At 38.4% G+C, this 57,671-nt stretch carries 59 protein-coding genes and 1 other RNA gene (1 of these 60 running past the window's edge); 32 read left to right on the forward strand and 28 right to left on the reverse strand.

All coding sequences use genetic code 11. From position 1 onward, the window contains the following. A partial coding sequence (locus tag LY11_RS12500) for a hypothetical protein (protein ID WP_211321539.1) occupies positions 1–294 on the reverse strand: 294 nt, incomplete at its 3' end. Positions 295–425: 131 nt separating this feature from the next. On the opposite strand from LY11_RS12500, the gene LY11_RS27080 reads away from it, so the two are divergent. Next, positions 426–698, forward strand: a complete 273-nt coding sequence (locus tag LY11_RS27080) for an AraC family ligand binding domain-containing protein (protein ID WP_262510924.1) — start codon at positions 426–428, stop codon at positions 696–698. An 11-nt stretch (positions 699–709) separates the two neighbouring features. Here LY11_RS27080 and LY11_RS12510 read toward each other — a convergent pair whose 3' ends face one another. Together LY11_RS12510 and LY11_RS12515 are read right to left on the reverse strand one after the other, a co-directional pair. After that, positions 710–991: a hypothetical protein gene (locus LY11_RS12510; protein ID WP_111634012.1), complete on the reverse strand. Its 282-nt coding sequence runs from the start codon at positions 989–991 to the stop codon at positions 710–712. Between the two features lie 123 nt (positions 992–1,114). After that, positions 1,115–1,510 (reverse strand): hypothetical protein, encoded by a 396-nt coding sequence (locus tag LY11_RS12515; RefSeq protein ID WP_111634013.1) that lies wholly within the window; start codon positions 1,508–1,510, stop codon positions 1,115–1,117. A gap of 246 nt (positions 1,511–1,756) precedes the next feature. On the opposite strand from LY11_RS12515, the gene LY11_RS12520 reads away from it, so the two are divergent. From LY11_RS12520 to LY11_RS12530, 3 genes are all read left to right on the forward strand, one after another. Then, on the forward strand, positions 1,757–5,002 hold the full coding sequence (locus LY11_RS12520; RefSeq protein WP_111634014.1) for a SusC/RagA family TonB-linked outer membrane protein: 3,246 nt from the start codon (positions 1,757–1,759) through the stop codon (positions 5,000–5,002). Positions 5,003–5,009: 7 nt separating this feature from the next. Further along, a complete protein-coding gene (locus LY11_RS12525; RefSeq protein WP_111634126.1) occupies positions 5,010–6,467 on the forward strand; it encodes a SusD/RagB family nutrient-binding outer membrane lipoprotein in 1,458 nt (485 codons plus the stop codon). Between the two features lie 285 nt (positions 6,468–6,752). After that, entirely contained in the window at positions 6,753–7,676 is a 924-nt protein-coding gene (locus LY11_RS12530) for a hypothetical protein (RefSeq protein WP_111634015.1), read from the forward strand. A gap of 3 nt (positions 7,677–7,679) precedes the next feature. On the opposite strand, the gene LY11_RS12535 is transcribed toward LY11_RS12530, so the two are convergent. From LY11_RS12535 to LY11_RS12555, 5 genes are all read right to left on the reverse strand, one after another. Further along, positions 7,680–9,026, reverse strand: a complete 1,347-nt coding sequence (locus LY11_RS12535; protein ID WP_111634016.1) for a hypothetical protein — start codon at positions 9,024–9,026, stop codon at positions 7,680–7,682. Between the two features lie 20 nt (positions 9,027–9,046). Continuing rightward, on the reverse strand, positions 9,047–9,712 hold the full coding sequence (locus tag LY11_RS12540) for an SMI1/KNR4 family protein (protein ID WP_111634017.1): 666 nt from the start codon (positions 9,710–9,712) through the stop codon (positions 9,047–9,049). A gap of 41 nt (positions 9,713–9,753) precedes the next feature. Then, complete coding sequence (locus LY11_RS12545; protein WP_111634018.1) at positions 9,754–10,410, reverse strand: CatA-like O-acetyltransferase; 657 nt, start codon at positions 10,408–10,410, stop codon at positions 9,754–9,756. A gap of 16 nt (positions 10,411–10,426) precedes the next feature. After that, positions 10,427–11,290, reverse strand: coding sequence for a WGR domain-containing protein (locus tag LY11_RS12550; protein ID WP_111634019.1), 864 nt, complete (start codon positions 11,288–11,290; stop codon positions 10,427–10,429). Positions 11,291–11,409: 119 nt separating this feature from the next. Next, the gene (locus LY11_RS12555; RefSeq protein WP_211321540.1) at positions 11,410–11,811 is read right to left on the reverse strand and encodes a DUF7832 domain-containing protein; all 402 of its coding nucleotides are present in this window, start codon (positions 11,809–11,811) and stop codon (positions 11,410–11,412) included. 178 nt (positions 11,812–11,989) lie between these two features. Between LY11_RS12555 and LY11_RS12560 the strand changes: the two genes are divergently transcribed. Together LY11_RS12560 and LY11_RS12565 are read left to right on the forward strand one after the other, a co-directional pair. Continuing rightward, positions 11,990–12,814 carry a hypothetical protein gene (locus LY11_RS12560; RefSeq protein WP_146610841.1) on the forward strand — a complete coding sequence of 275 codons (825 nt, stop codon included), beginning with the start codon at positions 11,990–11,992 and terminating at the stop codon, positions 12,812–12,814. Positions 12,815–12,823: 9 nt separating this feature from the next. Beyond that, positions 12,824–13,681, forward strand: a complete 858-nt coding sequence (locus tag LY11_RS12565; protein ID WP_111634021.1) for a hypothetical protein — start codon at positions 12,824–12,826, stop codon at positions 13,679–13,681. 44 nt (positions 13,682–13,725) lie between these two features. On the opposite strand, the gene LY11_RS12570 is transcribed toward LY11_RS12565, so the two are convergent. Further along, positions 13,726–14,106, reverse strand: coding sequence for a hypothetical protein (locus LY11_RS12570; RefSeq protein WP_146610842.1), 381 nt, complete (start codon positions 14,104–14,106; stop codon positions 13,726–13,728). Between the two features lie 458 nt (positions 14,107–14,564). Here LY11_RS12570 and LY11_RS12575 point away from each other — a divergent pair, with 458 nt between their 5' ends. Then, positions 14,565–14,798: a hypothetical protein gene (locus tag LY11_RS12575; protein WP_111634023.1), complete on the forward strand. Its 234-nt coding sequence runs from the start codon at positions 14,565–14,567 to the stop codon at positions 14,796–14,798. A gap of 60 nt (positions 14,799–14,858) precedes the next feature. Further along, positions 14,859–15,356, forward strand: a complete 498-nt coding sequence (locus LY11_RS12580; RefSeq protein ID WP_111634024.1) for a D-glycero-alpha-D-manno-heptose-1,7-bisphosphate 7-phosphatase — start codon at positions 14,859–14,861, stop codon at positions 15,354–15,356. 82 nt (positions 15,357–15,438) lie between these two features. Here LY11_RS12580 and fsa read toward each other — a convergent pair whose 3' ends face one another. Both fsa and ffs read right to left on the reverse strand, forming a co-directional pair. Beyond that, a complete protein-coding gene (gene fsa / locus LY11_RS12585; RefSeq protein ID WP_111634025.1) occupies positions 15,439–16,104 on the reverse strand; it encodes a fructose-6-phosphate aldolase in 666 nt (221 codons plus the stop codon). Between the two features lie 103 nt (positions 16,105–16,207). Beyond that, positions 16,208–16,307: signal recognition particle sRNA small type (gene ffs / locus LY11_RS12590), an RNA gene on the reverse strand. Between the two features lie 438 nt (positions 16,308–16,745). Here ffs and gltB point away from each other — a divergent pair. From gltB to LY11_RS12610, 4 genes are all read left to right on the forward strand, one after another. Next, positions 16,746–21,257, forward strand: coding sequence for a glutamate synthase large subunit (gltB, locus tag LY11_RS12595; protein ID WP_111634026.1), 4,512 nt, complete (start codon positions 16,746–16,748; stop codon positions 21,255–21,257). A 2-nt stretch (positions 21,258–21,259) separates the two neighbouring features. Next, the gene (locus LY11_RS12600) at positions 21,260–22,726 is read left to right on the forward strand and encodes a glutamate synthase subunit beta (protein WP_111634027.1); all 1,467 of its coding nucleotides are present in this window, start codon (positions 21,260–21,262) and stop codon (positions 22,724–22,726) included. Between the two features lie 188 nt (positions 22,727–22,914). Then, the gene (locus LY11_RS12605; RefSeq protein ID WP_111634028.1) at positions 22,915–23,439 is read left to right on the forward strand and encodes a hypothetical protein; all 525 of its coding nucleotides are present in this window, start codon (positions 22,915–22,917) and stop codon (positions 23,437–23,439) included. A 1-nt stretch (position 23,440) separates the two neighbouring features. After that, a complete protein-coding gene (locus LY11_RS12610) occupies positions 23,441–23,956 on the forward strand; it encodes a hypothetical protein (protein ID WP_146610843.1) in 516 nt (171 codons plus the stop codon). Positions 23,957–24,008: 52 nt separating this feature from the next. Here the strand turns inward: LY11_RS12610 and LY11_RS12615 are convergent, their stop codons facing one another. Both LY11_RS12615 and LY11_RS12620 read right to left on the reverse strand, forming a co-directional pair. Beyond that, positions 24,009–24,539, reverse strand: a complete 531-nt coding sequence (locus LY11_RS12615) for an RNA methyltransferase (RefSeq protein WP_111634030.1) — start codon at positions 24,537–24,539, stop codon at positions 24,009–24,011. Between the two features lie 15 nt (positions 24,540–24,554). Further along, positions 24,555–25,706, reverse strand: a complete 1,152-nt coding sequence (locus LY11_RS12620; RefSeq protein ID WP_111634031.1) for a galactokinase — start codon at positions 25,704–25,706, stop codon at positions 24,555–24,557. Between the two features lie 145 nt (positions 25,707–25,851). Between LY11_RS12620 and LY11_RS12625 the strand changes: the two genes are divergently transcribed. The 7 genes from LY11_RS12625 to LY11_RS12655 all read left to right on the forward strand — a co-directional run bounded on the left by LY11_RS12625 (position 25,852) and on the right by LY11_RS12655 (position 31,910). After that, on the forward strand, positions 25,852–26,874 hold the full coding sequence (locus tag LY11_RS12625) for an aldose epimerase family protein (RefSeq protein WP_111634032.1): 1,023 nt from the start codon (positions 25,852–25,854) through the stop codon (positions 26,872–26,874). A gap of 13 nt (positions 26,875–26,887) precedes the next feature. Beyond that, complete coding sequence (locus LY11_RS12630) at positions 26,888–27,457, forward strand: NADPH-dependent FMN reductase (RefSeq protein ID WP_111634127.1); 570 nt, start codon at positions 26,888–26,890, stop codon at positions 27,455–27,457. A 27-nt stretch (positions 27,458–27,484) separates the two neighbouring features. Further along, positions 27,485–28,141 (forward strand): DsbA family oxidoreductase, encoded by a 657-nt coding sequence (locus LY11_RS12635; RefSeq protein WP_111634033.1) that lies wholly within the window; start codon positions 27,485–27,487, stop codon positions 28,139–28,141. Between the two features lie 3 nt (positions 28,142–28,144). Then, positions 28,145–28,771, forward strand: coding sequence for a phosphatase PAP2 family protein (locus LY11_RS27240; RefSeq protein WP_111634034.1), 627 nt, complete (start codon positions 28,145–28,147; stop codon positions 28,769–28,771). A gap of 154 nt (positions 28,772–28,925) precedes the next feature. After that, positions 28,926–30,794 carry a TonB-dependent receptor plug domain-containing protein gene (locus LY11_RS12645; RefSeq protein ID WP_111634035.1) on the forward strand — a complete coding sequence of 623 codons (1,869 nt, stop codon included), beginning with the start codon at positions 28,926–28,928 and terminating at the stop codon, positions 30,792–30,794. Positions 30,795–30,879: 85 nt separating this feature from the next. Next, positions 30,880–31,596 (forward strand): pirin family protein, encoded by a 717-nt coding sequence (locus LY11_RS12650; protein ID WP_111634036.1) that lies wholly within the window; start codon positions 30,880–30,882, stop codon positions 31,594–31,596. 2 nt (positions 31,597–31,598) lie between these two features. Beyond that, on the forward strand, positions 31,599–31,910 hold the full coding sequence (locus LY11_RS12655; RefSeq protein WP_111634037.1) for a hypothetical protein: 312 nt from the start codon (positions 31,599–31,601) through the stop codon (positions 31,908–31,910). 71 nt (positions 31,911–31,981) lie between these two features. Here LY11_RS12655 and LY11_RS12660 read toward each other — a convergent pair whose 3' ends face one another. Further along, complete coding sequence (locus LY11_RS12660) at positions 31,982–32,416, reverse strand: YtxH domain-containing protein (protein WP_111634038.1); 435 nt, start codon at positions 32,414–32,416, stop codon at positions 31,982–31,984. 221 nt (positions 32,417–32,637) lie between these two features. Beyond that, positions 32,638–33,090, reverse strand: a complete 453-nt coding sequence (locus tag LY11_RS12665) for a DoxX family protein (RefSeq protein ID WP_245952734.1) — start codon at positions 33,088–33,090, stop codon at positions 32,638–32,640. A gap of 147 nt (positions 33,091–33,237) precedes the next feature. On the opposite strand from LY11_RS12665, the gene LY11_RS12670 reads away from it, so the two are divergent. The 5 genes from LY11_RS12670 (at position 33,238) to LY11_RS12690 (ending at position 40,368) form a co-directional block, all read left to right on the forward strand. After that, positions 33,238–33,585 carry a hypothetical protein gene (locus LY11_RS12670; RefSeq protein ID WP_111634039.1) on the forward strand — a complete coding sequence of 116 codons (348 nt, stop codon included), beginning with the start codon at positions 33,238–33,240 and terminating at the stop codon, positions 33,583–33,585. Between the two features lie 52 nt (positions 33,586–33,637). Beyond that, positions 33,638–36,262 carry an MGH1-like glycoside hydrolase domain-containing protein gene (locus LY11_RS12675; RefSeq protein ID WP_111634040.1) on the forward strand — a complete coding sequence of 875 codons (2,625 nt, stop codon included), beginning with the start codon at positions 33,638–33,640 and terminating at the stop codon, positions 36,260–36,262. 34 nt (positions 36,263–36,296) lie between these two features. Further along, positions 36,297–37,373: a glutamate 5-kinase gene (gene proB / locus LY11_RS12680; protein ID WP_111634041.1), complete on the forward strand. Its 1,077-nt coding sequence runs from the start codon at positions 36,297–36,299 to the stop codon at positions 37,371–37,373. Between the two features lie 47 nt (positions 37,374–37,420). Further along, entirely contained in the window at positions 37,421–38,665 is a 1,245-nt protein-coding gene (locus LY11_RS12685; RefSeq protein WP_111634042.1) for a glutamate-5-semialdehyde dehydrogenase, read from the forward strand. A gap of 197 nt (positions 38,666–38,862) precedes the next feature. Beyond that, positions 38,863–40,368 (forward strand): malate:quinone oxidoreductase, encoded by a 1,506-nt coding sequence (locus LY11_RS12690; protein ID WP_111634043.1) that lies wholly within the window; start codon positions 38,863–38,865, stop codon positions 40,366–40,368. A 27-nt stretch (positions 40,369–40,395) separates the two neighbouring features. Here the strand turns inward: LY11_RS12690 and LY11_RS12695 are convergent, their stop codons facing one another. Then, entirely contained in the window at positions 40,396–41,271 is an 876-nt protein-coding gene (locus LY11_RS12695; protein WP_111634044.1) for a lysophospholipid acyltransferase family protein, read from the reverse strand. A 151-nt stretch (positions 41,272–41,422) separates the two neighbouring features. Next, complete coding sequence (locus tag LY11_RS12700; RefSeq protein WP_111634045.1) at positions 41,423–41,884, reverse strand: Lrp/AsnC family transcriptional regulator; 462 nt, start codon at positions 41,882–41,884, stop codon at positions 41,423–41,425. 222 nt (positions 41,885–42,106) lie between these two features. Between LY11_RS12700 and LY11_RS12705 the strand changes: the two genes are divergently transcribed. Beyond that, positions 42,107–42,973, forward strand: a complete 867-nt coding sequence (locus LY11_RS12705; RefSeq protein WP_111634046.1) for a sigma-70 family RNA polymerase sigma factor — start codon at positions 42,107–42,109, stop codon at positions 42,971–42,973. Between the two features lie 18 nt (positions 42,974–42,991). Beyond that, on the forward strand, positions 42,992–43,384 hold the full coding sequence (locus LY11_RS12710; protein WP_111634047.1) for a hypothetical protein: 393 nt from the start codon (positions 42,992–42,994) through the stop codon (positions 43,382–43,384). A gap of 145 nt (positions 43,385–43,529) precedes the next feature. Here the strand turns inward: LY11_RS12710 and LY11_RS12715 are convergent, their stop codons facing one another. Further along, entirely contained in the window at positions 43,530–43,850 is a 321-nt protein-coding gene (locus LY11_RS12715; protein ID WP_146610844.1) for a hypothetical protein, read from the reverse strand. Positions 43,851–43,937: 87 nt separating this feature from the next. Between LY11_RS12715 and LY11_RS12720 the strand changes: the two genes are divergently transcribed. Next, complete coding sequence (locus LY11_RS12720; RefSeq protein ID WP_245952736.1) at positions 43,938–44,792, forward strand: mechanosensitive ion channel family protein; 855 nt, start codon at positions 43,938–43,940, stop codon at positions 44,790–44,792. A gap of 10 nt (positions 44,793–44,802) precedes the next feature. On the opposite strand, the gene LY11_RS12725 is transcribed toward LY11_RS12720, so the two are convergent. The 5 genes from LY11_RS12725 to ribD all read right to left on the reverse strand — a co-directional run bounded on the left by LY11_RS12725 (position 44,803) and on the right by ribD (position 49,536). Further along, positions 44,803–46,032, reverse strand: a complete 1,230-nt coding sequence (locus tag LY11_RS12725) for a multidrug effflux MFS transporter (RefSeq protein WP_111634049.1) — start codon at positions 46,030–46,032, stop codon at positions 44,803–44,805. A 74-nt stretch (positions 46,033–46,106) separates the two neighbouring features. Next, entirely contained in the window at positions 46,107–46,982 is an 876-nt protein-coding gene (locus LY11_RS12730) for a nucleoside phosphorylase (protein ID WP_111634050.1), read from the reverse strand. Positions 46,983–47,016: 34 nt separating this feature from the next. After that, positions 47,017–47,631, reverse strand: a complete 615-nt coding sequence (locus LY11_RS12735; protein WP_111634051.1) for an IMPACT family protein — start codon at positions 47,629–47,631, stop codon at positions 47,017–47,019. Continuing rightward, the gene (locus LY11_RS12740) at positions 47,621–48,484 is read right to left on the reverse strand and encodes a DMT family transporter (protein ID WP_111634052.1); all 864 of its coding nucleotides are present in this window, start codon (positions 48,482–48,484) and stop codon (positions 47,621–47,623) included. Before LY11_RS12740 ends, LY11_RS12735 begins: the two co-directional genes overlap by 11 nt. Then, complete coding sequence (ribD, locus tag LY11_RS12745) at positions 48,481–49,536, reverse strand: bifunctional diaminohydroxyphosphoribosylaminopyrimidine deaminase/5-amino-6-(5-phosphoribosylamino)uracil reductase RibD (RefSeq protein WP_111634053.1); 1,056 nt, start codon at positions 49,534–49,536, stop codon at positions 48,481–48,483. Before ribD ends, LY11_RS12740 begins: the two co-directional genes overlap by 4 nt. A gap of 83 nt (positions 49,537–49,619) precedes the next feature. Between ribD and prmC the strand changes: the two genes are divergently transcribed. After that, complete coding sequence (prmC, locus tag LY11_RS12750) at positions 49,620–50,462, forward strand: peptide chain release factor N(5)-glutamine methyltransferase (RefSeq protein ID WP_111634054.1); 843 nt, start codon at positions 49,620–49,622, stop codon at positions 50,460–50,462. A 1-nt stretch (position 50,463) separates the two neighbouring features. On the opposite strand, the gene xerD is transcribed toward prmC, so the two are convergent. After that, positions 50,464–51,363 carry a site-specific tyrosine recombinase XerD gene (gene xerD / locus LY11_RS12755; RefSeq protein WP_111634055.1) on the reverse strand — a complete coding sequence of 300 codons (900 nt, stop codon included), beginning with the start codon at positions 51,361–51,363 and terminating at the stop codon, positions 50,464–50,466. A gap of 42 nt (positions 51,364–51,405) precedes the next feature. Between xerD and aroQ the strand changes: the two genes are divergently transcribed. Then, positions 51,406–51,825 (forward strand): type II 3-dehydroquinate dehydratase, encoded by a 420-nt coding sequence (gene aroQ / locus LY11_RS12760; protein WP_111634130.1) that lies wholly within the window; start codon positions 51,406–51,408, stop codon positions 51,823–51,825. Here the strand turns inward: aroQ and LY11_RS12765 are convergent. After that, a complete protein-coding gene (locus LY11_RS12765) occupies positions 51,800–52,825 on the reverse strand; it encodes a glycosyltransferase family 2 protein (RefSeq protein ID WP_111634056.1) in 1,026 nt (341 codons plus the stop codon). The genes aroQ and LY11_RS12765 overlap by 26 nt on opposite strands. A gap of 106 nt (positions 52,826–52,931) precedes the next feature. Here LY11_RS12765 and LY11_RS12770 point away from each other — a divergent pair, with 106 nt between their 5' ends. The 3 genes from LY11_RS12770 to mgtE are packed head-to-tail and all read left to right on the forward strand — an operon-like array spanning position 52,932 to position 56,066. After that, a complete protein-coding gene (locus LY11_RS12770; RefSeq protein WP_111634057.1) occupies positions 52,932–53,543 on the forward strand; it encodes a WbqC family protein in 612 nt (203 codons plus the stop codon). A 3-nt stretch (positions 53,544–53,546) separates the two neighbouring features. Next, complete coding sequence (gene corA / locus LY11_RS12775) at positions 53,547–54,671, forward strand: magnesium/cobalt transporter CorA (protein WP_111634058.1); 1,125 nt, start codon at positions 53,547–53,549, stop codon at positions 54,669–54,671. Between the two features lie 45 nt (positions 54,672–54,716). After that, positions 54,717–56,066, forward strand: coding sequence for a magnesium transporter (gene mgtE, locus LY11_RS12780; RefSeq protein ID WP_111634059.1), 1,350 nt, complete (start codon positions 54,717–54,719; stop codon positions 56,064–56,066). Positions 56,067–56,084: 18 nt separating this feature from the next. Here the strand turns inward: mgtE and LY11_RS12785 are convergent, their stop codons facing one another. The 3 genes from LY11_RS12785 to LY11_RS12795 form a co-directional block, all read right to left on the reverse strand. Then, positions 56,085–57,098, reverse strand: a complete 1,014-nt coding sequence (locus LY11_RS12785; protein ID WP_111634060.1) for a hypothetical protein — start codon at positions 57,096–57,098, stop codon at positions 56,085–56,087. A gap of 15 nt (positions 57,099–57,113) precedes the next feature. Then, positions 57,114–57,536, reverse strand: a complete 423-nt coding sequence (locus tag LY11_RS12790) for a hypothetical protein (protein WP_111634061.1) — start codon at positions 57,534–57,536, stop codon at positions 57,114–57,116. A 73-nt stretch (positions 57,537–57,609) separates the two neighbouring features. Further along, a protein-coding gene (locus LY11_RS12795) for an organic hydroperoxide resistance protein (RefSeq protein ID WP_111634062.1) crosses the window boundary here: on the reverse strand, positions 57,610–57,671 show its 3' end. It continues 349 nt past the right edge of the window; the window shows 62 of its 411 coding nt (coding positions 350–411); its start codon lies beyond the right edge, outside the window — the gene reads right to left on this strand; it ends in the stop codon at positions 57,610–57,612.

Raw genomic sequence — 57,671 nt, forward strand, 5'->3', positions numbered from 1 at the left:
GTTGAGTCCATAGATAAGCACATTCGCTTTATCCAAGGATTTCTCTAATTGCCTGATTCTAGCCTGAAGAGCTTTGGAATCTTTAACTTTGGGATCCATAGGTAATAAAGATACAGCTCCTTTTTCTAATTTTTTCTTATAAATACTTACCCAATTGGTGAGCATATGGACACTGGGTAAATGGTGCATTTTTGCAACAGCTTTGGCAGGTAGATTCTGATAAACTACCATAATAACTAGCTTTTCTCTAAAGGTTTTGGAGTAAGTTTTTGGCTCCGTTTCTAGTGCTTTCATTTGAGTCAATTAACTCAAAACTGTAAACCTATATCCGTATAAGACCTCTTAATGATACTTATCCAAATCAGGAACATCCATCAAGTCATTATTTAACCTGGAACAGAGGAAGAATTTTAAACGATTATTATATCATCTTCATTTCAAAAGGAAAAGGGGTTTATGGTTCTGCATTGACGGAACCTTTTGAAGTGGCAGCTGGAACCTGTTTCTTTCTGCATCCGGGAGTTTTGCACCGTTATAAACCAGATCCGAATATCGGATGGGAAGAATACTGGGTAGGGTTTAATGGTTTTTATGTTCAGCAACTTATGGCTAATGGATTTTTCGACAGCCGTGATCCATTTGTAGCTCTGGGAAGTTACCTATGGGATATTCATCATTCCGGAAAGCTTTTAAAGTGATAACAGGGCAATCACCTAATCAATACCATCTTAACCTGCGCCTGGGCAGGGCGAAAGATCTGCTGAGGACCACGGATATTAAATATCAATAAATTGCCGTTAAGAACCAGCTTTTCAATTACACATCCCTTAGAATAACCAATAATGATAGAAAGTTTTTTATCGGGTACAGTGATTGTAATTATTTTAGCGGCAGGATCATGTTTAATGCCTTCAGTTTTTATTGTGGAAGAGAAACTTTCGTTTGAAATAAGGAACAGCAGTATAACGGATAATAATAAGCTTAGGATCATGTGGGAAAGTTGAAATATTATTGATTTATAAAGTCAAAAATATTGCAAATATGCACCAATGTGTTAGACCAACTTCGTGTTTTTTTTGTACTTTTTGATATATAACGGTTAAAAAGAATTTCATTAGTCTTCGAAATATGTACTTGTTATATTAAAATGATAACGTGCTTGCAGTACTTTAAATCTCTCAACTTGTTCTGTCGTGAGCGAAGATAAGTTATCCTCCAGGGTATTCATTTTTTCATCTAGTTTTTGATTGAGTTTAATGATCGAAGCAATTTCTTTATTTTCTACCATCCCACTATCTGGAGGATTATCTACTTTATTGCCTATTTTTTCCAACTCATCTTTATAAATGCTGATGAGCCTATCACATTCATTTATTGCTTTATCAGCATTTCTGTTAGTAATGAATTCATTTGCATCTAACTTTTGACGGGATACATTCAATGAATTTGAGTAACAGCCAATAAGGATCAGCGCAAATAACCCGACCATTAGCAATTTGGTTTTAATCATATATAATCATTTGTAATACAAACTTAGAACTGACACCGGCTAAGGGAAGATCGGATAAGACTTTAGTATATCCGAATAAGACCAGATGTAGGATTTGAGCAATTAAATCCTATTGAGGCAACACATGGTCCGATCAGACTATTCACGAATTAATAATAGCACGAATTTCACCATTCTAGACAACAAGTGGATTTAGAGCCCGGTAATGTTTACTGCTGGTGATGATCTGCGACTAAAAACTAAGTTATGAATAAAAAAAAACTACTCATTTTCTTTGTCTTTCTGCTGTTTGCCATACAGGTAAATGCGCAGGACAGGACAGTTACCGGAATGGTAACGTCTAAGGCAGACGGACTCCCATTACCCGGGGTCACAATTCGGGTTAAAGGTGAAAAACAAGGAGCAATGACTTCTGCAAATGGAAAGTTCTCTATTTCTGTTCCTAAAACTGCTACGACACTTGATATTACCTATATCGGGTATCTGATGCAAACTATTAACATACCCGCATCTGGTATCGTTAATGCTGCTTTAGTTGAAGATTCACAGCAGTTAGAACAAGTGGTTGTTACTGCGATGGGTATTTCGCGGAAAAAGAATGAGCTGCCTTTTGCTGCTCAGGAAGTGAAAGCCGAGGACATTACCAGAACAAGAGATAATAACCTGGTTAATTCTTTAGGTGGTAAGGTTGCTGGTTTGGACATCAAACGAAGCAATGCGATTGGTGGATCTACCAATGTGGTTATTCGTGGTGCAAAATCAATCTCTGGTAATAACCAGGCACTATTTGTGATTGATGGGGTTCCGGTTAGTAATGCTACAGCGAATACTACGAATCAAGCAAGTGGTCGCGCTGGTTATGATTATGGTAATGCGGCGGCAGATATTAACCCTGATGATGTGGCTTCAATGACCGTACTGAAAGGCGCTGCTGCAACAGCCTTATATGGTTCAAGGGCAGCCAATGGGGTAATCATGATTACGACAAAAAAAGGAAGTAAAAATTCGACCAACATCACTGTAAATAGTGGGGTGACTTTTGGTCAGATCGACAAATCGACGTTTGCTAAGTATCAGAATGAGTATGGACAAGGCGGAGCATCTCCGGTGGAGGATGGAGAAGGAAATGTTGTTCCAATACCTGGCTTTTGGTACAGAGATGTTTTTGGTAGCGGAAAAGTGATGACTCCTCAGTTTACTGCAGATGCATCTTACGGCCCAAGATTTGATCCTAGCTTAATGATCTATCAATGGTCTTCATTAGATCCGTTTTCTCCAAATTATGGAAAAGCTACACCATGGCAAGCTGCTGCAAATGGTCCTGAAACTTTTTATGAAACTGCTGTTACGTCTAATCAAAGTATTAGTATTGATGGTGGTAGCGAGAAAGGTACTTTTAAAATTGGGTATACACGCAATGATGAAAAAGGGGTTTTACCGAATAGTAAGATTACTAAAAACTTGTTCAATTTTGGTTCAACTTATAACATTGCTAAAAACTTGACAGTAAATGCTTCTGCGAATTATTCAAAGATTGATGGTTTAGGACGTTATGGTACTGGCTATGATGGCTTGAATCCAAATCAAAGTTTCCGTCAATGGTGGAATGTTGGTGCTGATTTGAAAGAGCTGAAAGATGCTTATGACAGAAATCAAAAAAACATCAGCTGGAATTGGGGAGATGAGACGGGAACAAGTCCTATTTATGTTGACAATCCTTATTTTAGCCGATATCAGAACTATTCTACAGACACAAGAGATCACTTTTTTGGTAATGCTGGCCTGAATTATAAGGTTAATGACTGGCTGGACATTATAGGCCGGGTATCTTATGACGGAACTTCTGATATTCAGGAGGAACGTATTGCCATTGGAAGTACTAATGTTTCATCTTATTCCCGTATTAATGGAACTTTTGCTGAAACCAATTTCGACCTTTTACTGAACTTTAACAGGAAAATATCTGAAGATATTTCTTTCAAAGGATTATTGGGTGCCAATTTACGCCGTAGCAAATTAACGAATATCAATGCCAGAACCAACGGCGGCTTGGTTGTGGCGAACTTGTATGCGCTATCAAATTCTATAAACCCAATTATTGCGCCAATTGAACGTTATGAGACAAGGGCAGTAGATGGTTTATTTGCAAGCACAACTTTCGGTTATAAGGATCTGTTATTTTTAGATGCAACAATTAGAAGAGATCAGTCAACAACGCTGCCTACAGACAGGAATTCGTTCTGGTATCCATCTGTGGCAGGAAGTTTTGCCTTTTCAAATTTGTTAAAAGAAGAAAAATGGCTGTCTTATGGTAAAGTACGGCTAAACTATGCAGAGGTTGGGAGTGATGCACCTCCGTTAAGTGTTTATGATACTTATACTAAACCTACACCAATTGGTTCTATACCGCAGTTCACTTTACCTAATATCAAAAACAATTCAGAGCTTAAACCTGAGCGTACTAAGAGTATGGAAGCTGGTTTGGAGACAGCATTTTTAAATAGCCGTTTAGGCTTTGATCTAACTGTATATAAGACAAATACGATAGATCAGATTACTCCAATACCAGTTACATCAGCTACCGGCTATACCCAACTTTATGTTAATGCTGGTACAGTTGAAAACAAAGGGGTAGAGGTTTCTGCTTTCTTTATTCCAGTAAAAACACGGGATTTCTCCTGGACACTGAATTTAAACTGGTCACTTAACCGAAGCAAAGTAACGGCTTTATATAACGACGTGACTAATATTCAGCTTCATACTTTACCATTACAGGGAGCAGTTTCTTACAATGCTGCTTTGGGTCAGCCCTATGGTGTGATCCGTGGAACTGATTATGTATATAAAGATGGTAAGCCTGTTGTCAACGAGAATGGATATTATGCTGCCACTGAAAGTTCTGCAGAGATTATTGGTAATCCTAATGCAGACTGGATGGGCGGTATTGGAAACACATTCAAGTACAAAAAACTTTCTTTGAATTTCCTGATAGACATTCGCAAGGGTGGTGATTTATGGTCTTTAGATCAATGGTATGGACAAGGCTCTGGTTTGTACAAAAACACTGCGGGTCTTAATGATTTGGGCAACCCGGTAAGGAATAGTTTGGCTAATGGGGGCGGAATTATTTTACCTGGAGTATTAGCTGATGGAACACCGAATAACAAGCGTATTGATGTTTCTAATCAGGGTAATGCTGCTTATGGTTATAGTAATAATCCTCCTCGTGCTTCGACTATTTATGATGCTGGTTATGTTAAACTTAGAGAATTAGCATTGACTTATTCTTTACCTGAGAAGTGGATAAAAGGATTACGCGGTTTTAAAGGAATTGATGTTTCCTTGATTGGTCGTAATCTTTGGATCATTCATAAAAATGTGCCCGACGCAGATCCTGAAGATGGTTTAGGCTCTGGGAATGTACAGGGTTATCAAAGTGGTGCTTACCCGGCTGTAAGAACGGTAGGTTTCAATGTTAGATTTAAATTATAAGCGGATTATGAAAAGAATATATATCATTTTAGTTGCAGCGGCATTCTTTAGCTCCTGTGCTAAGAATAAGAGTGATTACAATATAGATCAGAAGAATGCAACGGACGTTCCTGCGCCAACATTATTTACAGCAGCAGAGAAGAATATAGCTGACATTTTAACTACCCCAAGTGTAAATAGCAACGTGTTTCGTTTTTATGTTCAGTATTGGACAGCTACGGATTATCTGGATGAGCCAAGATATAATCTAACAGCCAGGTCAATACCACAAAGTTTCTGGGTAACAATGTACAGGGATGTAATCGCTAATTTAAGAGAATCTAAACGCCTTATTGCTGCTGACAAGTTAATTGATGCTGATGTGGCTGTTAATCAAACAGCACAGGCAGAAATACTGGAAATAATGGCCTGGTCTTCTTTGGTAAATACTTTTGGAAATGTGCCTTACACGGAGGCTATGGATATTGGTAATGTTCAGCCTAAGTATGATGACGCAGCAACGGTTTATGCCGATTTACTGGTACGTTTAGATGAGGCACTGGGCAAATTGAAAGTCTCGGCAGCTGGTTACGGTAATGCAGATTTAATGTATAATGGAGATGCGGCGAAGTGGGTTAAGTTTGGCAATTCTTTAAAGCTAAGATTAGGTTTGATTTTAGCGGATAAAGATCCTGCGAAAGCAAAAACTGCAATAGAATTGGCGGCTGCAAATGTATTATCCAGCGCTGCTGATAATGCAAGGTTCCCTTATGTAGGTTCCCCACCAAATAATAATCCAATTGCAACGGCGGCTAATCCTGCTTTAACGAGCAGAAAGGATTATGTGGGAACGCAGTCTTTTATCAATAAATTGAATGCTTTGGAAGATCCGCGGCGTGCTGGATTTTTCACGAATAAAGACGGTCAGTATATTGGTGGGTATTATGGATTTTTCAATTCTTATTCGAATTATTCAACGATGTCTGCAAGGGTATCGGCTCTTAATTTTGAAGCGTTATTAATGGACTATCCTGAAACTGAGTTTGCTTTGGCAGAAGCTGGTGCAAGAGGTTTTGCTGTTCCGGGAACTCCTCAGGAACATTATAACAAAGCTGTAACGGCTTCGATTGAGTATTGGGGTGGAACTGCTGCAGAAGCGGCTACTTATCTTGCCCGTCCTGATGTTGCTTATAGTACGGCTTCGGCTGATTTTAAGGAAACGATTGGTACTCAAAAATGGATTGCTTTATATAACAGGGGGTATGAGAGCTGGACGGAGTGGAGAAGACTTGATTTCCCTAAGCTTGATCCGCCAAGTTCGGCAAATGCTCCTGAAGGGCAATCTGCGCCTTCGGGTTTAACTATTCCTGTACGCTTAATTTATCCTATTAATGAGCAAACTTTAAACGGGGCAAACAGAGCGGCAGCAGCGGCGGCTATCGGCGGCGACCTTGCGGTTACTAAATTGTTCTGGGATGTAAAGTAACTGGATAGTTTATCAATGAAAAAGCCCTCAGTCTAAAATTTGACTGGGGGCTTTTTTACGGTTTTGCGAAGTAGTCATTTCCTATAAAAAAACGGTTTTCATATTTTGACTTTATTTAGTGTAATAATTGGTATTGATCACGATAACTGAGTTTCAGTTTATGAGCCCGCAAAGGTATTGGCATCAGAAATCAAAAAGTAACCAGTAAGGATTAATGTGGAACCGGAAAAGACCAATTAACAAACACAATTTCAGACAACGCTCTTTTTTTATAAATTCGCCGATATGTATATTCCAAAATCTGGACTAAAGATTCTGTTAGTTATCACTATATTATTTATTTCTTCTTTTACCAGTGCACAGGATATAGCGAAAGAGGCCATGTATTTGTCTTTTGATAATGCTTTTAAAGATATAACTGGTATTTCATCGTCTTTGCCGATCAGGTTATTTAAGATGAAAGGTGTAAAGAGGGTAATATTAAAGGGTACTGAGCATGTACCTGATGTACGTTCCGTTGTTATAGAGTTTAACGATAAAGGGCAATGGATAAATATGAAAACGAATACGGTTGACGGTTCGCAAGTCTCTATTACAGCTTCTTACAAGGATGATAAACCATTTCAAATTATAATTAGCAATAGAATAAGTGCCGATGATTTTATATATGGGTTTGAGTATTCGGGCGATCTGGTCAAGATAAAAACACTTAAAGGAAGATGGGTAAGGGATTTGGAGTACCAGCTGGTGGGTAAACAATTTTTAAATACGAAGCTTTATAGTGATACGGGTAAAATTGATGGCTCTGCTTCGCCCCGGAAAGCTGCTTTAATAATGAGTTATAATGTATTCAGGGAAGATAAAAGGGCTATTTTAAAGGAAATCAATATCAATAAGGAGAAGTATTTTTCACCAAATGTAATCACCTATAGCAATACAGACTGGAGTTTACCATTTAATATCGAAAATAAATACGTTATCGTAGATGACCAGATTGCTGGAACTGATCAGTACTATTATGAAAATCCAGAAAAACTGGTCATCGAAAAAACGGAACTGGATGAAACTACACGTTTTGTATATGGGATTAAAGACGGGTTACCAGTTAGCCTTAGTTTGAGCAAACAGCCAAATGAAAAATGGATTAAGGGAGCACCTGAATCAAATGTTAAAGTCAACAATTTTAGCTATGAATATTTTGAGCAGTAAAATTTAGGAAAGCCGGTCAATTTTCTTTTGGAATTTAGTTGTGTAATTATTCCAGGCAGATTTGTGTTCTTCGTTGTCATATAGTTTTTTGGCATAATAATATACTTCTTCGCGGAAATGAAAGCCCCAGATTTGTTCTATGAATTCAATGCCTGAGTCCAATGCTTTTAAAAGCACAGTAATTTTAGAAACTTTTGCTGTTTCACAATATTTATCTAACCATAATCCACGCCCCAGTTTCACGTAGTCTATTAACAATTCTTCTGTGATGAAGAGTTCAGGTACATTATCCATTTCTGACTCATTATAATGTATGATCTCTTTGATTAATGATTTATCCAGATAGTCAGGTGGGATAGAAGATATGTTTGTTTGATGTCTGGCGGCTTTGTAACAAAGCTCTTTAGTAATCAGATGTGCTGGAATATATTGAAGATTTGTACCTTTCTTTTGTATTTCCTGTTCGCAAATATTTTGGGTTAAGAAGGTTTCAGGAAAATAGGAGAAGCAAAAGGCCCCGTATTTTTCGCCTGTTTTTTTAAAGAAATGTTCGGTTTTAATGGCTTCAGGAATACGTTTTAAGTTGCCCCAGTATTTAACCGCTTTTTGTAACCAGTAAGCTTCATCCTTATTTTGTAATTGGCCTGACTTGGAAAACACGTATTCGCCATCATTCAGATCGAATATCAAGTCTTCAAATGTAGGCGTAGGATTGTCTAAGAGCTTCGCTAGTTTGGGAGCACATAACCAGTCTTCACCGGTTTCTTCATCTTCATAACAGGCATTTTCTAATGGATATTCACCGGTTTTATCATTATAATAGAATAAATCGGCTTTATAATTATTCAGATGGGTATAGTGATCGTTGATAATCAGTACAGGAGAAGTAACAGTTGCATCACATTTGAAATATCCGTGGTTGTAATGACTGATAAAGACTTCTTCGGTAGCTATATTTCCTTTGATATACATCGTAGATCCGCCGGCGACAAAACTTTGACAGGTAACCTGACCGGATACATATAAAAATGCCCCATAGTCGCCTTCTTCATTAAGGATAGATCCTTTTACCGATAGGTTTCCAAAAATGAGTATTCCTTCTACAAGTTCATCAGATTTTTGAACTTGTAAACCAGGAAATTGTTTGACCCAGTTTTTATCATTGCTTCTCCAGCCCAGGTCAATATCCAGTCTTAAATGTTCGGGAAAATCAACATCGCCATTACTGACAATAAAAATAGCTTCCTCGTCAAATTCTTCTCCTTGATGAGGGAAAATTGCTTCCCAGGATTTAGCGAAGTGATCAACGGCCAGAAGTTCTTTGAATGTTGTAAAAGAGAAATTATTCATTTTCGAAAAACACTTATAATTTATATTGTCGATTCTTTAATTGTATTGTCCAGCCATAGTTCATACCAGTCCAAGAAGGAGATCTTTTCTGGATTTTCAAGTTCTACAGAGGGATAAATGCCGCCATCATTGACACGATCATCTGTCCACATCTTACCTTTTTCTTCGCCATTAATAACCAGGCTAATCGTAATTCCGCATCCGTAATCTGAAATATTTAATCTGCCATAATCATTTTGCGGCAGATCAATCAGTGCTGATTTTTCTGCCAGCAGTTGTTCTTCTAATTCTTCATTTCCATTTTCATAAGCCTGGTCTATCTTTTCAACAATCGCAGCAAGGGCCTCTTCAACGTTCCAGCTTTCGGTATAGGGAAATGGCTTTGAAAGCTCAAAATAACTATGCTGAGCTTTGTCTGAATTATCAAAATACATAATCCTGCTGTCTGCTAAAGTATTTACGCCGTAAAAAGGCCCTGCTCCGCCATTTCCAATGGTTGTTAAGAAAGCAATGTATTCTTCCGGCAGACTTACCTGGTACGCAGTTTCAAATTGTTTGATTTCATCAAAGTTAAGCGGAGGATTTAAAATATACTCATGACGCTCAGCGCCAAATTGTTCCAATTCTGAATCCAGTTGTTTTAATTGGTTCAGTTTGTCTTTAATTCTTTTTATTTGTTCATCCATTTAAGCTGCTTTATCCATTTATTCTGACTTTGATACTTCGTCTATATCCAGTCTTTAATATCATTTGATATATCCTGAATATCATTCATCAGTTTACAGGTATGATACCCGTCGGCGATTGCATGATTTACAAAAACTGAAAGAGGAATCAATGTCTTTCCATTTTCAGTAAAGTACTTCCCAAACCGGATAATTGGGAACAAGAGCGCAGATTCTGCATAGGTATCCTGATTAAAACCGGTAAAACTGAGCCAGGGAAGTGCGGAGATTGGGCAAAAGTTAGCTGGGCGGCCGTTTCTGGCTTTAATACCTTTAACGTCTTTATAAGTCTCTATATCATTTTGTATAGTTTGATAAAAATCCGAAAACTTATCATGGTATTCACTCCATACATCAGAAAAGGTTTTATCATCTTCATGGAAAATAGTATAAGAGGGCACTACATGATTCCAGGTGCCCAATGTTCCCTGTTCATCGAAACTCATCCGAAATTCCTGATTCTGATTCACAGCTTTCATGATCACATATAAGAATGAAGGATAAAATTTAAGCCCTTTCGCCTTAGTTTCTTTCACCAAATGAGAAATATCTATATTGGAATTGATATTATATTTGCACTTAATTGTTTGATAGTAATAATCAAAATAGAGCTTTCTGACCCAGGTTTCCTGATTTACAAGAGTAAAAACAGCTTGCATATTTATCCAAACGTAGCTATGATGGTTTTCTGATAGCGATTATTTCTTCAACCAGTTTAGGGTAACGCCTGTGGTATCCTGCACCTAGTTCAGTTTCTCTGTTCATTTCTTCGGGATCATCATAATGAACTACATCAGGATATAATTCGGAAACAGCGTCACTGATTTCAGATTCATCCTCGTTATCGTGGTTGATGCCGTAGGCTTCATCAGCTACATAAAGTAACCCTTCTGCCCAGTCATTGCCAATACAAAAGTCAATATCAGGTGATAAGAATGTATTGAGATCTGTTTTTAATCCTTCGAAGAATTCTTTCCCTTTTAAAAGCAACCAGCATCTGAAGTAAATAAATCCATCGCCAGAAAAAGAATCTTCAAAGGTAATTATGCCATTTTTAGTTTCAAAATCATTATCCAGAATCACAAAGAGCTCAGCGATTTCTGCGGTATAGAGTTCATGAAGTTTTTCCTGCAAACATTTCTCAAATAAGATAAGCCGCTGTTTCCCGCTTTTGGAAAGGAGTTCTACCAGATTTTCTATATGTTCTTCGGGATCATATTCTTGCCAGTTCGCGTTTCTATATTTATTTGATTTCCGAATAGACTCCCAAAAGAACAGATCTGCTACTTCATTTTCTGAAAGTTCTTCCTTAACAGGAATATCAGCGTTATCAGTAAGCTCCACATAACCTGACTTGGTTTTCTGTGCAATTAGTTTAGCTGTTTCGGCTTCACATTCTGCTTCTGATGTAAATTCTTTAAGCAATTCACGGCCTTTTGTTCCTACTTTACCATAGGTAATACTTTGAGTCTTATCTTCTGTGGTTATATTCCAAAATTTATTAGAGTTATTGTCCTGATTTATAAATCTTCTGGTCATAGCTTATCAAATTGGTTCTGTTATAAATTAATGGTCAAAAAGGGTTATTTCTTATTTTTAAATTCTTTCCATTGTTCGAATCGTTCATCAATCCTCGTTTTAAGCAAATCATAATTGCTCTATGAATTCTCAATTCTATACAAAGTATTCTGGTCAAGCATATTATTGACGACTCTGATATTGAGCAGCCGGGCATAATCACCTAAATAATCCTTATAGGCTTTGGCGAATTTTGTTCCGTCTTCATAGTAAGCTTTAGCAAATTCATTGCCTTTTTTACTCAGGTCATTGCTGGTTAGTTTACCATCACAATTGCGCATTAGATATTCACTTCCTGTCAGTGTTCTGCTTTTTACATTTTTTATATCATCCTCAAATTCACAAACTTGTTCTTCTGACAATAAATCATTTTCTATAAACCATGTCAGGAATATACCGATGTGCGTTGCGCCATTTATTTGCGGAAGGTCAGGAGGGAAGTCACCATCATAATGCCAGGAGGCATCGTCGTATTTCTTCATAAATCTAATTACATTGCTTTATAGGATATTGCTAATATATCAAAATTAATATATTTCTATAAAGATAATCAGTTTATGAATTGAAAAATGGAGAATTGATTAGTATTGAAATTACTTATTTAATTCAAAAGCAAGCTGAACAGGTTTCTGCAATAAAATAATCGTTATTTTGCGCGCAATGAGAAAGTGTTTAATGATAGCTTTATTGCTATACATAGGCTGCGGGGTTAGTGCACAGGTAAAAAAGCAGGCTGTTTATCTTGGATTCGAATTAACAAATCCTGAGTTTGGCAGCTATTTTCCTTTGCAATTATTCAACCTTAAAGGGATGAAAAGTATGAAGATCAACAGCAATGAAAATGAACTGTTTAAAGATCTCCGGATTGAATTTAATAGTAAAGGCCAATTGATCAAGGCTGTAGGAAAAAGAGATTCCCTGATCGTAACTTATAAAAACAATGCACCTGTCAAGTTCACCACTAAAAATCAAGCGCTGGAATTTCGTTATTCAGGAGATACGGTCATCGTAATTGAGCATCAGATAATGGCATTGTACACTTTAAGTGGTTCTGTTTTGCTGAATACAAAAACATATACATTTAAAGAACGTGACTACACAAAGATAGATTCAGTCTTAAATAATGCCAGAATAGTTGAATTTAAAGGGGATAGTATACAGCTGGTAGATAGTCAGAATAATAAGCTACGCTATACAACTAATTCAAAGAACTTGGTTATGCCCTTTATCAGAACATATAATATGGGAGATCAGGAGCAATCATATTTTATTAAGGATGCCTATTATAACGATCCACAAGGAAATTTAATTCTAGACAAGACTTTGAGCGGGGGCGACAGACTTCATTTTCTCTTTACAATGAAAAATGGAAGACCTGTAAGTATTTCCACGACCAGGCAGTTCTTGTCAGAAGATGGGCATACGATTCGCAAATCTACGCTTAGCCCGGAAGTTCCGGTTATAAGTTATGAATATTTCAATTAGTATTAAAACATGAAAATATATATATTAATAGTATCAATTCTGTTGATCAGATGTGGAGTAATTGCGCAGGAAAAGAGGGTGAAAGATCCGGCTAAAGCGGCTATGTATCTTGCTTTTGAACAGCACACTAAAGATCGTTATGTTTTTCCAATCCAATTTTTTAAGCTCCATAATGTAAAAAGGATTGTAGCTAATAATGTCGCTGATCCTGACAATGATTTCATTTTAGAATTTGACAAAAGCGGCCGTTGGATTAGCCTGGGTACCAAAGGAGATAATGTATTGTTAAGTTACAAAAATAATATGCCACATGAATTTACAAACAGGACTGGAAAAATGGCTGATTTTCAATATGCTGAAGATACAGTAATTGTTAAGATAGGAACAAGTGAATGGCATTATTCTCTTGTTGGCAGCCTGTTTTTAAAGACAAAGTATGTACAGGGTAAAGCTGATTCTTCAGGGAAATTGGGAATCAGTACGAATCAGGTCATTATCAGAAAAGTAGCTCATAGCGCTGAAGTTATTTCTGAACCGGTTAATTTGATAGCACAAGATTATCTTCCCAGATTGATCACAACATATAGTAACACCAAATGGGAGTTGCCGCTATCAATTGATAGTGATGACCTTGTGTACAAAGGAAGAACGGATATTGGAAACGTAAGCAGAGAGAGGTACTACAAAGACAAAATGGGGAATTTTATTTTTGACAACTCTGAGTCAGGTTACACGACACACCACGTTTTTAAGATGAAGGATGATAAGCCGCTAAGCCTTGCAACAAGTTATAAGGGGAGACAATTGAATGGAGCACCGGAAGCAAAACCAGAAATCACAACTTATAAGTATAGCTATTTCCAATAAAAGTTATCAATAAGGATATGATCCTTATTGATAACTTAAAAAGATTACATCCATTTTGAGGCAAAACGATAAAACTCATGCCTTAATTCATTAAAAAGCCTTTCTTCTGTCAGATAGTTTTCATGTAAATTGTGATTATCTGAGATCGTGATTTTCTCTACTGAACCATCAAATTCACTGATCTGATCTTTGATATTATTGTTATTCTCATGGATACTGCTTTTCAGTTCATCAATTGCATTTTTGTGGATGATAAATTCATTCTGAAAATGCTCAACTTGCTCTGCTACCTCTTTATTGGTATTGTCAGCAAGGATCTCTTCCAGTCTTTCTTGCAGGATTACAAGTTCCTGAGCGTAAAAGTCAAGGCCCCTTAAGGAGTCGCTATGTAAATTTGTGATATGTTTAATACTTAGCTGTTTCATAGTACTAATATATCTATAATTATAGTGTGGGTTTGTTAACTCAAAATAATCTTTCGGAAGCTGATTTATAGCTGACACTCAACCGTTATTGCAGCAGAGCAAAATAAGGTCAGGGATAGAAACGAAAAATCCGGCGATGTACTGCCGGACTTTTACTATTTGGGTGTGTTGTTGCATTCTATTGGCATATACTGTTGGAGTATAGGTATTCCATTTTGTGTTGTTTCATTATATACCTATGACTGTAAAACAGTGGATTGGTTTAATCTGATATTAAAATAAATTATTGAAAGATTAAATCATTTGTTCCTTGAAAAAGACAATATGTCGGGAAAAAAGGTATTTCAATGAACAACAGTTGTTTAAACATAAATGTGTTTGTAACATTTAACTACAAGATGAACAAAAGTAACATAAATTTAATTTGTTTTCTCATTAAAGGTTAATTACATTTGAGTATGGATATATTTAACAGAGAAAAATACGACATTGTATTTAGTAGCGGTTTAGAAGCCAATAATGCGGTAAAAGATGGTGAGTCCCGCACAGTGATGAATAAGTACATCGCATTTTGTGAAAAATTAATAACAGAAAACCCTGATACGAAAGTGGATGATCTTTGTGATTCTGCCATAACAGGATTCCGTTATTTAAAGAAATATGGAGAAATACCTGTCGTAAATACACTATAATTCACAAATCATCCTTGGTTTTTCATTTATATTTTGATCTTTGGCAGCAAATCAAAAATAATGAATAAAGCAATTTTTTTAGACCGTGATGGGGTCCTTAATCATGAACGGAATGATTACATCTGCCGGGTAGAAGATTTTGAAGTACTGGAATATCAGATTCCCCCTTTAAAAAGATTATTTGACGAAGGTTATCTTTTAGTCATCATTACCAACCAGGGAGGAATTGCCCTGCAACGTTATACGGAAGATACGCTGGCTGATATGCACGAAATTCTTTTCAATAAGTTTGAAGAACAGGGTGCGGAAATCATCCATGCTTATTACTGCCCGCACCATCCAACTGTAAATGGTGAATGTGAATGTCGTAAACCTAAGTCTGGAATGCTGCTTGAAGCCATTGCAGAATATAATATTGATCCTGCACTGTCAGTTATGATTGGTGACAAGCCAAGAGACGTGGAAGCTGCAAACGGGGCAGGAGTGAAGGGTATCCTGATCCCATCTGATGAGCAGATTGACTATGACAAAGTAAAAGCTGTTCTGGAAGGGAACTAGCAAATAGATCTTATCAGCAAAAAGGCCGTTTCAATTATGAAACGGCCTTTTTGTTTTCTAACCTTATATAGTAAGCAGGAACTTAAGCCTTAACTTCAGCTGCTTTTTTGTGATCAGCAAGGAATGTAGCTAATCCGCTATCAGTTAATGGGTGTTTTAATAAACCTAAAATAGCTGATAATGGGCCAGTCATTACATCTGCACCTAATTTAGCACAGTTGATAATGTGTAATGGTCCGCGGATAGAAGCAGCAAGGATTTCAGTTTCATAACCGTAGTTATCAAAAATTAAACGAATATCTTCGATTAATTGTAAACCATCAGTACCTATATCATCTAAACGGCCAAGGAAAGGAGATACGTAAGTAGCACCTGCTTTGGCAGCTAATAAAGCTTGTCCTGAAGAGAAAATCAGTGTACAGTTCGTTCTGATTCCTTTTGAAGAGAAATATTTGATGGCTTTAACACCGTCTTTAATCATCGGAACTTTAACTACGATCTTTGGATCAAGTTTAGCTAAAGCTTCGCCTTCTTTAATAATATTTTCAAAATCTGTAGAGATAACTTCAGCACTCACGTCTCCGTCAACGATCGCACAAATTGCTTTGTAATGATCGATAACATTCTGATCGCCTGAAATACCTTCTTTAGCCATAAGGCTCGGATTGGTCGTTACACCATCTAATACACCAAGATCTTGTGCTTCTTTGATTTGCTCAAGATTAGCTGTGTCAATGAAAAATTTCATGATTTATATGATTTAAGGAAAAATAAACTATGGATAAATTTAGCGTATGCTTTGGACGGAAGATTGTGCAATGAAAGCATAGTCAATCTGCTAAAAAATAAAAAATGGGCAAGCAACCTTTATCGCACCGCTACAACCTTCTACCCTTGCTTCGTTCCCGCCCTGGGGGAGTTCAAAGGGAGCTGATCGTAAAGGACTTGCCCACTGCAAATGTAGCAAAAGAGTTCAGTCTACAAAAACGAAATCAAGAAATAATTGCTGTTTTTTATTGAAAAATTGATAATAGATTGAATTTTAAGGGATTGTATTTGAATAAAAATTTAAATTATATCTATAATTAGTGAAATAACCTCCGAAATTGGGCTGAGAACCTAAATTTCCACTCTTTTTTCTCCTGACAAATGGAATAAAAAGGAAGATTTTATCTGAAAACTGATGATTACGACTTAGATTCAGAGCGCTAATGCAAAATAATTCTAAATAATACGTTTACGAAATTGACAATAATTACATCTGTTTATTGCCAAATTAACAATCTAACCTGCTTCAAATTATGCTGTTATTTATTTTTCGCAAAAAAAATGTCAAAATGGCAATTATTCCGCTAAATTATTATCTTAGTGTTTCGAATACATTAAGATATGGAACAAATAGAAGAAAATCAGGGCTTATACAATTCAAGCTTTGAGCATGATGCTTGCGGTATTGGTTTTGTTGCCCACGTAAAGGGAAGGAAGTCACAACAAATAATTTCAGATGCTATTACAATCTTAGAGAATCTCGACCATCGGGGTGCATGCGGCGCTGAAATTAATACTGGTGATGGTGCCGGGATTATGATACAGGTTCCACATGAGTTTTTATATGACGAGTGCCTTAAAATTGGATTTAGCTTAAATCAATCTGGTGACTATGGGGTTGGGATGTTATTTCTCCCAAAGGATGTGAGAGCGCGCGAGGAATGCCGGGAAGTGATTTACCGTGCTGCCGAAAAATTAAACCTGGAAGTATTAGGGTTTAGAAAAGTAAATACCAATACGGACGGTATTGGAGATATGGCTTTATCTGTAGAGCCTGAAATGGAGCAAGTATTTGTAGCAAGACCTGACCAGATTGCTGCCGGTGCTGACTTTGAACGTAAACTATATGTATTCAAAAATTACCTGACTAAAACTATTCTGAATACAGTTAAAGGAATTAAAGCAGATTTTTATATCGCTTCTTTTTCTTCTCGTACTATAGTTTACAAGGGTCAGCTGACTTCCATGCAGGTGCGCACCTATTTTACAGAGCTAAGCGATAAAAGAGTTGTTTCTGCGTTTGGATTAGTCCATTCAAGATTTGCAACGAATACTTTTCCTTCGTGGAGACTGGCACAACCTTTCCGTTACATCGCCCACAATGGCGAAATCAATACATTACAGGGCAATTTAAACTGGTTCCGTGCCAGCGTAAAATCTTTTGCCTCGAGCTACTTTACTGCCGAAGAACTAAACATTCTGCTACCGGTAATTGATGAGACACAATCTGACTCTGGCTGTCTGGATAATATTATCGAGCTATTACTGCATGCGGGCCGTTCTCTGCCACACGTATTAATGATGCTGATACCTGAGGCTTGGGATGGCAATGAGGATATGGATGAGCTTAAACAGGCTTTCTATAAATTCCATGCGACTTTAATGGAGCCTTGGGACGGACCTGCAGCCATTGCATTTACAGATGGTAATTTAATTGGTGCAACTTTAGATAGAAATGGATTAAGACCATCAAGATATGCGATCACTAAAGATGACCGCGTAATTATGGCTTCTGAATCGGGTGTACTTGCTTTAGATCAAAGCCAGATCATTGAAAAAGGAAGATTAACCCCAGGAAAAATGTTCGTGGTAGATATGGAGCAGGGCAGAATTATCAGTGATGATGAAATCAAAACTGAGGTTTGCAGCCGCCGTCCTTATGCGGATTGGTTAAATCAGTACCAGATCCGTTTGGAAGAGTTATCTGACCCAAGAGTTGTATTTACGGGCTTATCTCAGGAGTCTATGTTTAAATACCACCAGGTATTTGGTTATAGCAGAGAAGATATAGATTTGATCTTAAAGCCTATGGCTATTGAGGCAAAAGAACCGATAGGATCTATGGGAACTGATATTCCTCTAGCTGTTTTATCGCAAAAGCCTCAGCATCTGTCTTCTTATTTTAAACAGTTGTTCGCGCAGGTAACGAATCCGCCGATTGACCCGATCAGGGAAAAGGTAGTGATGAGCCTTGCCGGGTTTATGGGAAATAACGGTAATTTGTTAGAGGAACATGCCATGCAATGCCATTGTGTGGGTATTAAACATCCGATATTAACGAATCTGGAGTTAGAGAAAGTAAGAAGTATTGATACTGGTGTATTCCAGTCTAAAACTTTACAGACCTATTTCAGAGCAGATGGTAAACCGGGTTCTCTGGCTAAAGGCTTAGAGCGATTATGCCGTTATGCGGTGGACGCGGTCGAAGATGGTTTCCAGGTGATTGTTTTATCCGATCGTGCATTGGATTCAGAACATGCTGCGATTCCTTCGCTGATGGCTGTTTCTGCGGTGCATCACCATTTGATCCGCAAGGGTCATCGTGGCGCTGTAGGTATTGTGGTTGAAGCTGGGGATGTATGGGAAGTTCACCATTTTGCTTGTTTAATTGGCTTTGGTGCAACTGCTGTCAATCCTTATCTGGCTTTAGAAACTATTTCAGGTTTTGACAAGGAAAGTGAGCTTAAGCCAGAAAAATTAATTCAGAATTATATATATGCTGTGAATAGTGGTTTGTTGAAGATTTTCTCTAAAATGGGAATTTCAACACTACAATCTTACCATGGTGCACAGATATTTGAGATATTAGGTATTCATAAAAGTGTAGTTGACAGCTATTTCAGCGGCGCGGTATCAAGAATCGGTGGATTAGGACTGGATGACATTGCCAGAGAGGCTTTAATTAAACACAGCCGTGTATTTGGTAAATCTACACGTCCTGATATGTTGCTGCCTACTGGCGGAAATTATAAATGGAGAAGAAAAGGGGAGCAGCATTTGTTTAATCCGCAGACCATCCATTTATTACAGAATGCAACCCGTAAAAATGATTACAATGTTTATAAGCAGTATAGTAAACTGGTTAATGAGCAAACAAAGCAGGCTTATACCATCCGGGGTTTATTCGAATTCAATTATAACCGTGCGCCTGTTTCATTGACTGAGGTTGAACCTGTTGAAGCTATATTAAAACGTTTTGCTACCGGAGCGATGTCTTTTGGGTCTATTTCTCATGAAGCACACTCCACTTTAGCGATTGCAATGAACCGCATCGGCGGAAAGAGTAATACTGGTGAGGGTGGCGAAGATGAGTTAAGGTATGAAATCTTGCCAAATGGTGATTCTATGCGCTCTGCGATTAAGCAGATTGCTTCGGCAAGGTTTGGGGTAACCAGTAATTACCTGACCAATGCAGATGAATTACAGATTAAAATGGCCCAGGGTGCGAAACCTGGTGAGGGTGGACAATTACCTGGACATAAGGTGGATGACTGGATTGCAAAAGTCCGCCATGCAACACCGGGTGTAGGTTTGATCTCTCCGCCTCCGCATCATGATATTTATTCTATTGAAGATCTGGCGCAATTGATTTTTGACCTTAAAAATGCCAACAGAGCGGCAAGGATCAATGTTAAATTGGTTTCTAAAGCTGGTGTAGGTACAATTGCAGCTGGTGTGGCAAAGGCACATGCTGATGTAATCCTGGTTTCTGGTTTTGATGGGGGTACAGGGGCTTCGCCGCTGACTTCTATACAACATGCTGGTTTGCCCTGGGAATTAGGTTTGGCTGAAGCGCATCAGACTTTGGTTAAAAACCGTTTACGCAGCAGGGTCGTTTTACAGACTGATGGTCAGTTAAAAACGGGTAAAGATATTGCGATAGCGGCTTTATTAGGTGCTGAAGAATGGGGAGTGGCTACAGCTGCTTTAGTAACTTCGGGTTGTATCATGATGAGAAAGTGTCATTTGAATACTTGTCCGGTTGGCGTGGCAACACAAGATCCTGATTTGAGAAAACTGTTTACGGGTGATCCTGATCATGTGGTTAATCTTTTCCACTTCCTGGCTGAAGAGCTTCGGGAAACCATGGCTGAATTAGGTTTCAGAACTGTGGAAGAAATGGTTGGACAGGCAGATGCTTTAAGTCTGCGTGCAATTGATGATGCAGACTGGAAATTAAAGAATCTTGATCTTTCTGCTATTTTATATAAAGCGCCTGACAATGGCCTGAGTTTATTCAATACTGAATCACAGGATCATGGGATCAGCAATGTACTGGATCATGAACTGATTGCTGCTTCACAGCCTGCGTTATTGAATAAAGAGCCTGTGTTCAAAGAGTTTGAGGTTAAAAACACAGACCGTGCGCTGGGTACCATGTTATCAAACGAAGTATCTAAAATCTATAAAGGAGTAGGATTACCTCCTGATACGATCAACTTTAAATTCCATGGTTCTGCGGGACAGAGTTTTGGCGCTTTTGCGGCAAGAGGGATCTCGCTTGAACTAGAAGGAGAAGGAAATGATTATGTGGGTAAGGGGCTATCGGGAGCACGTTTATCGATCTATCCGTTCCGTGAAGTAACTTATGTGCCGGAACAGAATATCATTATTGGTAATGTGGCACTGTATGGGGCTACTTCGGGTGAGCTGTTTGTAAGAGGCCTGGCTGGCGAACGTTTTGCGGTCAGAAACTCTGGTGCTACAGCTGTAGTGGAAGGTTTAGGAGATCATGGTTGTGAGTATATGACTGGTGGTGAAGTACTTGTTCTGGGAAATACGGGTAGCAATTTTGCAGCTGGTATGAGTGGAGGGGTAGCCTGGATTTATGATGTAAATGGCGATTTCCCTAACAAGTGTAATAAGGAAATGGTAGATCTTGATCCTTTGAATGAGGAAGATGAATTGCGGATCAACAGTTTATTGAAAAAACATATACAGTTGACAAAAAGCAAATTAGCTGAATTCATATTAAGTGACTGGACCACACAGTCTGCACATTTTGTTAAGGTATTCCCTAAGGAATATAAAGCGGTTTTATTGAAAAGAAGTAATAAAGTTAAGACATCATAATTATGGGAAAAGTAACCGGATTTTTAGAGTATGAGAGAACTGCTCCTGTAAAGCAAGATGCAAAAGAGCGTTTAAAACATTACAATGAATTTGTTGTCGCGTTTGAGCAGGATCAGGTCAAACAAGAGGCTGCACGCTGTATGGATTGCGGTGTTCCATTTTGCCAGTCGGGCTGTCCGCTGGGAAATGTAATTCCTGAGTTCAACGAAGCGGTATATAAAGCGGAGTGGGAGATAGCAGCCAATATTTTATTGAGCACCAATAACTTCCCTGAATTTACAGGCAGGATTTGTCCTGCACCTTGTGAGTCTGCTTGTGTATTGGGCATCAACAAATCCCCTGTATCTATTGAAGATATAGAAAAACATATTATTGAAATTGCCTTTAATAAGGGATATATTAAAGCAGAGCCACCTTTGATCCGCAGCGGTAAAAAAGTAGCGGTAATTGGTTCTGGACCTGCTGGATTAGCGGCTGCTGCACAGTTAAATAAAGCTGGACATGAAGTAGTGGTTTATGAACGTGACGACACTCCCGGAGGCTTATTAAATTATGGTATTCCTGATTTTAAATTACAGAAGGATGTAGTAACCAGAAGGATCAGCCTGATGGAGAAGGAAGGAATTGAGTTCAAGTGTAATGCCAATGTTGGTGTTAATGTTGAGCTGAATACTTTGCTCAGAGAGTATCAGTCGATTGTTTTGGCTGGTGGTTCTACGATCCCGCGTGATTTAAATGTGACTGGCAGAGCAGCTAAAGGAGTTCATTATGCTATGGATTTCTTAAAGCAACAAAATAAAAGAGTCCGTAATTTCAGTATTGATCAGGAACCGATCCTGGCTACAGGAAAGGATGTAATCGTGATTGGTGGTGGTGATACGGGTTCTGATTGTATCGGGACTTCAAATCGCCAGGGAGCAAAGTCTGTAACTCAGTTTGAGATCATGCCAATGCCTGCCCAGAACCGTACTGCGAATATGCCATGGCCATCTTACCCGATGTTATTGAAAGTAACGAGTTCTCATGAGGAAGGTTGCAGCAGGGCATGGGGTGTCAATACAAAGGCTTTTATTGCGGATGAAAATGGCGCACTTCAGGCTTTACAGGTTGTGGATGTTGAATGGGAAATTGATGCTGTTGGCCGCCCTGTGAATTTCAAAGAGATTGAGGGTACTGTACGTGAGTTACCTTGTCAGCTGGTTTTACTGGCAATGGGATTCTTACATCCTCAGAAAGAAGGACTGCTGGAGAAATTAGGGATTGAGTTGGATAACAGGGGAAATGTGAAAGCTGAAGAAGGTAAATATCAAACTAATATCGCGAAGATTTTTACAGCTGGCGATATGAGAAGAGGACAATCTTTAGTGGTCTGGGCAATATCAGAGGGCAGAGAAGCGGCAAGAAAGGTCGATGAATACCTGATGGGATTAAGCAGGCTTCCTACAAAAGATGGTATTCCTTATGCTTAAGAAATTAAAATCAACCTTAACCAAAGTATAAAACAAGGACAAACAATAACAACTATTACTAACCAAAAAGAAGAGCCGCTCCATATTCATGGGCGGCTTTTTAATTATAATTAACTTAATAGTTTTAATAATTAATAATTATTTCTATATTAGTGTGGTAATTTTGTATTTAATCTCTGTTTAATCATATGAAAAGAACTAATACGTTGATTTTATTGTTTATGTTCTTAACATTAACTGTCTTCACTTCTTGTAAGAAAAGTATAGATCATAAAAATGATTTCGACAGGAGCCACGACTCCTGGATGAGTTTCAAAAAATCGTCTAACAATTCTTATAGTTATCAAGTCAGTTCATTATCATGGACTGGTACTAATTCTGAAACTGTGATTACTATAAAAAATGGTAAAGTCACTAATCGCTCTTATGTTTATACAATACCCGGAGAAACACAAGGTTCTCAGCCTATTGTAAAAAATGAATGGCAGGAAGATCAAAGCAAGCTGAATACACATTCTACTGGTGCGGCCACTTTAACTTTGGATGAAGTTTATCAGAAAGCAAAAACTGAATGGTTATTAAAAAGAAAAGATGCTGAAACTTATTTTGAAGCGAATAACAATGGAATGATCTCTACCTGCGGATATGTGAATAACGGCTGTCAGGATGATTGTTTTAACGGAATCAAGATTGTCTCAATCCTAGAATTATAAAATGAAAAGAAATTCTACAATCCTTTTGTTGTTAATGACCACAACAATGTCTTTATTGAGTTCCTGCATGAAAACTGAGCAGGAGCCTCTCCCGATTATAGAACCGCCAGCGATACAGATAGTTGCTTTCACAGTAGTCGGGAAAGATGATAAACAGCTGATCCAATCGAAAACGGATGTTGTTTCTCTTACTTACGTCAGTAAGGTGAGTGGCAAAGAAGTCAATATTCCCAATAGCGTTTATCAGGTGCCTGAAGGACCGTTGACTGAACCATTAAAAAAATACAATGGAATTTTCATAGGCAGTGACCTGAGACAACACGCAATCTCCAGTCAGAATACTGAAAGCGAACTCGAATTCGCTGTGAATGGAAAAAAAATAGGTATTATATCTTATGAATGTGACCTTACGCAGGGCGCTAACCTTAAAACCAAATCCTTTAAATTTAATGGGGAATCTATTGTAGCCGACGAATACAAAGAAATGCCGCCTTTATATGTGATCAAATTAAAATAGATAATTTAATAAATCAGAGAGCTCCGATTATGGAAACCTCTGATTTATTTAGTTACAACCTCAATTTAGCATAGAAATCCCATAATACGATTCCTGCAGAGATTACGATATTGAAAGAATGTTTAGTACCAAACTGAGGTATTTCAATACATTTATCAATTTGCCCCATTACCTCATCGCTCACTCCATTAACTTCATTACCAAAGATCAGAGCGTATTTTTTAGCCTGATCAGGTTTAAAAGTATTCAGCATAATACTGTCTACGGCTTGCTCAATAGCTATAATTTCATAGCCGTCTGCACGTAAATCTTTAATTGCATCCAGCGTTTCTTCATAATGTATCCAGGCAACGGACTGTGTTGCGCCAATGGCTGTTTTTTCAATCTCACGATGCGGAGGTTGTGCAGTAATTCCACAAAGAATGATTTTCTCTATAGCAAAACCATCTGCTGTTCTGAAAGCAGATCCCACATTATTCATGCTGCGCACGTTATCCAGTATCACAACTACCGGTAGTTTATCCTGTTCTTTAAATTCCTCTATACCTACACGGTTTAATTCAGCTGTCTTTAATTTCTGCATGGCGCAAAAATAGAATTAAATTGTGGTAGCTCCATTGCCAATTTCACTGCTATATATATCTGGTGCATAACCAATGTGTTCTGTATAGTAAGCGGTCAGTTTTTCCCTGAAATCTGCTTCTGCATCTTTTTTCAGCAGCGCTATTGCACAACCGCCAAAACCAGCGCCTGTCATTCTTGCGCCTGTAACTTCTGGATAGGTGGAACAGAACTCTACTACAGTATCCAGTTCTTTACCGGTAACTTCATATAAATCTTTTAATGATTGGTGTGAAGCATACATCAAACGGCCAAATTCATCCAGATCACCATTATTTAGTGCTTTTGCGGCAAGGTTTACTCTGTCATTTTCTTTAATGACGTGCGTGGCACGTTTCAAGATAGTTTCATCTTTAATCAGATGGCTGTGTAAGGCAAATTTATCAGCTGTCAGTTCACAGAGGTTATTCAGCGTAATTTCCTGATTCAGGGCTTTAAGTGCTGCCTGACATTCGGTTACTCTTTCGTTGTATTTTGATTCAGCGAGTTCTCTTGGTTTTTTCGTATTAATGATGGTTAACACGTGATCTCCAAGGTTACAGTCTACAATTTTATATTTCAGGGTATCGCAGTTCAATACAATTGCTTTATCTTTTTCTCCGAAAGCAACGGCAAACTGGTCCATGATACCGCTGTTTAAACCAATAAACTCATTTTCTACTTTCTGAGCGAGCTTGACTAGTGCCAAACGGTCATAATCCAAACCAAGATAAGCGGTAATCGCATAGGCTGTTACGACTTCGATAGAGGCGGAAGATGATAAACCCGATCCTACAGGAATATTACCAGCATATAAAAGATCAAAACCTACCGGAATCTGAAAGTTTTTAAGAATTTCGTTAAAAACTCCCAGTGGATAATTATACCAGCCTGTACCGTCTTTTTCATAAGATGGCTTTAAAGGAATAACAGCTTCTTCAGGAAAATTTACACTTTTAAAACGGATTACCTGGTCATTATTCGGGGCAAGACATAGCCATGTGCCCAACGTAATTGCGCAGGGTAGTACTAAACCTCCATTGTAGTCAATATGTTCACCGATCAGATTTACGCGGCCGGGAGTAAAATAAGTGGCCGCTGGTTGCTGGCCGTAGGTATCGAAGAATTTAGCGGATAGTTCAGATTTCATTCTTGTTTTGTGGTTTGGTTGAGCAATGGAACAACAGCTACTCGTCAAAAAACGAATTTAAACTGATTAAATGTTCATTCGGGTTTAAAATTTGCTGGTATTATTTGTAGTATTGTTATTGTAAATATCGACTAATATACGTTTTATGAAAGAAAATCAAATTAGCACCGGGCGATTTATTGATGGTAAAGAAATCTTTGCGGTAGAGCTGACCAACAGCCTTGGCAGCAAGGTGAAAATATATAACTACGGGGCTATTGTAAGTGAGTTTATTGTAAAGAATGCAGCGGGTGGGAAGCAGGATATAGTATTAGGTTTTGATGATATTGATGGTTATCTGAATGAAGATTACATGGCCAATGATTATCCTTATCTGGGAGTTGTTGTTGGGCGTTATTCTAACCGGATTAAAGACGGAAAATATAGTATTGATGGGATAAACTATGAAATGGCGCAAAGTCTTCATGGTGGTTTAACTGGTTTCGATAAAAAGGTCTGGGACATTTTACCTACCGTTGATCCAAGTTTAACACTGCAATATGTAAGTCCGGATGGAGAAGAAAGTTTTCCTGGAAATTTAACGGTTCAGCTTACATTTAAGTTATCTGATGCTGATGAATTGATTCTTGCTTATAAGGCATTTACTGATGCACCTACAGCGCTAAACCTGACACACCATACTTATTTCAATTTAAATAAAGACGGGGAGAATATAGCGAATCATTATTTAAGGATTCCTGCGAGTAATTATTTAGCACAAGATAAAGACTATGTAGTGACTGGCGCATTAGTCCCGGTAGCGAGTACGAGTCATGATTTTCTGGGTGGTAAGACTATTGGACAGGATTGGGATGTGGAAGAAGGCTATGACCAGAGTTTTGTACTGGATAAACCTTACGGTGAATTAGGATTAGCTTCGGAAACTACGGAAGCATCTTCAGGATTAAAGCTTGAAGTGTACACGACAGAACCTATTGCCCATTTTTACACTGCTAAGTATCTAAATACAGCTACTGGTAAAGGTGGAAAGGCTTATGGCCCTTATAGTGCTTTTTGTATAGAGACGCAGCATTATCCGAATAGTGTGAATGTTCCGGAATTCCCGACAACAGTTTTGCGTCCTGGACAGACTTATGCACAAACCACAATTTTTAAAGTAAGCCATTAATAGATAAATGATTATGGATCAGTTGAAAATCATTAGTGCTACAGTAAGACCAGGTAGAAAAGGGCCATTAGTGGCAGAGTGGATTGCTGAAATAGCCAGAAAAACGGGTGCTTTTGAGGTGGAGCTGATAGATTTAGGCCTGCTAAATCTGCCTTTGATGGATGAAGTCAATCATCCTGCGATGCAGAAATATGCGCATGAGCACACCAAACAATGGAGTGCTAAAATTGAACAAGCTGATGCTTTCATATTTGTAACTGGTGAATATGATTTCGGGTATCCTTCGCCGCTGAGAAACGCATTGGAATATCTATATAAGGAGTGGAATTACAAAGCTGCCGGAATAGTTAGCTACGGCGGGATTTCTGATGGAACAAGAGCTGCCAATTCATTGAAAAATGACCTGAGCACTTTTAAAATGGTACCTTTGTATGAAGCAGTGAATTTTTCTTTCTTCACAGAACTGATTAATGAGGATGACGTTTTCACACCTCACGAGCGTTCTGTAAAGGCAGCACAGGTTATGCTGAAAGAATTAGTACGCTGGACAAAGGGGTTAAAATTAATCAAGGCTGATGTATAAAAGGTTAGCCTTATAAATGAACACACAATGAAAGTAGATATTTGGTCGGACGTTAATTGTCCGTTTTGTTATATAGGAAAGAGAAAGTTTGAATTGGCATTGGAACAGTTTGAGCATAAGGATAAAGTTGAGGTAGAATGGCACAGTTTTGAGCTGGACCCAAATGCGGAGACTAAACCAGAATTAAATGCTTATGATTATCTGGCGGAGAAAAAAGGACAGACCAGAGAATGGTCTGTACAAATGCACGAGCAGGTTATTGGTGCAGCGGCTGAGGTGGGTTTAAAGTTTGATTTTGATCAGGTTGTTATTGCTAATTCCTTTAATGCACACAGATTGATTCAACTGGCCAAGTCTAAAGGGCTTGACAATGAAATTGAAGAGCAGTTGTTTATTGCACACTTTACTGAAGGAAAAAATATTGATGATTCTTCAGTTCTAATTGAAACAGGTAAAGCTGCCGGATTAAATCAGACTGATATTGAAGCGCTGTTATCGGGCAATACTTTTGCGGAAGAAGTACGTGCAGATGAACAGATTGCGCAACAAATTGGTATCAGCGGAGTTCCGTTTTTTATTATCAATCAAAAATTAGCAGTATCAGGTGCTCAGCCTCCTGCTACGTTTTTAGGGGCATTGGAACAAGCCTGGACTACGAGCGTATCAGAGGAACAGCAGTCCTAAATAATGGGTAGTCTTTTAAAAAAATACACAGTGGTATTGCAGCTTGTTTTTTGTGCTGCAATACCACTTAAATCGGCTGCTCAGGGTGGTTTATCTCCTGATAATCCAATACAGAGAATTGATAACCGGATCATGATTGATCTTTCGCAGCACAGAACACCGGAGAAAACAAATGTATTTATGTTTTTATCCAGGTATAATAACCTGGTTAATGTGGCTGTTCCTGCAGGTATATTTGCCGCTGGTGTAATTGATAATGATAAAGGAACCCGTCAGAATGCAATGTTTATTGCCAGTAGCTCTGCTGTTAATTTATTGCTGACACTGGTCATTAAGAAAATCGTGAAACGCCCAAGACCCTTTCTGGGGCAAGTTAAGATCAGTGCGGTTTACCATCCGGGACAAACTTCTTTCCCTTCCGGTCATACTTCTTCTGCTTTTACAACGGCAACTGCTTTAACCCAGGTTTATCATAAATGGTACGTGATTGCGCCTGCTTATTTATGGGCATCTTCTGTCGGCTATTCCAGAATGTATTTGGGCGTTCATTACCCTTCGGATGTAGCTACTGGTGCATTGGTAGGAACAGGTACTGCACTTTCTATGGGATTTTTAAGACCTGGACATTAAATTGATTTCTTTAAATACCTAATAATTAGTTAAGGTTACTATAAGTTAAGCTGATCTTCTGATTAAATAAATTAGATATTCTGGCTGGTTAAATAGAAGAGTTCTAAACAATGTATTCACGTATTGCCTATATTCGCTGCAATTTTAATCGAATATGAAGAAAATGATACCTATGTTGGTTACATTGTGTCTTTCTGCGGGGTATGCAGCGGCACAAAGTGACACCACAAAAAATCTAAACGAAGTGATGGTCAGAGAGAACCGCCTGAAACTTCCGTTCTCCAAACAAAATCGTAATATCTGGATAATTGATAACCAGCAAATCAAGAACTTGCCTTCAAGATCTATTAGTGAATTACTGAGTTATGTAACCGGCGTTGATGTCCGTCAGCGTGGACCGGGTGGGGTACAGGCCGATATTAGTATTGATGGCGGAACTTTTGATCAGACCCTGGTTTTAATCAATGGAGTTAAGGTTTCAGATCCTCAAACGGGTCACAACATGATGAACTTGCCAATTTCCGTAGATGACATCGATCACATTGAAGTATTAAGAGGCTCGGCATCACGCATATATGGCACTAATGCTTTAACAGGGGCCATTAACATTGTAACTAAAGCTGTAACCAGAACTGGTGTTTCTGCAAATGTATTTACCGGAAGCAGTTTTAAAAAGGATGAAGTAAGTGGAAATACCTATGCAAATTATGGTGTCCGCGCTACCGGGACTTTAGCATTAAAAGAATCCAGTCACTTATTTTCTGCCGGACAGGAAGCTGGAAATGGATACCGTTATAATACTGCTTTTAATAATCAGAAAGTCTTTTATGAAGGTAAGGTCAACGTAGGAAAAACGGATCAGCTGGAAATCACTGGTGGTTATATCCATAATAATTTCGGTGCAAACGGTTACTATTCAGCGCCTGGTGATAAAGAAGCTGAAGAGACAGTAAAAACAGCAATTGCAGCAGTAGCTTATAAAACACAGCTGACTTCTTTTTGGAGTTTGATGCCACGATTGAGTTATAGGAATAATGTTGATGATTATTTATATATCAAACAAACTCCTGATAAGTTTCATAACCATCATGTTACGCAGGTGTTAAGTGCAGAGCTAAACAATAGTTTTCAAACTGGGATTGGTGAATTTGGCTTAGGACTTGAAGCCCGAAAAGAAAAAATCAATAGTACAAACCTGGGAAAGAGAAACAGGGATAATGCCGGCATATATGGTGAGTATAAATTTGATCTGGTGAAAAACCTGCTGGTCAACGTGGGAAGTTATGTGAACTACAATTCTGATTATGGGTGGCAGGCCTTTCCTGGCATAGATGCCGGATATAACTTTTATGGAAACTGGAAGGTTTTTGTGAATGTTGGAACAGGGCAGCGCCTGCCAACTTTTACTGATCTATACTATAAAGGGCCAACTAATATTGGCAATGACCAGCTACAGCCAGAAAAATCCCGTTATGCTGAGGGTGGGATTAAGTACAATTCAACCCATTTTGTATTGAATGCTAGTGTATTTAAACGCAGGATCAATAATTTCATTGATTGGGTGAAGGATAAAACAACAGATCCATGGCAGCCTAAGAATTTTAGTGAACTGAATACCATGGGTTATACATTAAGTGCAGATTACAATACTGGTGTTCTGGAGAATTCTGCTTTCAATAGCCTGAGATTTGGTTTAGCTTATACTTATCTTGATCCTAAGGTTAAAACAACTTTACCTGAAGCCAACATTTCCCGTTATGCGGTAGAATCTTTAAAAAATCAATTGACTGCAACTGTAAATGCGGAATTTTTGAAAGTAATGGCACTCACTGTAACAGCAAGATATTGTGAACGGATCAGTTATAAAGATTATACGGTAATGGATGCAAGATTGAGTTACAAACTGAAGCGCAGCAGTATTTATGCCGATGCTTCGAACATATTCGATGTGAACTTTATACAGGCTGGCGCAGTACCTATGCCTGGTGTATGGGCAACATTGGGTTATAAAATTACTTTATAGCATTTTTATTTATTTCTTATTCTATGGTAAGATGCAGCGAGATTATTGGAAGTAAATTTGTATAACAAACCAAAAGAATAAGAATATGGCACAAATAGTTTTGCATACTGCAGCCTCAAGAGGCGGAGCAGATCACGGATGGTTAAAAAGTTATCACACTTTTAGCTTTGCGAGTTACTATAATCCTGAAAGAGTAAATTTTGGTGCATTAAGAGTTTTAAATGATGATGCAGTAGATGGGGGAAGAGGTTTTGGAGAACATCCACATGATAACATGGAAATTATTTCTATTCCTTTATCAGGATCGTTAGAACATAAAGATAGCATGGGTAATATCGGGACTATTGAGCCTGGAGAAATTCAGGTGATGAGTGCCGGAACAGGAATTTATCATACAGAATATAACAAGAACAAAGATCAGACAGTTAAATTTTTGCAGATCTGGGTATTTCCAAATAAAAGGAATGTTGAGCCAAGGTATGATCAGGTAAAAATTGATACTCCTGAAAAACCAAATACTCTGGTACAGATTTTATCGCCAAATCCTGATGATGCTGGTGTATGGATTCATCAGGATGCCTGGTTTAATTTAGGAAAGCTGGAAAAAGGAAGCCACGTAGATTATTCCTTGCAGAAAAAAGGAAATGGTGCTTATATCTTTGTTTTAGCAGGTGATATTGAGATCAATGGACAGGCATTGTCTACCAGAGACGGTTTTGGAATCTGGGACACTGATAATTTCACTATACAAGCAGCATCGGATGCTGAATTTTTAATTATGGATGTTCCTATGGAGTTCTAATTATGGAAAACAGGACAGAGATTTTAGTAGTTGGCACGCATGAAGACATTTTAAAGACTGTACTCAGGTTGTTAAATGCCGAAACTTCCTGGCATGCTGTGGGTGTTTTAGGATGTGAAGAGGCTATTGCGAAATGTAAAGCTCATACTTACGCTATAGTATTGCTTGGTGGCGGATTAACGGAACCGGAAGAGGCAAAGTTGAAAACGGAAATCAAATTAATACATCCGGCAATACATATTATTCCACATTATGGTGGTGGGAGCGGACTGCTTTATGCAGAAATTCATGGAGCATTAGGCACAACAAACTAAACCTGATTCTATAACATAAAAAAACCGGCAATAGCCGGTTTTTTTATGTTTATTATTCTAACCAGAGTAAATTAAGCATTTTCTATATCACTTTTTACAGCTTTCGCTTTATCAGTAATATCTTCTTTAGCATCATTAAGATCATCCTTTGCATCATTAAATTTAGATTTAACAGTTTCTACTGCTCTATCTTTTAAATCAACAAGTTCATCGGCCCCGTTTTGTAATTTTTCACCGTATGTCTGGTATTTATTTTTTGCAGTGTCAGCTATTTGATCCGCACCGTCTTTTAGCTTTTCTTTATAAGTCTGCAGTTTATCTTTTGCATTGTCTGCAAGATCTTTAGTTTTATCTGCTAACAGGTTCCTGGTTTCTGATCCGCTGCTTGGTGCAAATAATACGCCTAAGGCTGCTCCAACTGCTAATCCAGCTAATAAAGCTACAACAACAGGAGTTTTATCAGTTTGCTTGCCTAAGTGGTCATTAATTAATTTTTTGTAATCCATGGTAATTAGTTTTTTATGATTAAACTGTATTAATTTCAAGTTGGTAAACAGATTTGTTGTATTTATGTTTACAGATTACACTGTTCAAAAACCAGTCCATTTTGAATATTTGAGAAAAATAAATAATATAAAAGTTTTTTTTCTGTTGTCAGTATTCAATTCTACAAAAAAAACGGCCTTCTGATCAATCAGAAGGCCGCTATATCTTATCATTAAACCTGTTAGCTTTCAGAAGTAGCAGGTTTCCTAACTGTTTCAATGGACAATACACCGTCTCCTTCAATCAGAAAGCAAATTAACCCGGCCAAAACCAGGCAGGAAAGCCAGAATTCTGAATAAGGTCTGAATATTTGCTGCTGAGGGAAGTTAACGTAGAAAACTGCAACCATTAATATTGGAATAATTAATAGGCAGAACAGGCGTGTATGTGTCCCTAAAGCAATAAGCAGACCGCCAATAATATGAAGTGCTATAATTAAATGTGCAATTAAACTAATGGACACTGCTGTGCCTAAACCTGAATCTTCCATCAGGACGGTAAAAGCGTGTAAATTGAGTGCGAATGCAACTCCTTTCCAAATCAGCGTTATGCCTAAAACTATTCTCAGATAGTCCAGCCATTTCGGATGGTGGTGATCCCCCCAGTCCTGAATTTTTGATAGTAGGTTCATCATGATATTATATTTTGGTTATATCAATGTACGAAATAATCTCCTGCATAGCAAGTTATGCAAGGTTAATTATACTGCTATTATAACCATTGGATTAATATGCCTGATAACAGATTAAATTAAATAAATTTGCATCCTTATAAATTATACATGATCGAGCCAACATTATATTACGAAACCATCAACAGGAACGCAGTTCAGATTAAAGCGAAAAAACCATTTTATGACTGGATCAATTATGTAGACCCCGAATTTCCCGTAATAGATAATGATGAGGGTACCGTATACCTGATCAAGGAACAGAAAACAAAAGCCAAAATTGAAAGCTGGTTAAAGAAAAACTTTGATCAATTATTTAAAAATGAGCTTAGGGACTTCCATACAGATGAAAATGACTGGCCTCAGAAACGTACTTACAAAGTTTTTAAGGAATGGTTTACCGTTGAAATATCATCCATGATCGTTGATCTTCAGGATACTGATATTGTAAAAAGTTAAGCTATTCTGAGATCCTTTCTTTAATTCGCTTAACAATCGTTATTATTGAAATATGAACTCCAAAGATAAGCTAAATCCGGAACAGCAGCGCCTCAGCAGTCATTACAATCAGGAAACCAACTGGCTTAAGTGGGGTCCTTATGTGTCTGATCGTCAATGGGGAACAGTTAGAGAAGATTACAGCTATAATGGAGAAGTCTGGGACTATACAACTCATGACTCGGCGAGAAGCAAAGCCTACCGCTGGGGTGAGGAAGGGATAGGGGGTTTTAGTGATGACCAGCAAAATATATGTATTGGGCTGGCACTTTGGAACGGTAAAGATGCGATTCTTAAAGAACGCCTGTTTGGCCTGACCAATGGGCAAGGCAATCATGGAGAGGATGTAAAAGAATTATACTATCACCTGGACAGCAGCCCTACACACAGCTATATGAAAATGCTGTATAAATATCCCTTTCAAGCTTTCCCTTATGAATCATTGCTGACTGAAAATGCCAGAAGAAGTAAAACACAGCCCGAATTTGAATTGATTAACACAGGTTTGTTTGATCATGATGAATATGGGGATGTTTTTATTGAATATGCTAAGAATAAAGAAGAGGATCTGCTCATTAAATATACTGTATTCAACAGAAGTACAGCTCCGGTAACTTTAGATGTAATCCCTCAGCTCTGGTACCGGAATACCTGGTTTGACGGGCAACATGGGGCTAAACCTGAGATTCTGAACCAGGGCAATCAAACCTTACTCTTAAGATCTGATCTTATTGGAGATTACCATTGTTACACAGATGGTAATCCGAAATTCCTGTTTACAGACAATGAAACTAATAATCAGCGTCTTTACCAGTCTGATAATGTGAGCCGTTATGTGAAAGACGGAATCAATGAATATATAGTTAATGGCAATAAAAACGCCGTTAATCCTGATAGCCTGGGAACAAAAGCAGGGATATGGTATCATTTAACTATTCCTGCTGGTGAAAGCATTACGATCAGAATAAGGCTCAGCAAAGATAAAGTGGCTCAGCCTTTCAGCGATTTTGATGAAATATTCTCTCTTCGTCTCCAGGAAACAGATACCTTTTATGCAGTTAAACAGGTTGATACCGTTGATGCAGACGAGAAATCTATGCAGCGCCAAGCCTGGGCAGGAATGTTCTGGAACAAGCAATTCTACAGTTTTGATGTCAATAAATGGTTAAATGGTGATGCAGGGCAACCGGCTCCTCCTAAACAAAGAAGGACTGGCAGAAACTCACACTGGAAACATTTTGTGGCAAACGATATTTTATCAATGCCGGATAAATGGGAATATCCATGGTTTGCGGCATGGGACCTTGCTTTTCATTGTATCAGCTTTGCACCTTTAGATCCTGATTTTGCCAAAGAACAATTAAGATTAATGGTTAGCGCCAATTATATGCACCCAAGCGGACAGCTGCCTGCTTATGAATGGGATTTTGGCGATGTAAACCCTCCGGTCCATGCAATGGCAACGTGGCATGTATATCTTGCAGATAAAGCAGTTAAGGGCAAAGGAGACATTAATTTCCTGGTAGAGATTTTCAATAAGCTGCTGCTCAACTTTACCTGGTGGGTAAATCAGAAAGATAGTGAAGGGAACAATATTTTTGAGGGTGGTTTTCTTGGGCTCGATAATATCGGTGTATTTAACCGGAGCCAGCCAGTACCTGGCGGCGGTTTTCTGGAACAGGCTGATGGCACCAGCTGGATGGCTATGTACGCCTTGAATATGCTGCAGATCAGTATGGAACTTTCACTTCATTTTGATGTTTTTGAAAGTATGGCCATTAAATTTTCTGAACACTTTTTATATATCGCAGGTTCAATTTCCAACATGGGGGAGGATGCGATAGGATTATGGGATGAAGAGGATGGTTTTTATTATGATATGCTCAGAAAACCGGATGGATCTGCAGACAGATTACGGTTAAGAAGCCTGGTAGGCCTGATCCCAATGTTTGCCCAGATTGTATTCGACGAGAGTAAATGGGGTAAACTGCCCAAATTAAAGGAGCGCCTGGAATGGTTTATGCTGCAACGGCCGGATTTGGTTCAATTGGTAAGTCACTGGACAGATACTAAAGGAAACAACCAGCATTTACTGTCTCTGTTAAGGGGCCACCGGATGAAGTTGTTACTGAAACGTATGCTGGACCCAAATGAGTTTCTTTCTGATTTTGGTATCCGCTCTGTTTCCAAAGCTTATTGTTCCTATCCTTTTAACTATCAGCTGGATGGTATGGACTATACTGTAAAATATATTCCCGCTGAAAGTGATTCTGGAATGTTTGGTGGCAATAGTAACTGGAGAGGCCCCATGTGGATGCCTGTCAATTACCTGATTATTGAATCTCTTAAAAATTTCCAGGAATATTACACCGATGATTTTAAAGTGGAATGTCCAACTGGTTCCGGCGAGTTTCTAAGTCTTAAAGAGATCGCAGCTTTATTAAGCAAAAGGTTAAAGTGTATTTTCCTTAAAAATGATGCTGGTGAACGACCCGTATCGGGTGGGAACCCTAAATTTAACCATGACCCGCATTTTAAAGATTATATATTATTCCATGAATATTTCAATGGGGATAATGGCAAAGGGCTTGGCGCTAGTCATCAGACTGGCTGGACAGGCTTGATTGCTCTTCTTTAGTTCTTTATTTTTCAACCTTTACGCTCCATAACTTATGGCTGTTGCCTATAAAAGAATCGTTGTTAAAATCGGTTCAAATGTCCTCACTCAACCTGATGGATTGCCAGATCATGCCCGGATTGAACATCTGGTGGCTCAAATTGTTGACCTTAAAAAGGCTGGTATTGCCGTCGTTGTCATTTCTTCCGGTGCAGTTGCAGCGGGCAGAAGTATGATTAAAATATCTGAAAAGCAAGATGCAGTTGCAGCCAGACAGCTTTTAGCTTCCATCGGACAAATTAAACTGATTAATACCTACCTGTCGCTATTCGAGAAACAACAGATGTTATGTTCACAGGTACTGGTTACCAAAGAGGATTTCCGTGACCGCAAGCATTATTTAAATATTAAAAACTGTCTGTCTATTTTACTGAAACACCAGGTTATCCCTATTGTCAATGAAAATGATGTTGTATCTGTCACTGAACTGATGTTTACGGATAATGATGAGCTGGCAGGACTCGTGGCTTCTATGCTGGAAGCAGATGCCTTGATTATCCTTTCTAATGTAGATGGCATTTATAACGGAGATCCAAAGTCTCCGGATGCTACTGTGATCAGAGAGATCAAGAAAGATGATCATATTGGCGCTTTCATCAATACCACCAAATCTGGCTTAGGCAGAGGCGGAATGGTCACTAAATTAGGAATGGCACAGAAAGTTGCCAAACTGGGTATTCCGGTTTATATCGCCAATGGCACCCGAAACAATATCCTGACTGATTTAATAGCTCAAAAGGCAGATCACACTTATTTTGTGCCGGAGAAAAATACTTCGGGAAAGAAAAAATGGATTGCACATTCTGAGCATTCAGCTACAGGAAGTGTTCAACTGAATAAAGGAGCTGCTGAAGCGCTCATTTCTGGTCAGGCCCGCAGTTTATTACCAATTGGCATCACAGCAATACTTTCTTCATTTCAAAAAGGAGATATTATCCGATTATTGGATGACCAGGGAAAACTGATTGGTTTAGGGATTGCAGATTACGGCTCAGACAAAGCGAAAGAAAGAATAGGACAAAAGGGACATAAATCTTTGGTTCATTATAATTATTTTTATGCTGTAAGCTAATACAGTACAACCGGTATGACAACATACTGGTTCTAAACGAAAAGAAAATGGAATACCAGTCATATTTTGAAAATGCTCTAAAAGCGAGCCGTACTTTATGCCGTTTAGATCAGCTGGCAGTCAATGAAATTCTAAAAGATCTTGCAGCTCACGTGAAACTGTTTGCGGAAGATATATTGTTTGCGAATGATCTTGATTTAAAGCGAATGTCTGCTGAAGATCCTAAATATGACCGTTTAAAGCTCACCAGGGAAAGACTGAATGATATTGCACAGGAAATATTAAATGTAGCTCAGCTGGAAAGCCCGCTTGCGGAAGTCATGGAGGCAAATACACTTCCAAACGGTTTACATTTGTCTAAGATCAGGGTTCCTTTAGGCGTGATTGGCGTTATTTACGAAGCCAGGCCAAATGTCACTTTAGATGTTTTTTCGCTTTGCTTTAAAACCGGAAATGTGGCTGTATTAAAAGGTGGGAGCGATGCAGAATTTTCCAACCAGGCTTTAATTAAAATCATTCATCAGGTACTGCTTAAACACAGTGTCGATATTCACGTAGCCGTCATATTACCATCAGAAAGGGAAGCAACTGCTGCACTTTTAAATGCAACAGGTTTTGTGGATGTTTTAATCCCAAGGGGCAGTCAGGCACTCATCAATTATGTACGTGAGCATAGTAATGTTCCTGTAATTGAAACAGGGGCGGGGATAGTTCATACTTATTTTGATTTGTCGGGAGATAAGGAAAAAGGAAAGGCGATCATTTTTAATGCTAAAACCAGGAGAGTAAGCGTTTGTAATGCACTGGATTGTTTGTTGATCCATGCTGAACGTTTAGATGATCTTTATACACTGGTTGCACCACTGGCAGAAAAATCTGTCCATATTTATGCAGACTCAGAAGCTTTTGAAGCTATCGAAAGTCTTTATCCTGAACATTTACTGCACCATTCCAGTCCTGAAGATTTCGGTACAGAGTTTCTGGACTATAAAATGGCCATTAAAACAGTAGAAAATCTGGAAAATGCTTTAGCGCACATCGCTCTTTACAGCTCCAAACACAGTGAAGCTATAATTTCAGAAGATGAAAATCAGTTACTTACATTTCTGAACGTGGTAGATGCCGCTGCAGTTTATGCGAATGCGTCAACAGCTTTTACAGATGGTGGACAGTTCGGCCTTGGTGCTGAAATTGGGATCAGTACACAGAAACTTCATGCAAGAGGACCAATGGGACTGAAAGAATTGACAAGTTATAAATGGGTAGTTAGAGGTAACGGACAGATTCGCTAATTTAAAGCTTAGATTTTTATTAAAAAGACCTGATCCTGACAATTCTAACTCAAAAACAAGAGATAATCAGGATCAATTTTATGTTTTATCAGATACTGGTAAAAATATTACTTAATAAATTGAAATTTAGGACTCTTTTCCCGGTCATTATATTAATTTTGTGGCCGATATAAAGAGAATAAATTATCTATCCTTTCATGACCAGTAAAAGTACTAATTCAGATAAAGCAGTTGACGTTGTGTTAATTGGCGCCGGTATTATGAGCGCAACACTTGGTGTACTACTCAAGGAACTCTCACCGGATTTAACCATACAAATTTTTGAACGGCTTGATGTCGCGGCAGCAGAAAGTTCTGATGCCTGGAATAATGCAGGAACAGGGCATTCAGCCTTTTGTGAATTAAATTATACGCCCCAATTAGCAGATGGTACAGTAGAAACAGATAAGGCTGTAGCTATTGCTGAGTCTTTTGAAGTATCGAAACAATTCTGGTCATTCCTGGTACAGAATAAGCTGGTTAGTTCTCCTGAAACTTTCATTAAAAGTATCCCGCATATGAGTTTCGTCTGGGGAGCCGATAATGTCGATTTTTTGAATAAACGTTTTAACAACTTACAGAAATGTGAATTGTTTAAAGAAATGACTTATTCAGAAAATGCGGAACAACTGGCAGAATGGATGCCTTTAGTCATGGCAGGAAGAAATCCTGAAGAAAAAGTTGCTGCAACAAGGATGATGCTGGGTACAGACGTAAATTTTGGTGCTTTAACCAGAATGATGCTGACGACTTTGCAAAGCAAGCCTGATGTTGCCATGGATTTTAACCAGGAAGTACGTAAACTGAAACAAAAAGATGGTTTATGGGAAGTTAAAGTGAAAGATGAAGAAACTGGTAAAAGAAAAACAGTAAAAGCTAAATTCGTTTTTATTGGTGCCGGAGGCGGTTCTCTTCCTTTATTAGAAAAATCTGATATTCCCGAAGGAAAAGGTTTTGGTGGTTTCCCGGTTAGCGGGCAATGGTTAAAATGTGTTAATCCAGCTGTAATTGAACATCACCATGCTAAAGTATACGGTAAAGCATCGGTAGGTGCTCCGCCAATGTCCGTTCCTCACCTGGATACCAGGATGATCGATGGCAAAAAAGCTTTACTTTTTGGTCCTTATGCAGGATTCTCTACCCGTTTTCTGAAAAACGGTTCCTTACTGGATCTTCCGCTATCTATCAAAGCAAATAATATCCGTCCAATGATTGCAGCAGGTCTTGATAATCTGCCATTGACAAAATACCTGATAGACCAGGTCAGACAATCACCTGAAGACCGCATGGAGGCATTAAGAGAATATCTTCCGGCTGCTGAAATGAAAGACTGGGAATTAGAAACCGCTGGTCAGCGTGTACAGGTTATTAAAAAGGATGAAAAACATGGTGGTATCCTTGAATTTGGTACAGAAGTAGTGGCTGCCGGAGACGGTTCTATTGCCGCTTTATTGGGTGCTTCACCTGGAGCTTCAACTGCAGTATCTATTATGATCAGCCTGATGAAACGTTGTTTTAAAGACGAAATGGAAAGCGAAGAATGGCAGACTAAGTTAAAGCAGATGATTCCTTCTTATGGCAAGACTTTAAGTGATGATTCACAGCTTTGCAGAAACATCCGTGCACAAACTACGCATGCACTTAATCTTCAAATTACTGAGTAAACTGATATTTACTCAGTAAGCTGATATTTATTGATTAGGCTGATGTTTCCATCTTTTATGACTCCATAACCAGTAAGCAGGCTCTTCTACGATTAGTTTTTCTAACAGACGGGTGTGCTTCTGGGTCATTTCATTGATCGGGGTTTCGGCTGGTTTAGGCGTTATAGGCATACACTCTACTTCATAATAACCTCTTTTCACCTTAGTCAGCTTAATATAAAACACTGGCCTGTTTGTTTTTATAGCAATTTTCTCCATTCCCTGTTGAACTGAAGTCTGCTGATTTAGAAAGGAAGTCCAATAATGGGACTCGCTTTTTGGAGGAGCCTGGTCATTACCAAATAAAAACATGGTCGGAGTTCCTTTGGTTTCAGTCAATACCCTTAAAGTTTGACGCATAGGCACAACCTTATTCCCAAACCGGGTTCTGATTCTTTGAAAAAAATCATCAAATACCTTATTGGATAATGGCTTATAAATTGCATAGGTATCACATTTCAAAACAAGTCCAATCGACATTGCCCCCCATTCCCAATTGCCATAATGACCAGAACAGGCCAGCACACTTTCCCCGCGTTCAAAATAGGCGTTAATGAGCTCAATATTCTTGAATTTAAAGCGTCTTCGCATTTGACCGCTGGAAATGGTAGCCATTTTAATAATTTCAAAAATGAGCCCTGAGAGATATTTGTAAAATTCTTTTTCTATCGCTAAAATTTCTTTTTCTCCTTTTTCAGGGAATGAATTTTTAAGATTTAATCTGACAACAGCTCTGCGATATCCTAACACATAATAAAGCAATAAATATACAAGATCAGAAATTACATAGAGTACTGGCAACGGCAACAAAGAGAGCGCATAAATAAAAAATATAGCGAGGTATGAAATGGCCTTTTTTAACATTAATATTGATTAAGGTACAAACTTAATTTTTTTTCACCCTTCCTGGGTTACATTTTTTTATAAATTCAGAAGTTTATATGTTTAATTTAAATTTAGAAGGGCAGATTTTAAACCGGCTCTGTATTTTATTCACCAGAGCCGGTTTATTCTCTTAAAAATGAAACCCAGTGTCTGTCATGATAGTATCAAGTACTACATAACTTTCAAGTGCCTGTACATTTTTGATGTTGGCTATATTTCTTTGTATACCCGAGAAGGAAGTATTGTCAGTGGTTACAATCTTTAGTTTGATATTATATTCTCCGGTAATTGTACAGCACTCACAAACCTCTTTGATCCGGGAAACCTCTTCCTTGAAAGTATCAATGATTTCATCAGAACAATGACTCAATTTAAGGTGAATAAAAGCCAGAACCTCTTGTTTTAATTTTCTGCGATTTAGCACAGCTACAGATGTTACGATATATCCCTCTGCCTTTAACTTTTTAAGACGATCACAAATTGTAGTAGTTGATAGTTTCAAAATTCCAGCAATCTGCTTATGCGGACGTGAATTATTCTCCTGTAAAAGTTTAAGAATACAAATATCTATTCTGTCGAGCTTCTTATCCATAATTATTGTTTTTGTAATTCGTGAATATAAGGCATTAATATTTAATTAATTAAATATGTTAATCTTAAATAAACTTTTTATTGTACGGTTTATTGTTTAGAAAATACACCCGAACTGAATTATATCCGGCTTACATCTATATAAGCGTTAATTTATCGGATTAATAGCATACACTTTCTTTATTAGATTCTTATATACAACTTTACTCAATAACCTAAATGTATGCGAGAATTGAAGATTGATTATGCCATTACCGGCAGGGACATGGAATCCCTTAATATATATCTTTTAGAAGTAGGCAGAATACCACTGCTGACTATTGAAGAGGAAGTCCTGCTGACTACAAAAGTAAGGCATGGTGATCAGGCTGCACTGGATTGTTTAGTAAAAACCAACCTGAGATTTGTAATTTCTGTAGCTAAACAATATCAGCACCGCGGATTGAGCCTGGGCGACCTGATTAACGAAGGAAATCTGGGCCTGATCAAGGCTGCTTCACGCTTTGATGTCACAAAGGGGTTTAGATTTATTTCATTTGCTGTTTGGTGGATCAGACAAGCCATTATGCTGGCTATTTCACAACTGACACGCGTTATTCGTTTACCCCTGAATATGATCAATTCTATTACTAAAATAAATGGCATTATAGCCTGCCTGGAACAACGGCTCGAAAGATTGCCGACCACAGAGGAAATTGCAGGAGAAATGGACATTAAAAGCCAGCAGGTGGCAGGCTATTTAAGTAAGGTGCGCAGATGTATGTCTTTGGATGAAATTTTAAAACCGGATTTCAGTAACACGTTATTAGAAGTAACGCCTGCGCATCAGCCATATCCTGATCATTTGCTTATTGCTGATTCGGACAGGATAGAGGCCAGCCAGCTTTTAAAAATCTTAACCAAAAGAGAAGAAAAAGTATTGAGTTTGTTTTTTGGTCTGAAAGGGATGCAACCCTTATCACTTGATGATATTGCATTGATTTTCAAATTAAGCAGAGAGCGCATCAGGCAGCTAAAGGATGGTGGAATAAAAAAATTAAGGTTAAAGCTCCGCAGGGAAAAAGCCGATAAAAGAAATAAAGATTTATAAATCAAAAGAAAAGAACTTATGCCATATTTATATTTAGCAGAAAGCTATAATGAACTTGATTTGTTAACCAAATTGGTCTATAAAATAGAAAATATTGAGCGGCCGTTAAAAGAGCTGAGTGAGGAACATTACCTTTCAGCAGAATTACAACGGATCAGATTTTCAGCTTCAAGGGATATTCTGATTTTTGGTGTCCATGCCGACAAATATCTGAACTTTCATCTTTGCCAGGTTTATGGCCTGCACATCAGGATTATTGATATACTAAAGTATTTGGAAGATAAAATGTATTTATGTGAACGGGAAGCTTATGTATACAAATATTGCAAGATCTTTCACCTGGAAATGGGTAGCCTGGCTGTATTCTATGAAAAGCTTGGAAAAATGATTGTTGGATATGAGGACAGGTAAATCAGTCATCAATGATCAGTAATGAAATAATTGATTGATTTACCTGTATATATAAGGTGAAAAGCTAATAGGCTGGAAAAAGATAATTCCTGAGCAGTTTTTATATTAACTATCTCATTCGACTTATACAAATGTTTCATTTCACCTACACAAATGCCGGAACTGGTGAATTTGGGTCATTTCCCTGAATTTGGTTTCTACGCACTTGTGAAGGATCAGTTGGTTTTGCAGGATAGGTATCCTTAATGCCCTTTACAGCTTCATACATCAGGAAACCTCCCAAAAAGGTTTCTTGTAAACCTATTATCGGATGTTTATAAAAACATCTGATACCTCTTTGAAAAATATATGCTCCGGCTACAATTGATACCAGGCGTTTAGCCGTACTCAGATTTTCTGCATTATTGGTAGTCAAAATCTTCTTAGCGGCTAAAATTGTTAAGTTATGAGTGATTTTGTTTAACATGTGTTCTCTATTGTTTCTGTATGAATTCAACATCTGTGCCACCTTTTTGTTTTGTAATCCTTGAAAATCTTAAACTTTTCAAGTAAGATGACGTTATTATTTAACCAATTAAGGATTAAAGATGCAATTATGAAATTAGCCAATCAGAACAACAGCGACTTACTTTATGATAGAGCGATTACCTGGCTTGTAGAAAAAGGACCAAATATTTTGATCGGTATAGCTGCCTTATCGATTGGCTTATGGCTTATTAATATCTTCTCCAGATGGATCAAAAAAAGGTTTTATAATAAAGATGTTGATCCTTCTTTAAAACCCTTTTTCATCAGCCTGTCAGTCACAGCACTTCGCGTGCTGCTTGTTTTCACAGTCATGCAATTTATCGGTATACAAATGACTGTCTTTGCCGCATTAATTGGTGCTTTAGGCGTTGCAGCAGGTTTGGCTTTATCAGGTACCTTACAGAATTTTGCAAGTGGAGTGCTTATTTTAATGCTTAAGCCATTTAGAGTTGGAGACAATATTATTGCTCAGGGTCAGGAAGGGACAGTGACCGGCATTGCGATTTTTTATACGACAGTAACTACTTTTGATAACAGGGCAGTGGTGATACCCAATGGGAAGCTGTCAAATGAAGTTATTATTAATATCAGTACCAAAGGAAGCCGCAGACTGGATATTGAAGTTAAATTTAACTATGGTATAGATTATGACCTGCTATTTAAACTGGCCACACAAACCATTAATGATTCATCAGATCTTTTAAAAGATCCCAGCCATCGAATAGGGGTTTCTCTGTTGGAAGAAACAGGATATAAAGTAATGATCAGTGTCTGGTTAAAATCTCATGGCTTTAATGACGCTAAACTTCTCTTTCAGGAAAAATTGATGGAAGCATTCAAAAATGGGGGTATCCCGCTTCCGGGTGTTACCCCCAAATAATTCAGGATATTTAATGAAAAGATATTACTGTACTATCTTTATCCAGCTCAACCTTATGTTTAATATTCTTTCTTCCAAAATACAGGATCGCTAAAGCAAGAATTGAAGTTGATGCCATAATCGATACCATAGGTACAGAAGAATGTACATCAAACAGACTTACAGCAACTGAAGCTAATGTTCCCAGGCCCATTTGAATAGCGCCCATTAAAGCCGATGCACTGCCTGCGTTTTTAGTAAAAGGTGCTAAAGTAAGGGCAGAGGCATTCGGACTGGCAAAACCAAGGCAACTTAAGAATATAAATAGTAAAATGATTGTTTCTGTTAAACCAAACCAGCCGTTAATACTACCTATAAGAAATACAACCCCGGTAACCGCCTGGCAGGTCAATGCACCGAATATAAGCTGTTCACTGCTATACTTTCTAAGCATCAGCGTATTCACCTGGCTTGCACCAATTAAGCCAATAGATAAGAAAGCGAATATCCAACCGTAAGTTTTCTCACTTACAGCAAAAATCTTCATAAATAACAAGGGAGAACCTGAAATATAAGCAAACAGCCCACCGAAAGCTATTGCTCCCGTAAAGGCATAAGTATAGAATTGCGGCTCTTTTAAAACAGCGATGAAGCCCATTATAATAGGTTTGGGCTTTAAAGAAATTGTAGTATCGGGCTTATAAGTACCTGGAAGGCCAACTACACTGGCAATCAGGTTGAGCAGCCCCAATAACATTAACACTAAAAACACAGCGTGCCACCCATATGTAGAAGTTACATAACCACCAACAGTTGGTGCAATCATTGGAGACACACCCACAACCAACCATAACAAGGCGAATACTTTCGCATTTTCATGAATAGGAAACAAGTCCCTGACCATAGCAATTGAAGCTACTGCAGCTGCACAACTACCCAGAGCTTGTATACACCGCAGTACAATCAGGGCATCAATACTTTTAGTATAGGCACAACCTAAAGAAGCAATGATATAAATTACTAATCCGATAAACAACGGTTTCTTTCTGCCAAAACGATCTAACAAGGGCCCGTAAAGTAACTGTCCAAGGGAGATTCCTATGAAAAACCCGGATAATGATAAGGAAACGCTCGCAATTGAGGTATTTAAATCTTTGGCAATTGCAGGGAAACCCGGCAAATAAATGTCGATTGAAAAGGGCCCCAATGCAGTAAGTGAGCCTAATAAGAGAATAAGGAAGAAGTGCTTTTTTTTCGTCATCGAATATAGATTGCGAAGAGAATTTCGCGATTGATATAATCAGGGCACCTATTGACAGGTGCCCTGATTTGTAATTAATTAGAAGCTGTAATTCTTTCTAAGACAAGCTTAATTGCCTTATCTACAACTGTATTCGGATCTTTACTAAACTGATAATTTACTCTGCTAGCTAAAATAGCATTAACCGAAAGTGCTTTATGTCCAAGAACTTTTGCCAGTGCGTAAATACCTGCAGTTTCCATTTCAAGGTTCGTAATTCTATAGTTTTCATAACTGAAAGTATTCAGTTTCTGAATGAAATCCGGTACAGCGTTCTGAGCTCTTACCTGTCGTCCCTGAGGGGCGTAGAAACCAGGTGCCGTTACTGTAATTCCCTGTTCCATTCCTTTTCCGATAGTATTTAACAATACCGGGTCTGCCGAGGTCAGGTAAGGGTTAACCGCATGTAAATCTTTAAAATGTTCCTTTACATGATCAAAAAGACCTTGTTCTTCATTCGGTACTTCATGAACATAATAGTGCATTAAAGCATCCAGGCCAAGTCCGAAAGTAGAAGCTAGGATAGTTCCCATCGGCAGGTCCGGTTGTACAGCGCCCGAAGTTCCCACCCTGATAATATCTAATGAAGTTAACTTCTCTTTGACTTCGCGGGTTTTGAAATCTACATTGACCAGAGCGTCCAGCTCATTGAAAACAATATCTATATTGTCAGTACCGATTCCTGTAGAAATTACAGTGATGCGTTTCGTACCTATATAACCTGTATGTGTTAAAAATTCCCTTTTTCCTTTTTTAAGTTCAATACGGTCAAAGTGTTTTGTTATTTCTGAAATCCTGTCAGGATCGCCAACAGTAATTACTGTATCCGCAACATCTTCAGGGAGTATATTTAAGTGGTAAATGCTTCCATCGGGATTGATGACTAAGTCTGCTTCTGATAATTTTTGCATGGTAATTGGATTAATGATATTCTAAATTAAGGTTTTAAACAGTGCCAAGGTATTTTATTTCAACACCTGATTGTTTTTCGACTCTTTGTAAAACTTTATTCAATTGGGATTTTCTAACTTCAAATCTGATGGTACACTCATTGTCAAACTGTTGATCAAGCACAGTCAGCTGTTCTTCTTTGACCATGCGCATTACATCGTTCATGACCAGGTAATCAAACTTAATCTCATAAATGTCGTTGACGGTCTTATCGACAATCACAGCTACATTAACTGCCTCAACAGCAGCAGACTTATAAGCATTAATTAAACCAGGAACACCCAGCAGTGTGCCTCCAAAATAACGAACGACTACAATCAGTATATTTGTCAGACCAGCTGATAGTAAAGCATTTAAAATAGGTCTTCCGGCTGTACCCGAAGGCTCACCATCATCATTTACCCGGTAAACGCTTTTATCTGGCGTAAGGCGGTAAGCATAACAAAAATGATTTGCCTTTGTATGTTCAGCTCTCAATTTCATCAAATGTGCTTTAACATCATTTTCTGAAAGCAATGGATAGGCAAAAGCGATAAATTTACTTCCTTTATCTTTAAAGGTCCCTTCTGCAGGATGATCTATCGTTTTGTAGGTATCATCAAACAGCATATTTCTGCGATAATGTAATCAGTAAAATGGCAACAAGGGCCATCGCTATACCAATATAATTCAACTTACTTACTTTTTCTTTGAACAGGACTATACCAATAATACTCCCTAAAATGATGACCCCCATATTCATTGCCGCAAATACTGTAGAAGGATTCGCCGCCATTGCCCGGTGTGCTTTCATATAAAACAGGATGTTTCCGAAATTGAAGCATCCCAATACGATACCACAAAAGAAATTGATCAGTTCTGCTTTCTTCTTCCTGAAGATCATTACATACCCCAAAATCAAGGCTGCAATTATACAGGAGATACAAAAGATAACCATTAATGTACTTGTGTAAGGAATGGACTTATCTAATGCCAGTTTTTTAAACATGACATCTATCAGTCCAAAGCCTATAAAGACCAGGATCGGATAAAGATAGGAGCTTGTTTCAGCCTTAACAGTTGACTTGCGGGAGAGCGTAAGCACAATAGCTACAAAACCGACTAAAAGGCCCGCCACTTTTAAACCACCAAAATTTTCCCCGAAAAGATATAACGAAGCCAGGATAGGGATGAACAAAGATAAACGCTGGGCAATATCTGATTTCACGATCCCTATATTTCTGACAGAAGCACCCAGGATCAGAAATAAAACGGGCAATAATACGCCGATCGCAATAGCAAGTGTACTAGGAACTGTTATCAGCTGAGCTAATTCAGGCCTGAAGAAAATATAACTAAGAATTATAGCCGCCAGATAATTCCACATTACCGCTTGCAGCACGTGAATATTGTAGCGTTTTGCCAATTTTAGCAAGACTGCTACGGTTACGCTGCAGCTGATGCTGAGTAATATGTATATCATTTATTATTGTAATTTTTATATATAGTTAACTGATCTTTATCTATTTGCGTAACTGATAGGATGTTTCCATTGATCTGTGGAGAATGTATTCCTATGTCCCAGCTTGAAGCAGAATTAAAAACTCTGGCCTCATCCCACAAACCAGAAGAAATAAACTGGTTCAGAATATTTGCGCCACCTTCAATAATGATTGATTGTATATCCATCAGATACAGTTGATAAGCAATCTTCTGAGGAAGATAATATTGCATGTCTTCCATTTCAATAAAATGGATATTACCTTCTACAGTGGTTTTCTGCTCATTGAATATAATGGTTTTAGCATCCTGATTATATAATTTACTATCGGCTGGTATTTCGAGTTTACGGTCAATGGCAATTCTGACAGGATTTTTCCCTGGCCATTCTCTGGCACTAAGGGCAGGGTTATCAGCAATTGCAGTCTGCTTACCAACTAAAATAGCATCTTCCTCAGTTCTCCATTTATGTACTAGTTTCTTTGAAAGCGGGCCACTGATCCACTGCTGTACAGAGTTCCTGGGCGCAAAGTATCCATTCGCTGTTCTGGCCCATTTTAAGATGATGTAGGGGCGTTGCTGAGTAATTCTGGTGAAAAAACGACGATTCACCTCAAAACATTCTTCTTCAAGAACCCCCGAAACTACTTCTATACCCGCATTCTTTAACTTTTCAATTCCTTTACCATCCACATCAGGAAAAGGATCACGATTGCCAATTACTACTTTTTTCAGCTGGTGGCGAATCAGTAAATCAGCACATGGAGGCGTTTTTCCAAAATGCGCACAGGGTTCAAGACTTACATAAGCAACTGCATTTTTCAATAATTCGGCTGCCTGTTCACCATACCGGTCTGTTACAGAGCGGATAGCATTAACCTCGGCATGAGCCTGACCATATTTCTGGTGATAACCTTCTCCTATAATCTTTCCTCCGCTAACAATTACGCAACCTACCAATGGATTTGGGCTTACCTGACCGTTACCCATTTCTGCTAACTCCAGACAGCGTTTCATGTACAATTCATCGCTCATATGGACAAAAATAGCTTCAATTTATGAGCTATTGAAATATTTCGACCACAGAGATGCAACATTTATTAATACTTTTGCATTTAATGAATGTGAAGCAATTAGAACAATACTTTATCAAAGAACTATCCACATTATATGATGGAGAAGAAGCAAAGCAATTGTTTGGCCTGGCAGCCAGACAGGTAGCTGACTGGAACCACTCTCAATTATTGATCAATGCCACAACATTACCAGGTCCTGAACAATCTTTAGCTTACGAACATATATTACTGGAACTGAAGAAAGGAAGACCCATGCAGCACATCCTTGCTGAGGCATGGTTTTACGGGCTTAAATTTAAAGTCACTGAAGCTGTCCTGATTCCAAGACCCGAAACTGAAGAATTAATAGAATGGATTCTGGATACCTTAAATGTTCTGCCTGTTTCCAGCATCCTGGATATTGGTACCGGAAGCGGATGTATCGCGATTACTTTAAAAAAGAATCTTGAACAAGTTGAAGTAAGTGCATTGGACGTTTCTGCTGACGCATTAAAAGTAGCCGGAGAAAATGCAGTGCTCAACAAAGCCCTCATTAATTTCATTCATTCAGACATCCTGACCTATAGCAGTCCATCGAAGTACGACCTGATTGTCAGTAATCCGCCTTATATTACAGAGAACGAAAAGGAAGAAATGCACCAGAATGTCTTAGCTTATGAACCACATCTGGCTTTATTTGTGAGCAATGAAAACCCTTTAGTATTCTACAAACGTATTGCAGACTTTGCCCGGGTCAATCTGCAGCCAAAAGGAAAATTATTCTTTGAGATCAACGAATATCTAGGTGAGGAAACAGTACAGATGCTTTCTGCTAAAGGATTCACTGACATCATCTTAAAGAAAGACATGCAAGGCAAAGACAGAATGATTTCTTGCAATTTATAATTTACGTTCTGGGGTGGAACTGTGTGATGATACCTCTTAAATAATCCCTGTCCAGATGCGTATAAACCTCTGTGGTAGTAATACTTGAATGCCCTAACATTTCTTGTACCGCCCTTAAATCTGCGCCGCCTTCAATTAAATGAGTCGCAAAAGAATGCCTGAAGGTATGCGGACTTATCGTTTTTTTTAAACCGATTACAACTGCCAATGCTTTAATCATCGTAAATACCGAAATCCTGGATAACCTTGAACCCATTCTATTGAGGAAAATATAGTTCTCATTTCCCTTTTTAATGGCTAAATGGACTCTAACCTGGCTCAGATAAATATCAATGTATTTCAATGCAGTGGCCCCGATAGGGACAATCCTTTCCTTATTTCCTTTACCAGTTACTTTAATGAATTCCTGCGTAGGATTCAGGTCTGAAATACGAAGAGTAATCAGCTCTGTTACCCTTAATCCGCAACCATACAAAACTTCTAAAATGGCTTTGTTTCTCATCCCTTCGGGCCTGGAAGCATCTATAGCCTCAATCAAAGCATTAATTTCTGCCACATTCAATATATCAGGAAGTTTTCTGCTTAGTTTAGGAGAATCAAGCTGCTGAGAAGGATCAATTTCAATTAATTCTTCCAGCATCAGATAATTAAAAAAAGACTTCAATCCCGAGATTACCCTGGCCTGTGTATTGGCCAGCATACCGAGCTCACTCAGCCATTTAATAAACTCATGTAACACCTTGTCAGATATATTTTTAACAGAGAACTCCTCACCAATAACCTCATAATACTGAAACAGCTTGGCAACATCATTCAAGTAAGCACTAACGGAATTTTCAGAAAGTCCGCGTTCGAGCCTTAAGTAAGCTTTGAATTCATTATGGTAAGGATAATTAATCACTCGGATTTTTATTTATTAGTTTTTAAGTCTAAGTTTGAATGGATGAAGATACAGATTATTAACGGACCTAATTTAAATCTGCTGGGCATACGTGAACCTGGAGTTTATGGAAGCAAAAGTTTCGAAGGATACTTTACAGAATTAAAAGACAAATATAAAAACATAGAACTTGAATATTTCCAGAGTAATGTAGAAGGGGAGCTGATCAACAAATTACATGAAGTTGGCTTTTCATTCGATGGCATCATTTTGAACGGCGGAGGATACACGCATACTTCAGTCGCTATTGCTGACGCAATTGCAGGCATTAATACACCCGTTGTCGAAGTACATGTTTCTAATATTTATGCCAGAGAAGAATTCCGTCATGTTTCTCTGACCGGGAAAAACTGCAAAGGTGTATTAACCGGTTTCGGATTAGATGGTTATCGTCTGGCTATCGAAAGTCTTTTAGCTGGCTGAAATTCCTGATGCCTTTTATAAAATAGCTCCAGACCACACTGGAATGATAAACACCGGTGTGTTTGGAGTAAGTTAATTGCATTTTGGCCCTTTTAGCACCTGTTTTTCTCAGGTTAGTCAAGAACTGGAAATGGGCCTTATTCACTGCAAATGCAAATTTGGTTTCTCCTTTAAGCAGAAACTGCATCCAGGCCACAAAATCAATGGTCATCCTGAGTGTTATACTCCATAGTGCTTCCAGAGCAGGCAGGTTTTTTTGCATAATCATCAGGTTATTTCTAAAGTTCAGAAAAACTTTATAAGGGTTATTTGCAGCTAAAGTGCCGCCACCAACATGGTAAACTTCTGCATCGGGACAATAGATAATTTGATACCCCAGGTTCTTTAATCGCCAGCAAAGATCAATCTCTTCCATATGTGCAAAAAGATCAGGATCTAAGCCTCCGGTTTCTTCCCATTGTGCTCTTTTGATAAAGAAAGCCGCGCCACTTGCCCAAAAGATTTCTTTAGCATCATTATATTGCCCTAAATCATCCTCCACCTGGTCAAAAATCCTTCCTCTGCAAAATGGGAAAGCATTAATATCCAGGAAACCACCCGCAGCACCAGCATATTCAAATTGAGTTTTATTCTTCTGCCATTTAATTTTAGGCTGAGCAGCAGCAATCCGGGAATCCGCTTCCATTGCTTTAATCACCGGTTCAATCCAATTTTCAGGAACCTCTACATCCGAATTCAGTAAAACGTAATAATCAGCGCTTACCTGCTTAAGGATCCGGTTATAACCTTCTGCAAATCCATAATTATGCGCATTCACAATCACCTGGATCTCAGGAAAATTAGCCCTCACATACTCAACAGAACCATCCGTTGAAGCATTGTCACCCACAACCAGCTGAAGATTCGGATACTGGCTTTTAATTACTCCGGGTAAAAAATCAGACAACAATTGTTTTCCATTCCAATTGAGGATTACCACAGCTACACTCGGCTCTGACATTAGCTTAATTTCTCGTTTACGTTCATAAAAAAATGGAGATCAAATAGGAAAAAAGCCTTTTTTATCATTATTTTGCCTGATTGAAAATGCAAACATAAATTAACCAATGCACAATCCAGCTATATTTCCACTTTTTTATCTTCCACCTGTAAGTTATTTCTCTGCTTTAAACGCTCATAATTACGAATTCATTTTAGAAAAGGAAGAACATTTTCCTAAACAAACTTACCGCAACAGAACCAGAATTTATTCACCCAATGGCGCTTTAGACCTGTTTCTGCCAGTGATTAAAGGATCAAAATACCATACCAAAGTCAAAGATGTAAAAATAAGTTATGATTTTAAATGGCAGCGCCTGCACTGGTTAAGCCTGGAAAGCTGTTACCGGAATTCTGCCTATTTCGAATATTATGAAGATGAACTCGCCGTTTTCTATAACAAGAAATTCGAATTCCTTTTTGACTATAATCTGGAAATACTGCAGTGGATTTTCAAACAATTGAAAAAACCTGCTGAATTTAATTTCACTACAGAATATGTTAAAGAAATAGCCCCGGAAAATGACTACAGGTTGAAGCTTCATTTCAAGGAACCCGAATTGATTACTCCTGCAAAACCTTATTTCCAGGTATTCGAAGATAGAATGGGATTTATGCCAAACATGAGCATCGTTGATTTGTTATTCAATCAAGGTCCTCAGACCAAAAACTATCTCTAATGTATGGGTATTGATAAAAAAGGCAAATCACGTAAAAAGAAACAACGCTTAAAAATACCCCTGGCAGGTTCCAGTCCAGGGGTAGTATATATAGATGAAAACTCATTAAAGCCAGTAATTACGCTCCATAAAATCAGTGAAGCGTCTTATGAAACCAAAGAGCTTCCCAATATCAACCGCATTTCGCAATTGCTGGCAGACAAGAATTTCACCTTTTGGATTGAAATAAAAGGCTTTGCTTCTCCAGAATTATTTGAAACCTTGTACAATGAACTTCACGTGAACCGGTTGATTCTCGAAGATATTACCAGATCCTATCAAAGGCCAAAAATTGAAGAATATGATGATTATGTTTTCGCAGTCAGCAGAATGCTTTTGCTCGATGAAGAAAAGAACCTGGAAAACGAACAATTATCCTTTATCCTGACTGATAATGCGCTGATTACCCTGCAGGAAAACTACTCAGACTGTTTTAGCCCGGTTATTCAGAGGCTAAAAGCAGGGAAGGGGAATATCCGGATTGCTGGCAGCAGCTATATTATGTATGCACTCATGGATATTGTGGTAGATAAGTATTTCGAGATTCTTGGTTTCTGGAGTGAAGAACTCGATTTGATAGAAGATCGCCTGTTTGACAAACCGGATAAGAGTTTCATGTTTGATGTTCAGCTGATCAAAAGAAACCTGATTAATATTCGCAGGGTCGCATGGCCTGAAAGAGATAAGCTGAATGATATGCTCCGCAGCGACAGCCATTTGATTACTGATCAAACCAAGCTCTATATTCGTGACGCTTATGATCATTGTATACAAATTATTGATATAGTTGAATCCTTGAAAGAGATTTCGGCCAGTAATATTGATATGTATCTATCAATTATCAGTAACCGGATGAACGAAATCATGAAGGTGCTCACGATCATTTCCTCCATATTTATACCGCTTACTTTTATTGCCGGAGTCTATGGAATGAATTTCGCCAAAGAAGATCCGGTGACCCATAAATTTATGCCTTACAATATGCCGGAGCTCTACGCGTCACACGGGTATTTGTATACAATGCTGATTATGGTCGTTATTGCAGTGCTTCAAGTCATCTATTTTTGGCGAAAAGGATGGTTTAAGTAAATGTCAGCGGTCATAAAAGAGAAAATATAATTACCTTAGCCTGGCATGCAATCCTATGAACTAGACAAATCTGATGTTACCAGAATAAAATCCGCCCTGAATGGCAGCGATAATCAATTGGCTGTAATTCTGGACGAATACCATGCGTCCGAAATTGCCATCTTATTTGAAAGCCTGACACAAGAGGACAGACAGCGGATCATCAACCTTCTTCCCGTTGAAACTGCATCAGAGATTTTTGCAGAAATGCACGAAGAAGCGCATCCTGAAGAATTACTTTTCCAGCTCCATCCGGATAAACGTACCGAGATTGTAGAAGAACTCGATTACGACGATGCGACAGATATTATCTCGCAACTCGAAGAACACGAGCAAAAAGAAATCCTCGAAGACCTGAGCGAAAACGACGCTTCTAATATCAGGAACCTGTTAAGCTACGACGAAGATACGGCAGGAGGGCTGATGAATACGGAATTTATCCGGATTCAGCTTCACCTGAAAAAAAAGGATGCCATTGATGAGATCATCAGGCAAAGCGAAGAAATTGAAGAATTCTATACCATTTTTGTAGTAGACGAAAACAACGTATTCCAGGGAATTGTCTCCTTAAAAGATATTATCAAAGCTAAAGGAAATGTAGAAATCACTTCACTCGTGAAGTCTGATGTGGCCTGGGTAAGCCCTGATACTGATCAGGAAGAAGTAGCAAGACTGATTTCTCAATATAATATTACCAGTATTCCAGTGCTGGACAACCAGATGAAACTATTGGGAAGAGTGACTTTCGATGATGTTATTGACGTATTAGAAGATGAAAATACAGAAGACATCCTGAAAATATCCGGAGTATCAGAAGATGAAGAATTAAGCGGTAACTGGGTAGAAGCCGTAAAATCAAGATTACCGTGGTTAATTATCAATTTGGGAACTGCTTTTCTGGCTTCCGCGGTGGTCAGACATTTCGAACCCACCATTGCTAAAATCGCAGTACTTTCTGCTTACATGACTATTATTGCAGGAATGGGAGGCAATGCAGCAACTCAGGCACTGGCTGTAACCGTTAGAAGGATTTCTCTATACGATTTAACTGACAACCAGGCTTATCGTACCGTCTTAAAGGAATTCACTGTAGGTTTGATCAACGGCGCGGTAACCGGCTTAATCGTTTTCATCTTTGCGCTTGTATTTGATGCCAACCCGCTATTAGGGCTGGTTATCTTTCTGGCGATGACGGGTAACCTGGTTATTGCAGGTGTAACAGGAGCGGGGATACCCCTGATGCTGAAAAGAGTAGGTATCGACCCTGCAATTGCCTCCTCAATTATTATCACCACTTTTACCGATGTATTCGGCTTCTTACTTTTACTTGGAATGGCCAGTAAATTATTGCTATAAACCGGCTATTAAAGCAGCTTACTCATCCACATTAAGCTGTGAAGGAGTAAGCTCATAAAGACCAAGAATAGTATTCGCTTCGTCAATAAAACGTTCGATCTTTTTAGTATTTCTGAAACTAATCAGGATCAGCTGCCTGGTTTTCCCCTGAGCAGGAAGATCAAGAATAGCCTTTACTTCTGTGCCGGTATAGATAAAGTTCATAGACCTGCGAACAATTACAAACTGGATAAAATCCTCAAATGAATAGATCTTTCGGATAGCACCACCCAAAGTCGAATAGATAATCTGGCGGTTACCCTGGTCAAAACTTACAGAAGTGAAGAACGCGTTTACGAAAACCGCACCTAAAACCAAAGGAAGATAAGTAACCATTAATCTTTTATAAGTTTCCCTATCATTCATAAAATCCGGATAAGCCAGGATAACGAAAGTCAGTGCAATTAATAAAATCCCCAGAATAAGACCACCTGTTTTATTAAACAGCACCTTATAAATACCATTTTCTTCCTTAAAGAACTGAAAATCAAAAACAGGTGATTTCACATGCAGCGGACGATTAGAGAACACAAGCTCATTGATTCTCGGTAAAACTTCTTCCTCATAAGCAATCAGGTTTTTGTTGGTTAATTTGGAATAACCGCAGGAAATAAGGATTCCTTTTCCATGCCTGTTTTCCTTGGAAAATACCTTATAACTTATAGCACCCATCGTATCATAAGGAGTGATTGTCGCAATCTGATCAAAAGGAATACTGTTGATCGTTATGCCGAACAGCTTCGTATACAATTGCCTGCTATCCCCGTCAAAGACAGTTTTTCGCTCACCGCTCCCATATAAAACAAGTGCAAGCAATAAAATCAGCCCCTGGAATATCAGCAGCGTAGAAACGTTCGTTAAGGTGCCGGTCAGAAATAGAGTTACGTTCAGCGCAGTAAATGCAATCACGTAGATTATACTGATTCTGCGCGCCATTCTTGCCGGGTAAATAGTTAAGGTATCGGCTTCGTTAATCCAGTAGGTTTTCGCCATTTTGTTTATGTTAATTTAGATGCAGGACCCACAAATGTAAGCAACCTGGTAATATTTTTTACCGTCCTCGTAACGGGTAGTTCCACTCGGGGTTATTTTTTCACCGTGCAAAAAAGTCTTTTGATCAACGCCGGTCAGCTTTTGATACTTTGCCTTCGTTGGAATTAAATAACTGATACTCTCTGTAACCATTGCCGGAGTATAATAGATAAATAAGTACTCCTGTGCAGTTTTATTATGATACAAATAGAGAAAGCCACCAGCTTTTTTCGGCCCGCCATATACCTTTTTAAAACCATTTTTCTTTAAGATCTGCGGATGTGAAACAGCAGCATCTTTCCAAAAGGAGAAGATACCCTCATGCTGAAATGTCTGAGCCACACTGTTCGTAGTCAGCAGTAAAAACGGAAGCACAATTAGTAATAAGTATCTTTTCATTCATTGATTTAATTTAACTCATAAAAAAGCCGCTGCCTTGTAATAAAGCAGCGGCTCTATAATTATTTAAGCGCTATATAGCGGTAACTCTTGTTTCAATATTACCTCTGGTAGCTTTTGAATAAGGGCAGGCCT

The sequence above is a fragment of the Pedobacter cryoconitis genome (assembly GCF_003259615.1).
Lineage (GTDB): Bacteria > Bacteroidota > Bacteroidia > Sphingobacteriales > Sphingobacteriaceae > Pedobacter > Pedobacter cryoconitis.

Coding starts and splice junctions, on each gene's coding strand:
- LY11_RS12510 (WP_111634012.1), bottom strand. CDS start 991: ATGATCCTAAGCTTATTATTATCCGTTATACTGCTGTTCCTTATTTCA.
- LY11_RS12515 (WP_111634013.1), bottom strand. CDS start 1,510: ATGATTAAAACCAAATTGCTAATGGTCGGGTTATTTGCGCTGATCCTT.
- LY11_RS12520 (WP_111634014.1), top strand. CDS start 1,757: ATGAATAAAAAAAAACTACTCATTTTCTTTGTCTTTCTGCTGTTTGCC.
- LY11_RS12525 (WP_111634126.1), top strand. CDS start 5,010: ATGAAAAGAATATATATCATTTTAGTTGCAGCGGCATTCTTTAGCTCC.
- LY11_RS12530 (WP_111634015.1), top strand. CDS start 6,753: ATGTATATTCCAAAATCTGGACTAAAGATTCTGTTAGTTATCACTATA.
- LY11_RS12535 (WP_111634016.1), bottom strand. CDS start 9,026: ATGAATAATTTCTCTTTTACAACATTCAAAGAACTTCTGGCCGTTGAT.
- LY11_RS12540 (WP_111634017.1), bottom strand. CDS start 9,712: ATGGATGAACAAATAAAAAGAATTAAAGACAAACTGAACCAATTAAAA.
- LY11_RS12545 (WP_111634018.1), bottom strand. CDS start 10,410: ATGCAAGCTGTTTTTACTCTTGTAAATCAGGAAACCTGGGTCAGAAAG.
- LY11_RS12550 (WP_111634019.1), bottom strand. CDS start 11,290: ATGACCAGAAGATTTATAAATCAGGACAATAACTCTAATAAATTTTGG.
- LY11_RS12555 (WP_211321540.1), bottom strand. CDS start 11,811: ATGAAGAAATACGACGATGCCTCCTGGCATTATGATGGTGACTTCCCT.
- LY11_RS12560 (WP_146610841.1), top strand. CDS start 11,990: ATGAGAAAGTGTTTAATGATAGCTTTATTGCTATACATAGGCTGCGGG.
- LY11_RS12565 (WP_111634021.1), top strand. CDS start 12,824: ATGAAAATATATATATTAATAGTATCAATTCTGTTGATCAGATGTGGA.
- LY11_RS12570 (WP_146610842.1), bottom strand. CDS start 14,106: ATGAAACAGCTAAGTATTAAACATATCACAAATTTACATAGCGACTCC.
- LY11_RS12575 (WP_111634023.1), top strand. CDS start 14,565: ATGGATATATTTAACAGAGAAAAATACGACATTGTATTTAGTAGCGGT.
- LY11_RS12580 (WP_111634024.1), top strand. CDS start 14,859: ATGAATAAAGCAATTTTTTTAGACCGTGATGGGGTCCTTAATCATGAA.
- fsa (WP_111634025.1), bottom strand. CDS start 16,104: ATGAAATTTTTCATTGACACAGCTAATCTTGAGCAAATCAAAGAAGCA.
- gltB (WP_111634026.1), top strand. CDS start 16,746: ATGGAACAAATAGAAGAAAATCAGGGCTTATACAATTCAAGCTTTGAG.
- LY11_RS12600 (WP_111634027.1), top strand. CDS start 21,260: ATGGGAAAAGTAACCGGATTTTTAGAGTATGAGAGAACTGCTCCTGTA.
- LY11_RS12605 (WP_111634028.1), top strand. CDS start 22,915: ATGAAAAGAACTAATACGTTGATTTTATTGTTTATGTTCTTAACATTA.
- LY11_RS12610 (WP_146610843.1), top strand. CDS start 23,441: ATGAAAAGAAATTCTACAATCCTTTTGTTGTTAATGACCACAACAATG.
- LY11_RS12615 (WP_111634030.1), bottom strand. CDS start 24,539: ATGCAGAAATTAAAGACAGCTGAATTAAACCGTGTAGGTATAGAGGAA.
- LY11_RS12620 (WP_111634031.1), bottom strand. CDS start 25,706: ATGAAATCTGAACTATCCGCTAAATTCTTCGATACCTACGGCCAGCAA.
- LY11_RS12625 (WP_111634032.1), top strand. CDS start 25,852: ATGAAAGAAAATCAAATTAGCACCGGGCGATTTATTGATGGTAAAGAA.
- LY11_RS12630 (WP_111634127.1), top strand. CDS start 26,888: ATGGATCAGTTGAAAATCATTAGTGCTACAGTAAGACCAGGTAGAAAA.
- LY11_RS12635 (WP_111634033.1), top strand. CDS start 27,485: ATGAAAGTAGATATTTGGTCGGACGTTAATTGTCCGTTTTGTTATATA.
- LY11_RS27240 (WP_111634034.1), top strand. CDS start 28,145: ATGGGTAGTCTTTTAAAAAAATACACAGTGGTATTGCAGCTTGTTTTT.
- LY11_RS12645 (WP_111634035.1), top strand. CDS start 28,926: ATGAAGAAAATGATACCTATGTTGGTTACATTGTGTCTTTCTGCGGGG.
- LY11_RS12650 (WP_111634036.1), top strand. CDS start 30,880: ATGGCACAAATAGTTTTGCATACTGCAGCCTCAAGAGGCGGAGCAGAT.
- LY11_RS12655 (WP_111634037.1), top strand. CDS start 31,599: ATGGAAAACAGGACAGAGATTTTAGTAGTTGGCACGCATGAAGACATT.
- LY11_RS12660 (WP_111634038.1), bottom strand. CDS start 32,416: ATGGATTACAAAAAATTAATTAATGACCACTTAGGCAAGCAAACTGAT.
- LY11_RS12665 (WP_245952734.1), bottom strand. CDS start 33,090: ATGATGAACCTACTATCAAAAATTCAGGACTGGGGGGATCACCACCAT.
- LY11_RS12670 (WP_111634039.1), top strand. CDS start 33,238: ATGATCGAGCCAACATTATATTACGAAACCATCAACAGGAACGCAGTT.
- LY11_RS12675 (WP_111634040.1), top strand. CDS start 33,638: ATGAACTCCAAAGATAAGCTAAATCCGGAACAGCAGCGCCTCAGCAGT.
- proB (WP_111634041.1), top strand. CDS start 36,297: ATGGCTGTTGCCTATAAAAGAATCGTTGTTAAAATCGGTTCAAATGTC.
- LY11_RS12685 (WP_111634042.1), top strand. CDS start 37,421: ATGGAATACCAGTCATATTTTGAAAATGCTCTAAAAGCGAGCCGTACT.
- LY11_RS12690 (WP_111634043.1), top strand. CDS start 38,863: ATGACCAGTAAAAGTACTAATTCAGATAAAGCAGTTGACGTTGTGTTA.
- LY11_RS12695 (WP_111634044.1), bottom strand. CDS start 41,271: ATGTTAAAAAAGGCCATTTCATACCTCGCTATATTTTTTATTTATGCG.
- LY11_RS12700 (WP_111634045.1), bottom strand. CDS start 41,884: ATGGATAAGAAGCTCGACAGAATAGATATTTGTATTCTTAAACTTTTA.
- LY11_RS12705 (WP_111634046.1), top strand. CDS start 42,107: ATGCGAGAATTGAAGATTGATTATGCCATTACCGGCAGGGACATGGAA.
- LY11_RS12710 (WP_111634047.1), top strand. CDS start 42,992: ATGCCATATTTATATTTAGCAGAAAGCTATAATGAACTTGATTTGTTA.
- LY11_RS12715 (WP_146610844.1), bottom strand. CDS start 43,850: ATGTTAAACAAAATCACTCATAACTTAACAATTTTAGCCGCTAAGAAG.
- LY11_RS12720 (WP_245952736.1), top strand. CDS start 43,938: ATGACGTTATTATTTAACCAATTAAGGATTAAAGATGCAATTATGAAA.
- LY11_RS12725 (WP_111634049.1), bottom strand. CDS start 46,032: ATGACGAAAAAAAAGCACTTCTTCCTTATTCTCTTATTAGGCTCACTT.
- LY11_RS12730 (WP_111634050.1), bottom strand. CDS start 46,982: ATGCAAAAATTATCAGAAGCAGACTTAGTCATCAATCCCGATGGAAGC.
- LY11_RS12735 (WP_111634051.1), bottom strand. CDS start 47,631: ATGCTGTTTGATGATACCTACAAAACGATAGATCATCCTGCAGAAGGG.
- LY11_RS12740 (WP_111634052.1), bottom strand. CDS start 48,484: ATGATATACATATTACTCAGCATCAGCTGCAGCGTAACCGTAGCAGTC.
- ribD (WP_111634053.1), bottom strand. CDS start 49,536: ATGAGCGATGAATTGTACATGAAACGCTGTCTGGAGTTAGCAGAAATG.
- prmC (WP_111634054.1), top strand. CDS start 49,620: ATGAATGTGAAGCAATTAGAACAATACTTTATCAAAGAACTATCCACA.
- aroQ (WP_111634130.1), top strand. CDS start 51,406: ATGAAGATACAGATTATTAACGGACCTAATTTAAATCTGCTGGGCATA.
- LY11_RS12765 (WP_111634056.1), bottom strand. CDS start 52,825: ATGTCAGAGCCGAGTGTAGCTGTGGTAATCCTCAATTGGAATGGAAAA.
- LY11_RS12770 (WP_111634057.1), top strand. CDS start 52,932: ATGCACAATCCAGCTATATTTCCACTTTTTTATCTTCCACCTGTAAGT.
- corA (WP_111634058.1), top strand. CDS start 53,547: ATGGGTATTGATAAAAAAGGCAAATCACGTAAAAAGAAACAACGCTTA.
- mgtE (WP_111634059.1), top strand. CDS start 54,717: ATGCAATCCTATGAACTAGACAAATCTGATGTTACCAGAATAAAATCC.
- LY11_RS12785 (WP_111634060.1), bottom strand. CDS start 57,098: ATGGCGAAAACCTACTGGATTAACGAAGCCGATACCTTAACTATTTAC.
- LY11_RS12790 (WP_111634061.1), bottom strand. CDS start 57,536: ATGAAAAGATACTTATTACTAATTGTGCTTCCGTTTTTACTGCTGACT.